We start from the raw sequence: 41,844 nt of genomic DNA, 5'->3' as shown, positions 1-41,844 counted from the left end.
CGCCGGTCTTGTTCGGTGCCCGGTGGGTGTGGTGGGCTAACGGCCCCCCCCCCCCCGGCCGCGCCCCCCCCCCCGGGCCGGGGGGGGGCCGCCCCGGGACCCCCCCGGGGCGCGCCACACCCGCTCACGCGCTCACCCGCTCACGCGCTCACCCGCTCGCGCCGCTCACCGGCGCCCGGCGGCTACAGGCGCTGCCACAGGGCCGGGACGACGTCGGGGGTCCAGGTGCTCTGCGAGGTGTGGGCCTGCAGGCACTTGTAGCTGACGCCGTTGTAGGTGACCACGTCACCCGCCTTGTAGGCCACGCCCGCGGCCCAGGTGCCGCCGCCGGTGCCGCCGCCGTCGACCACCAGGGTGTAGCCGGTGCCGTGGGTGGCGGAGGGGCCGGTGCCGGTGACCGTGATGGTGTAGGTGCCGGCGGGAGTGGTGGCGGAGGTGGAGACCGTCAAGGTCGCGCTGCCGCCGCTGGTGACGGAGGACGGGCTGAACGAGACGGTGGCGCCGGACGGGGCGCCGCTCGCGGTCAGCGCCACGCTCTGCGCGCTGCCGGAGCTGGTCGAGGTGGAGACCGTGGCGGTGGCCGCCGAACCGGCCTGGACGGTGCCGGTGGCCGGGTTCACCGCGAGGGTGAAGTCGTTGGCCGGGGTGGTGGTCCCGCCGACCGAGGTCTTCCAGATCGCGTACGCCACCCCGTCGGCGTTCCGGTTCAGCACCGTCGCGTCCACGTTGGAGGTGGTGTCGCACGCGGAGTGGTAGCAGGAGTCGTAGGCGCGGTTCGCGGTGCCGCCCCACTTGGCGGCCTGCGCCGCGGTCTTGACGGCGCTGGCGCCCGCGGCGTAGCCCGAGGTCGGGATGCCGCCCTGCTGGAAGGAGTAGTCGTCCGAACGGCCCTGGCCCTCGACGTTCTCCTCCGGCTGGAGGTTCAGCGAGTCCCAGTACGCCTTGAGCGGCGCGGCGGCGGCCGAGTTGAGGTTGTTGACGAAGTAGCCGGCGTTGGGGGAGCCGACCATGTCGAAGTTGTAGTAGCCCTTGATCGCCGAGCGCTGGGCGGAGGAGAGCTGGCCCACGTAGTACTGCGAGCCCTGCAGGCCCTGCTCCTCGCCGGCCCACCAGGCGAACCGGACGTGCCGGCTCATGGTCGGGTTCTGCTGCGCCAGCACGAGCGCGTTCTCCAGCAGGACGGCCGAACCGGAGCCGTTGTCGTTGATGCCCGGGCCGGCCGCGACCGAGTCCAGGTGCGCGCCGAACATGGTGACCTGGTCGGACGGGCCGCCGGGCCAGTCGGCGATCAGGTTGTTGGCGGTGTAGGTGCACGAGGTGCAGGTCTGCTCGGTGACGGTGTAGCCCGCCGCCTGGAGCCGGCCCTTCACGTACGCCAGCGACTGGGTGTAACCGGCGCTGCCGGCCCGGCGGTTGCCGCCGTTCTGCTGCGCGACCGCGTACAGCTGGCCCAGGTGCGCCTGCACGTTGGCCACGTCGATGTCGGGCGCCGAGCCGCCCGGGTTGCCCCCGCCGCCGACCGTCAGCTGGTACTGCGCGGTGTGGGTGGCCGGACCGGAGCCGGTCACCGTCAGGGTGTAGCTGCCCGCCGGGGTGCTCGCGCCGACGTTGACGTTCAGCGTCGCCGAGCCGCCGGACTGCACGGTGGCCGGGGAGACCGTCGCCGTGGTGCCGGACGGCGCGCCGGTCACGGCCAGCGAGACGTTCGCCGCCGAGCCCGCGGTGACGGCCGTGGAGACGGTCGCGCTGGTCGAGCCGCCCGCCTGGACGGTGCCCGCGGCCGGGTTCAGCGCCAGCGAGTAGTCGCTGGTCGGGGCCGCCGCGCAGGTCGGGTCGCCGGTCTGGGCCGGGACGCTGACCGCGTCCCAGGCGGCCTTGGCGCGGTTGAAGAAGGTGCAGGTCGGATCGAGGTTCTTGGCCGCGGTCAGGGTCGCGGTCCGGTACTTCTTGTACGTCATGCCGCTGGTCTTGAGCAGCATGCCGCCGTAGAAGACCCGGCCCGCGTCGCGGATGCCGAGGCCGGTGACGGACGAGGAGTTGCAGGTCGGGCTGGACGGCTTGCCGCCGCCCGGGCTGGAGCCCTCCGCCAGCAGGTAGAACCAGTGGTTCAGCGGTCCGGCCGCCGCGTGCTCCTCGGTGTTCGGGATCGAGGCCGAGTAGCAGTTCGGGTTGCCGGAGACCTGCGAGGGGTTGTACATCACCCGGATCGGGCCCTGCCCGACCAGGTTGATCATCTCGCCGACCGTGTAGTCCGGGGAGTCGTACGGGGCCGGCTCGTTGGCGTACGCCTCGGTCAGCGCGCCCATGATGTCGCCGGTCGCCTCGCCCAGGCCCGACTCGTTGTTCGCGCCGCCCGGGGTGTACTGGTCGATGCCGTGGCCGAACTCGTGGCCCACCACGTCGATCGCCGCGATCCACTCGTTGGACTGGCTGTGGCCGATCGAGATCGACGAGCCGTCCCAGTACGCGTTGACGTCGTTCAGGCCGACCTTGACCGGCCAGCTGCCGCCGTTGCCGTTGTGGCCGTTGCGGCCCAGCCAGTCCCGGAGCATGTCCCACTCCTTCTGCGCCGCGAACATCGCGTCGGCGCAGCCGGTCTCCTTGGAGGTGGCGGCCCCGGTGCCCCAGGAGTCGGTGGACTTGCCGAAGACCTGGCCGGTCGAGTAGTCGGCGCAGCTCAGGCCCGGGCGGCCCGGGTCGCGCAGCGAGTACGAGCCGCCCGAGCCGGTGGTGTTGATGGTCAGGCCCGCCGGGCCGTTCCACTTGCTGTTGATGGTGCCGGCCCGGACGTCGTCGTACCGGTCGGCGACCTCGCCGGTCACCGCGTCCACGAACACGTGCAGGTGGCTGGGCCGGTCCGCGGTCGCACCGGTCAGCACCGACTCCCAGGCCAGCCGCGAGGTGCCGTCCTTGACCCGCACCACCAGGCGCGGGGCCTCGGCCGAGTCGACCCTCGCCAGCTCGGCGCGGGCCGTCCTGGCCGCGGCCGCCGCACTCACCTTCGCCGCGGTCGGCACGCCGACCGGCCCGGACGCGGCGTTCTGCACCGCCCGGACCCTGCCCTGGCCGTCGGCGAGCACCACCGCGTCGCCGCCGACCACCGGCAGGCCCCGGTAACTGCGCTCGTAGGAGACCGAGTACAGGCCGTTCAGGAACGGGGTGACGGCGCGGCGCTCGTAGCTCTCGTCCGGGCCCTTGGCCAGTGCGTCCGACCCGGCCGACGCCGCCAGGTCCGCCGCCGAGACGGCGGCGGCCAGCGGGGTGGGGGCGAGCGGGGCGGGGGGAGGCGCGGCGTTCGCCTGTCCGGCGAAACCACCGAGCATGCCTCCCAGCACGGCCAGGGTGGTGCCGGCGGTCAGCAGTCTGCGTTTCATCAGAGCTCCTCAGCTCCTCGGATGTGGGGGTGCCCGGAACCCTCACACCGCCGCCATGGCCCGGTCAACGGACCTGACAATCCCCGCAGCGGGATGGCAAATTCCGTCAAATACATTGATCGGGAAGGGAATTGACCTGCCATCGGCAAGGGTTCGGGGCGCTCCGGGCCAGGGTCACGGCAAGGGCGATGGCAAAGAAGAGGTACAGACCACACCATGTACGGGCCCGCCCCGGCCGGGTACCGTCTCGACAGCAGGAACGCTCGACGGCAGGGACGGAAGCGCAACCGGGGGAGGTGTCGGCGCATGCTGGGAGCACCCAACCCGGTCGAACTGCCGGACGGCGGCAGCTGGCAGGAGTTCGGCGCCCTGCTGCGCCACTGGCGCCGCGACGCCGGCTGGACCCAGGCCCAACTCGGCGCCGCCGTCGGCTACGACCACACCGCCGTCAGCCGGCTCGAACACGGCATCCGCCGTGCCACCCCCCGACTGGTCCGCCGGATCGACGAACTCCTCGGCAGCGGCGGCGAACTCACCCGCTGCTACCACCGCGCCGAGAGCGCCGAGGGCGACCGCCCCGCCCTCCCCCCGCACCTGCTGCGCCCCCCGCTGCCCCCCGGCACCGGCACCCTCCCCGCCGGACCCGCCACCGTCCCCGCCGACGACTGCACCGCCACCCTCCCCGGCTACGACGTCCAGTGCCCGCTGCACGGCGCCACCGGCTGCCACCTCCCGCCCCCCGCCACCGCCGTCGCCCTGCACGCCGCGTTCTGCGCCGACCCCGCCGCACCCCTCGACACCGACACCGTGCACGCCCTCGCCGCCGTCCTCGGCGCCCAGCTCAACGGCGCCGAACGGGCCATGGCCGGGTCGGCGGCGGGTGGGCGGGTTCCGGGTGGACGGAGCACGGGTGGCCGGGGTCCGGGCGAACAGGGGCCGGGGGAACGGGCGTTCGGCGGGAGCGGACCGGGCGCCGTGATCGAGGGCACCCTGCGCGCCGTCGTCGCCCGGCTCGCCGACGCCCCCGCCCGGCACCGCCGGGTCCTGGCCCGCCTCGCCGCCGAGTACGCCCACGCCGCGGGCAGCCTGCGCCTGCACGGCGGACGCCCCGCCACCGCGATGGCCTGCTTCGACCGCGCCCTCGGCTGGGCCGCGCTGGCCGGCGACGCCACCACCCAGGTCGCCGCCCTCAGCGACATGGCCGTCCTCGGCCTGCTCGACGACGACCCCGCCTCGGCCGGCGACTACGCCCGCGAGATCCGCCGCGCCGCCCCCGGACGCCACTGGTCCGACGCCCTCGCCACCCTCGGCGAAGCCCGCGCCACCGCCCTCGCCGGCGACATCCGCGCCACCGTCCGGCACCTCGGCCGCGCCCGCCAGCACCTCGACCGGCCCGCCACCGCCGTCGACACCGAGGAACACGTCCCCTGGCTCGCCCCCGCCGCCCTGCGCCTACGCGTCGAATCCGGCTCCTCCGCCGCCCTGCGCGACCTGGCCGCCGCCACCGCCGACCCCCGCCTCGCCCACCGCGCCCTGACCGCCGCCACCGCCGCACTCGACCTGCTCGGCGACGACCGACTCCCGGCCGCCCGCGCCATGCTCACCGTCCGGATCGCCGACTGCCACCTCTGCGCCGACGACCCGCACACCGCGCTCGTCACCCTCACCCCCGTCCTCGACACCGACGGCACCCCGCTCCCCGCCCTGGTCCGCCACGAACTCCGCGGCCTGCGCACCCGCCTCGCCGCGGGCGCCGACCGCTGGGGGTCGGGGGCGGTGGAGGCGGTGATGCGGGTGGGGGCGGCGATCTGACGTTGCCGCGTGGGCGGGTGTGGGGGGCGGACGGTGTTGGTGGGGCGGGGGTGGGTTGTGTGGTGTGGGTGTCTGCCGGGCTACGGGCGCTGGGGGCAGGGGGCAGGGGGCAGGGGGCGGTGGAGGCGGTGGCGCGGTTGGGTCAGCGATCTGACGTTGCCGCGTGGGTGGGTTGTTGTTTCGGCTCTGGTCGGCTGCGGGCTGTGTGGTGTGGGTGTCTGCCGGGCTGCGGGTGCTGACCGCTGGGGGTCGGGGGCGGTGGTGCGGGTGGGGGCGGCGATCTGACGCTGCCGCGTGGGCGGGTGAGGGGCGGACGGTGTTGGTGGGGCGGGGGTTCGTTGCTCTCCGCCTTGGGCCGCCGCGCACTGCCCGACGTGTGCGGTCAGGGCCGATCGCCGGGGGCGGGGTGGCGGTCGGTGCGGGACGGCGGTGGCGACAACTGGGCGGGCGGGTGCGGGAATTCGGGTGCGGGTGGGTGGGGGCGGGCGGCAGACTCGGCGGATGGGAATCGACGGCGTCGCGGTGGCAGCCGCTTTCGGGCTGGGGCGGCCCTCGGGGCCCTGGCGTTCGCTCGACAACGGGGGTGCCCCGACCGACAGTCGGCTGCTGATCACCTCGCGGGGGAGGTGGACGGTGCGGACGGGCCGGTTGCTGAGCGATTGGCACCTGGAGCAGGCCCGCCGGGTGCACCGCCTGCAGCGGGCGGCGCTGGCAGCCGGGATCGCCATGCCGCGCCCCGTCGAACCGCCCGCTCCGGCCGTCGGCTACTGGCACCGGCCGTCCGTGGACGAGCGGACGGTGGTCCGGGTCAGCGCCTGGCTGGACGGGCACGACCTCCGGCAGGCCGGAGTCGATGCCGACGCCGACGCCACGGCGGCCACCGGGTGGGTCGGCCGTACGCTGGCCCGGATCGCGGGCCTGGACACCGGTGGCGGCGAGCCCGACCCGCCGCACCCCGTGGCGGAGTGGCGGGAGTGGGTGGCCGAAGCGGAGGCGGGCGGGCTCCCGGTGGCCGCACCGGCCCGCGCCCTGCTCCCGGTGGTCGCCGACGCCACCGCCCTGGTGCACGACGCGATGCGCGCGGCCCCCGCCGCCGTCCTGGTGCACGGCGACACCTCCCGGGCGAACGTGCTGCGCACCCCCGACGGCTACGCGCTGATCGACTGGGAGACCGCCCGGGCGGAAGTCCCCTGGTGGGAGGCGGTGGACGTGGCCTTCCGGTTCGCCACCCCCGTCGACGGCCCCACCGTCGCCCCCGACCCCCGGCTGGTACGCCCCCTGCTCGCCGCCTACCTGCACGCCGACGGCCCGCCCGGCCCCGCCGACCCGTCTGCCTTCGCGGGCCTGCTGCGCAGCCAACTCGCCTTCACCGCCTGGTCCCTGTGGCTGGCCCTGGGCCACCGCGCCGCCACCCCCGAACAGCGGGCCCACGGACTGCGGATCGTCACCGCCACCGCCCGCGACCTCCCCCGGATCATCCGCTCCCTCGACGGCTGGACCAGCCTGCTCCACTGAACCGCCCCGCCACCGTCCCCCAGCCAGCCAGCCAGCCAGCCAGCCAGCCGACCGACCCGAGGCCCGTACCGCCCTCCCGTCACGGAGGTGGTGCGGGCCGCCGGCGTTCCCGTCGGGCCGTCAGGGGGTCGCGAGGCGTTGGAGCAGGGTGTTGAGGGTGGCGCGTTCGGTGGGGGAGAGGGGGGTGAGGAGGTCCTCGGTGACGCGGCGGCTGTCGTGGTCGGCGGTGCGGAGCAGGGCGTGGCCGGCGGGGGTGAGGACGACCTGGCGGCTGCGGCGGTCGGCCGGGTCGGGGCGGCGTTCGGCCAGGCCCAGGCGCTGGAGGTCGTCCAGCAGGGAGACGATCGCGCTGGGGTCGTAGCCGAGGCGGTCGGCGAGTTCGCGTTGGCGGGCGCCGTCGACGGTGGCGAGGTAGCGCAGGATCGCGTGGTGGCGCAGCCGGAGGCCGTGCTGTTCCAGGGCGGCGTTGAACGCGCTGCCGGAACGCAGGCCGAGGCGGTACAGCAGGTAGCCGGTGTCGGCGTGCAGGCCGTGCATCCAGGGGTCGTCGCTCATGGGGGTCATCATGCCAGAGCGAAGATGTTCGGAACAATCATTGACATCAACAATGATTGTTCCTAGCTTCAATGGCCATGAGCAACGAAACCTCCCAGAACCCACCGGCCGCCCCGAACGGCCGTCAGCCCCTCGACCTGACCGGCAAGGTCGCCGTGGTCACCGGCAGCGGGCGCGGTCTCGGCCTGGCCTACGCCACCGCGCTGGCGGCGGCGGGCGCCGCCGTCGTGGTCAACGACCTGGACGCCGAGGTCGCCGACGCCGCGGCCGCCACCCTCACCGCCGCGGGCGGCCGGGCCGTCGCGGTGGCCGCCGCCGTCGGCACCGCCGAGGCCGCGCAGGCCCTGGTGGACCGGGCCGTCGACGCCTTCGGGCGGCTGGACGTGATGGTCACCAACGCGGGCATCCTCCGCGACCGGGTGCTGTGGAAGATGACCGACGAGGACTTCGACGCCGTCGTCGCCACCCACCTGCGCGGCACCTTCACCTGCGCCCGGGCCGCCGCCGTCCGGATGCGCGAACAGGGCGAGGGCGGCCGGCTGATCCTGATCGGCTCCCCGGCCGGGCAGCGCGGCAACTTCGGCCAGACCAACTACGCCGCCGCCAAGGCCGGGATCGCCGCGATGGCGCGCACCTGGTCGATGGAGCTCGGCCGGTCCGGCATCACCGTCAACGCCGTCGTCCCGGTCGCGGCCACCGCGATGACCGAGACCGTCCCCGCCTTCGCCCCGTACGTCGAGGCGATGCGGCAGGGCGCCCCGCTGCCCGACTTCCTGCGCAAGGGCGAGGGCTTCGGCACCGCCGAGGACTGCGCCGCGCTGGTCCCCTTCCTGGCCTCCGACGCCGCCCGCGAGGTCACCGGCCAGTGCATCGGCATCGGCGGCGACAGGCTCGCCCTCTGGTCGCACCCGCAGGAGGCGGCCGTGGCCTACGCCGACGGCGGCTGGCGCCCGGAGACCATCGCCGCCGCCTGGGCCACCTCGGTCGGCCGCGAGCCGCAGACCGTCGGCATCCCCGCCCCCGCCGTCCCGGCCGCCGCCGCCCCCGCCGTCCCGGCCGCCGCCCCCGCCGTCCCGGGCGGAGCGGAGTGAACCCCGCCGAGCTGACCGCGATCGACGTCCACACCCACGCCGAGGTCTCCGCGCACGGCCACACCGCGCTCGACGAGGAGCTGAACGCGGCCTCCAGCGGCTACTTCAAGGTGGCCGGCGACCGCAGGCCCACCGTCACCGAACTTGCCGCGTACTACCGCGAGCGGCGGATGGCCGCCGTGGTGTTCACCGTCGACGCCGAACACGCCACCGGCCGCCCGCCCGTCCCCAACGAGGAGATCGCCGAGGCCGCCGCCGCCAACGCCGACGTGCTCATCCCGTTCGCCTCGATCGACCCGTTCCGCGGCAGGGCGGGCGTCCGGCTGGCCCGCCGCCTGGTCGAGGAGCACGGCGTCCGGGGCTTCAAGTTCCACCCCAGCATCCAGGGCTTCTTCCCCAACGACCGGCTCGCCTACCCGCTGTACGAGCTGATCGAGGAGACCGGCACCGTCGCGCTCTTCCACACCGGCCAGACCGGCATCGGCGCGGGCGTCCCCGGCGGGGGCGGCATCCGGCTCAAGTACTCCAACCCGCTGCACGTGGACGACGTCGCCGCCGACTTCCCGCACCTGAAGGTGATCCTCGCCCATCCGTCCTTCCCCTGGCAGGACGAGGCGCTGGCCGTCGCCACCCACAAGCCCGGCGTGCACATCGACCTCTCCGGCTGGTCGCCCAGGTACTTCCCGCCGCAGCTCGTCCGGTACGCCAACACCCTGCTCCAGGACAAGGTGCTGTTCGGCTCCGACTACCCCGTGCTCACCCCCGACCGCTGGCTCGCCGACTTCGCGCAGCTGCCGATCAAGGACGAGGTCCGGCCGAAGATCCTCAAGGACAACGCCGCCCGGCTGCTCGGACTCGCCCAGCCGTGACGCCATGAGTGGAAAGGCAGTCACCCGCCCCATGCGCAACCAGGGAACCGGCTCCTGGCCCGCCCGCCGGGCCCGGAAGACCCCGCACCGCACCGCCCTCGTCCACGACGGGCGCCGCCACAGCTACGCCGACCTGCACGACCGCACCACCCGGCTGGCCCACGCCCTGCGCACCGCCGGCGTCCGCCGCGGCGACCGGGTCGCCTACCTCGGCCCCAACCACCCCGCCCTCCTGGAGACGCTGTTCGCCACCGGCCTGCTCGGCGCGCTCTTCGTCCCGCTCAACACCCGCCTGGCCCGGCCCGAGATCGCCCACCAACTCGACGACTGCGGGGCCCGGGTACTGGTCCACGCGCCCGGCTGCGCCCCGCTGGTCCCGCCCGGCGCGGTGCCGGTGGCGGTGGAGGTCGGCGCGGCGTACGAGTCCTGGCTGGCCGGGGCCGACCGCACCCCGGTCGACGAACCCGTCGGCCTGGACGACACCTGCCTGATCATGTACACCTCGGGCACCACCGGCCGTCCCAAGGGCGCCCTGCTCACCCACGGTAACCTCACCTGGAACGCCTACAACGTCCTGGTCGACACCGACCTGCGGGCCGACGACCGGGCCCTGGTCAACGCCCCGCTGTTCCACACCGCGGGCCTCAACATGCTCACCCTGCCCGTCCTGCTCAAGGGCGGCACCTGCCACCTGGTCGAGTCCTTCGACCCGGCCGGGGCGCTGGAACTCATCGCCCGGGAACGGATCACCTACACCTTCGGCGTGCCGACCATGTACGACCTGATGGCCCGCCAGCCCGGCTGGGCCGACGCCGACCTGCGCAGCCTGCGCATCCTCAACTGCGGCGGCGCCCCCGTCCCGCGCCCGCTGATCGACACCTACCTGCGCCGCGGCCTCTCCTTCCAGCAGGGCTACGGCATGACCGAGACCGGCCCCGGCGCCCTCTTCCTGGACGCCGAGCACGCCGTCGCCAAGGCCGGCAGCGCGGGCGTGCCGCACTTCTTCACCGACGTGCGGCTGGCCGCCCCGGACGGGCGGGAGGCGGGCGTCGGCGAGACCGGCGAGATCCTGGTCAGCGGCCCGCACGTCGGCCCCGGCTACTGGGGCCTGCCCGAGGCCACCGCGCAGTCCTTCCGGGACGGCTGGTTCCGCAGCGGCGACGCCGCCCGGGCCGACGCCGACGGCTACCTCACCATCGCCGACCGGATCAAGGACATGTACATCTCCGGCGGCGAGAACGTCTACCCCGCCGAGGTCGAGGAGGCCCTGCTCGCCCTGCCCGGCGTCGCCGAGTGCGCCGTCTACGGCGTCCCCGACGCCAAGTGGGGCGAGGTCGGCCGGGCCGTCGTCGTCCCCGCCGCGGGCACGGCACCCGATCCGGACGCGCTGCTCGCCGCCCTGGCCGGGCGGCTCGCCAGGTACAAGCTCCCCCGGACGCTGGTGCTCGCGGACGAACTGCCGCGCACCGCCTCCGGAAAGCTCCTCAAGCACCGGCTCCGCGCCCGGTACGGCAACTGACCCCTCCGTCCCCCTCCCCGAAAGGCCCACCCCCATGGCACGCACCGTCGACGGGCTCGACGCCCTCAAGGCCCTGGCCGGCACCGACCTCGGCAGCAGCTCCTGGCTCGACGTCACCCAGCGGCGCATCGACACCTTCGCCGACGCCACCGACGACCACCAGTGGATCCACACCGACCCCGAACGCGCCGCCACCGGCCCGTTCGGCGCGCCCGTCGCGCACGGCCACCTGACGCTCTCCCTGTTCATCCCGCTCTTCACCGAACTGCTGGAGGTCGAGGGCGTCACCACCAAGGTCAACTACGGCCTCAACAAGGTCCGCTTCCCCGCCCCGGTCAGGGCCGGCTCCCGGATCCGCCTGACCGCCCGCCTCGCCGCCGTCGAGGACGTCCCCGGCGGCGTGCAGGTCACCGTCGACGGCACCGTCGAGATCGAGGGCGCCGCCAAGCCCGCCGCCGTCCTACAGAGCGTCTCCCGCTTCTACGCCTGACGCCCTGACGCACCTGGCGCCCTGACGCGCCGACGCCCTGACGCGCCGTCAACCGGGCCGGGTCGACCGCCGAACGCCGGCGGTCGGCCCCGCCGATATTCGGACGACCCCGACCGGGCCCGCTGTTAGGGTGGCCCGATGGCAGTGCTCAGACAGTTCCAGGTCACCTTCGACTGCGCCGAACCCGCCCGCGTCGCCCGCTTCTGGTGCGAGGTGCTCGGCTACGAGTCCCACCCGCCCAAGGGCTTCGACAGCTGGGAGCGGTACGAGGACTCCCTCCCGCCCGCCGAACGCGGCTCGTGGTCCGCCTGCACCGACCCCACCGGCGTCGGCCCCCGCCTCTACTTCCAGCGCGTCCCCGAGGGCAAGACGGTCAAGAACCGCGTCCACCTCGACGTCAGGGTCGGCACCGGCCTCCTCGGCGAGGAGCGCCTCGCCGCCCTGGAAGCCGAATGCACCCGCCTGCTCCCCCTCGGCGCCGTCCGGGTCCGGCTGCTGTACGACGGCGGTGACGACTCCTGCATCGTCATGCAGGACGTCGAGGGCAACGAGTTCTGCATCGACTGACCCCCGTCTCCGTCCCCGTCCCCGCCCCCGTCCCCGTCTCCGGCCCGACGAGCGGGGGCACCGACCCGAAACGGTGAACGCCCCCGGGCGCGCGCGGCCGTGCCCGCCCCGGCCGGAGGAGAATCGGACGGGAGCAGAGGAAGCGGCGCGTCATGAGTACGGCGGCCCGCGTCCCCCGGGACCACAGCGTCAGTGACCCCGAGCGGGCCCTGAAGTACGCGATCCAGCACGTCGCGGGGGGCCGCGCCGAGATCATCGCGGGAGTCATCACCCCTCGGGTCGCCGTCCTGGGCGCACGAGAACGCGGCCGAGGCGGTGCGCCGGCAGCTGACCCCGCGGCTGGAGGAACTCGGCCTGGTCTCCGGCTCCGGCACCCTCGACCTGCCCGGCAGCGAGAACTGGTCCACCCCCGACCCGGCGGTCGTCCCGGCCGGACTCGCCGCGAAGACCGAGGGCGCCCTGCTCCCGGACCGGACCCTGCCGGTGGTCGAGGTCACCTCGCCGTCCAACGGCGAGACCGACCGCCCCGCCAAGCGCCGCCGCCACGGCCGGTACGGTACCCCCCGTCCGCCTGCTGGTGGTCCGTCAGCAGCGCGAGTGCACCGTCTTCTCCGGCCCCGGCCGCCTCGGCCACGCGGAGGTCGACGGCCCCCACCCCTTCGGCAGCCCCGTCCGCCTCCCCGCCCCGTTCGACCCGGACCTGGACACCGGCCGTTTCTGAACCGGACCCGCCGCCTCCGGCCCGATGGCGGGGGGAGTGGCGGACGCCCGCGGTGGGGAGGGGTACGGTCGAGGCAGACGCACGGGAGGGCAGGGGCATGACGGCGACAGCGGAGACCGGGGCGTTGCGCGTGCCGCGCAGCATCAACGGCATCGAGCAGGCGCTCACGTACGAGGAGCGGGCCCGGTTCTACGGCGAGCTCGGGCCCGTCGAGGACCCGGCGGACCGGGAGGCCGTGATCACCACGTGGTGGCTGCGGGCCATGTCCGGCGCCTACGGGAGCGATCGGAGCGGGTTCCGGGCGGCGGTCGCGCCGGTGCTCGCCACCGGGCGGGCGCAGCAGGCCGGAGCTGCCGCGTGAGCGGTTGGCGGATATGGCTCCAGGACCAACCCGCGCACACCATGGTCGCGATCTCGAAGGCGGACGACATCCTCTTCGCGCTCGTCACCGCCTCCCTGGTGCTCCTCGACGACCGGGCCGGCAGCCCCGTCGACGAATGGGGCGACCTGCGCAACGTCGTCCTGGCGCCCTCCGTCACCGCCGAGGTCTTCGTCAACCCCGACCAGCGCACCATCGACGTGGTGCGCCTGGTCTGGCTCCCCGGCTTCGACGGCTGACCGGCCGGCGAGACCGGTGGGCCCCCGGCCCGGGGGCCGGGGGCGGTGGGGTCAGAGGGCGGTGGGGTCAGAGGGCGGTGGGGTCAGAGGGCGGGGGTCAGGCGGGGGGTGCGGTCCTCGACGGCCTGGGCGGCGTCCAGGACGAGTTCCTCCTCGAAGCGGCCGCCGATCAGCTGGACGCTCATCGGGAGGCCGTCGACCAGGGCGGCGGGGACGGTGGCGGCGGGGAAGCCCAGGATCGGGACGGCCGCCATCGGCCACTGGGCGGCGACCAGGGCGGCGGCGCGTTCGGGGGAGGCGAGGTCCGCGTCCTGTTCGAAGGGCGGCTCGGCGCTCACCGGGGTGAGCAGCAGGCGTTCGCGGCCCAGGAGTTGCTGGAGTTCGGTGATCAGCGCGGCGCGCCGCGACCAGCCGTGGATGTACGTGGCCAGCGAAGGGGCCTCGCCCCACTCGGCGGCCGCGGCGGCGAAGGAGTAGGCCAGCGAGGTGCGCACGCCCGGGTCGCCGACCCGGTCGACCAGCGGCATGGTCGGGCGGAAGTCCTCGTAGATCAGCAGGGACCAGAGCCGGGCCGCCTCGGTGAGCAGCGGGAGGCCGTCCAGTTCCTCGACCCGGTAGCCGGCTTCGGTGAGCTTGCCGACGGCCGCGTCGATCGCCCGTTCCACCGCCGGGTGGTTGGGGACGGTGCCGATCGAGCGCACCACCGCGACCGCCGGGAGGGTGCCGGGCGCGGGGCGCTCCGGCAGGGCGGGGACGCCGGCCGGGTCGCGCAGGTCGGGTGTGGTCATCACGCGCAGCGCGAGGCGGGCGTCCGCGACGGTGCGGGCCAGCGGGCCCTCGACCGCGCAGGACTGCACGGTCAGCGGCATCACCAGCTGCTGGCGCCCCGCCGGGGTGTCGACGAAGACCGGCGCGGCCCAGTTGGAGACCCGGCCGACCGTCGGGCGGATGCCCACCACGCCACAGCAGGCGGCCGGGTAGCGGATCGAGCCGCCGATGTCGTTGCCCTGGGCGAGCGGGGTCATCCCGGCGGCCAGGCCCGCCGCCGCGCCGCCGCTGGAGCCGCCGGGGGTGCGGTCGGGGGCCCAGGGGTTGAGGGTCCGGCCGTGCAGGTCGTTGGTGCTGAACCAGCGGTAGGAGAACGCGGGCGCGTTGCTGCGGCCCAGGAAGACCGCGCCGGCGCCGCGCAGCGCCGCCACGCAGGCGGCGTCCTCGGCGGCCGGGGTGCCGGCCAGCGCGGCCACGCCGTGCGAGGAGGCGAAGCCGCGCTGGTCGGTGTTGATCTTCGTGGAGACGGGGACGCCGTGCAACGGCCCGAGGTCCTCGCCGGCGGCGGTGCGCCGGTCGGCCTCGCGGGCGGCGGCCAGGCTCTCCTCCGGGCGGAGGTCGGCCAGCGCGTTGACGGTCGGGTTGACGGCCTCGACGCGGTCCAGGCAGGACCGCACGAGCTCGGTGGCGGAGAGGGACCGGTCGCGGATCGCGGCGGCGGCCTCGACGGCCGTGAGCTGCCACGGCCGGGTGGGGAGGGAGTGGTTGTCCATGAACGCCTCTACGAGGGCGCGCGCTCCGGCGGAACGCGCGGAGGGGGAGTGCTGACGCACAAGATGTGACGACGTTATGCAACAACGTTTGATGAAGTCAAGGTCCGGGCCCCGCGCCCCGCGTCCGCGCGGGCGCGTCCCCCGCCCGGCGGGCGCGCCTCAGGCCCGGCCGGTGAGCAGGCGCACCGCGGTGCGGGCGGCGTTCGCGCCGCGGGGGGCGGGCCAGTGCGCCGGGTCCTCCAGGGTGGAGAGCCAGTAGCCGCGGAAGAGCAGGTGGAGCAGGTCCGCGGCGCCCGGGTCGGTGATGCCGGCCTCGGCGAGCAGCGGGTCCAGGGCGGCCCGGTGGTCGCGGGCGAGTTCGGCGACCAGGACGGCGGCGTCGGAGCCGTCGCCCTCGCTGACGATCTCGGCGAGCAGGCGCCGCATCACCTCGTCGTCGCGCTCGGTGGTGCACATCCACTCGGCCAGGGTCAGCAGGCGGTCCGGGCCGCTGTGCCCGGCGAGCAGGGCCTCGGTCTCCCCGGCCCAGTGGCGCTCCGCGTGGCGCAGGGCGTTGGCGATCAGGGCGGAGCGGGTGGGCAGGTAGTTGGTGATCATCGCGGTGGAGCCGCCGAGTTCCTGCGCCACGGCGCGGATGGTGACGGCCCGGACGCCGCGGGTGCGGGCGACCTCGATGGTGGCGTCGGCGATCCGGGCCAGGCGGTCTTCCTGGTCGACCTCGATCGGCATCGGCGTACTCCTCCGGAAAGTGTTGACCGGGTGGCGGGCAGGTGCAATCTTGTCATACAACAACGTTGCACAACGCCGTTGCATGACGCCGCCGGCGAAGTCCCCCGGCGCGCGTCCGCCCGTTGCGCACCCCCTGCCACGCCCTCCCAGGCCGGAGCGACACCCCCATGCCATCCCCCGAGCACCCGCCCCTCGCCATCGAGCGGATCGTCCCCGCCCCCGTCCCCCCGCAGGCCCGCCAGCACCTGGTGCGGGTCCGCGACGGCGTCCGCCTCGCCACCGACGTCTACCTGCCGCCGGACGGCGGCCCGCCGTGGCCCACCGTGCTGATCCGGCTGCCGTACGACAAGAACAGCCGCTACGTGTTCACCGACCGGATCGCCGAGCGCCTCACCGCCCGCGGCTACGCCGTCGCCGTGCAGGACGTGCGCGGCAAGTTCCGCTCCGAGGGCGGGACGCTGCCGTTCGTCCACGAGTCCGCCGACGGGTACGACACCATCGAGTGGATCACCCGGCAGGACTGGTCGGACGGCCGGGTCGGGATGTTCGGCGACTCCTACTACGGCTTCACCCAGTGGGCCGCCGTCGCCGCCGGGCACCCCGCGCTGCGGGCCGTCGTCCCGCGGGTCACCGCCGCCGACTTCAACGCGATGTTCCGCCACGGCGGACGCGAACTGCCGCCCCCGCCCTGGCGGGAGGGCGTGACGTACTTCGCCCACCACTGGGTGGGCCGGGACACCTACGAGTACCGGGCCGACCCGGCGGCCCGGCCCGCGATCGCGCCGTACGAGCAGGCGTTCCGGCAGATCGGCGACCGCTCGGCCTGGTTCACCCTGCTCGCGCCGCACCGGGTCGACCTGTGCACCCAGTTCGGCCGGCACCCGTTCGACGCCCGGCCGGTGCCGGTGCTGCACTGCGTCGGCTGGTACGACAACATCGTCCGCGCCCACCTCGCCGACTACCTGGAACTCGCCGCCCGCCCCGAGTGGGACGCCGTGCAGTACCTGTGGGCCGGGGCCGTCGACCACGAGAACTACCGGCTGGCGCTGGCCCCCGTCGCCCCGCCGGACGACCACGCCGAGGACGAGCGGGCCCTGGAGCGGATGCTCGACGACTACCTCGGCCCGGCCCTCGACTTCCTCGACGTGTTCCTCCAGGGCAGCCGGGACGCTGCGGAACTCCCCAAGGTCGCCTGGGAGTTGGGCCACGCCGGCTGGCGCACCGCCGAGAGCTGGCCGCCGCCCGGGACCCGCCCGCTCACCCTGCACCTGGACGGCGCCCAGCTGGCCGCAGGCCCGCTGCCCGGCGGCGCGCTGACGGCCCGCCCGCCCCGGGAGCAGCGGTGCGCCCGCTGGACGCACGACCCGGACGCCCCCGTCCCGTCCCTGGTCGAGAACTCCTTCGCCTACCTGCACACCCACCCCGACCTGGCCGCCCCCGCCGCCCGCCCCGACGTGCTGGCCTTCACCGGCGAGGCGCTGGCCGCACCGCTCGACCTGGCCGGGCCGGTCGAGGCCGAGCTGCACGTGGACGGCGAGGCCCCCGTGTTCGACGTGTTCGCCAAACTCGCCGACCTCGCCCCCGACGGCACCGCCCGGCTGATCGTCCGGGGCCAGGTGCAGGCCACCGCGGCCGGGCCGGTGCACATCGACCTCGCGCACACCGGCTACCGGGTCCGCGCCGGACACCGGCTGCTGCTGCTGGTCGCCGCCTCCGACTTCCCGCTCTTCCTGCCCGCCACCGGCACCGGCGACAACCCGTGGACCGCCACCGAGGCCCGCCCCGCCGTCCAGCGCCTGCACACCGGCGGCCCCCGGCCCTCCCGGCTGACCGTCACCGTCCTGCCCGCACCCGCCGGTTGACGCCCGCCCCCGTCCGCCGACACCCGCCGACACCCCCGATCACCGACCCCCACAGGAGCACTCCCTCATGCACGCTCCCCGCACCGCCACCGCTCGCACCGCCGCGACCCGCAGAACCGCCCTCCTCGCCCTGGCCTGCGCCCTCGCGCTGACCGCCTGCGGCTCGGCCGGCGCCCCCGGCGGCGGCAGGCCCGCCGAACTCACCGAGTTCACCCCCGCCGCCACCGGCCGGGTCGACCACGCCACCTGGAACCTGCCCACCGGCGAACCGCTCAGCCTCGACCCCGCCAAGGCCGGCGACTACGCGCCCAGCACCGTGGTCTCCAACCTGTGCGACCCGCTGCTGCGCCTGCACGCCGACTACACCTACGGCCCCGGCCTGGCCACCGGCTGGACCTGGAGCGACCCCACCACCCTGGTGCTCGACCTGCGCGCGGACGTGACGTTCTGGGACGGCAACCCGATGACCTCCGCCGACGTGGTCGCCAGCCTCAAGCGCCAGCAGGACCCGGCCACCCGCAGCGTCAACGCCGACGCCCTGCGCAACGTCACCGCGATCACCGCCGACGGACCGCACCGCGTCACCGTCCGCTTCAAGCAGCCCGACCAGCTGTTCGTCAAAGCGCTCACCAACGGCTTCGGCGCCGTCAGCGAGGCGAGCTACCTGGCCACCGCGGGCGCCGACTACGGCACCCCCGGCGGCGGACTGATGTGCACCGGCCCCTACCGGCTGGGGCAGTGGAAGGCCGGCGAGTCGATCGGCATCACCAGCACCGGCACCTACTGGGACCCCGCCCTCCAGCCCAAGGTCAGGGAACTGACCTTCCGCTTCATCACCGACGGCTCCACCCTCACCGGCGCCCTGCTCTCCGGCGAGGTCGACGGCTCCTACGAGGTCAACACCGCCACCGCCCGCGCCGTCGCCCGCTCCACCGCCGGCACCCTCTACCGCGGCGCCTCCGCGCAGACCGTCTTCCTCACCCCCACCGGCCCCGACTCCCCGCTCGCCGACCCGCACACCGTCCAGGCCCTGCAACTGCTGCTCGACCGCGACGCGCTGATCCGCAACGTGTACGACGGCGCCGCCCAGAAGCTCAAGACCTTCGTCCCCGCGCTGGTCCGCGCCCACGACCCCGCCGCCGCGACCTACGCCCGGGGCTACGACGCCCTGCCGCCCGTCCCCGCCGTCGACCTCGACCGGGCCCGCGCCGCCATCGCCCAGTCCGCCAACCCCCGCTACAGCCTCACCGTCGCCACCGCCGCCGGCGACCAGCAGTCCCTCCAGACGCTCACCTTCCTCCAGGACGCCGCCCGCAGGATCGGCCTGGACATCCGGATCGAACAGCTCCAACCCACCCAGCTCTCCGGCCTGTTCTACGACCCGGCGCTGCGCCAGGGCCTGGACGCCGTGATCGTGCTCGGCTACGTCGAACTGCCCGACCCGGCCTCCTACGTCCAGCAGATGACCGACCCCGACTCGCTGTTCAACTGGGTCGGCTACCGCAACGACACCGTCACCGCCGCCCTCGCCGAGGCCCGCGCCGCCACCGACCCCGCCCGGGCCGCCGACGCCTTCAACCGGGCCCAGGCCGCGTTCGTCCAGGACCTGCCGATCGTCCCGCTCGCTGCCCCCGACGAGCGGCTCTTCCTCAACAAGCGGCTCAGCGGCGCCCCCGCCGGCTTCGCCTACGTCAACATGCCCTGGGCCGCCTACCTCGGCGGCACCCGATGACGCTCCGCCACCTGGGCCGCCGCCTGCTCGGCCTGCTCGCCACCCTGCTGGCCGCCAGCCTCGCCATCCACGGCGCCCTGTTCCTCGCCCCCGGCGACCCCGCCACCCTGCTGGTCGGCGGCGGCAAACCGCCCAACCCCGAACTGCTCGCCGAGATCCACCGCCAGTACCACCTCGACGACCCCTTCCTCACCCAGTACTGGCACTGGCTGACCGGCCTGCTGCACGGCGACGCCGGCACCTCGCTCGCCCAGCACGACACCGTCGCCCACCTGATCGGCGCCCGGATCGGCACCACCGCCCTGCTGATCGGCTACGCCGCCGTCCTCATCCTGGCGGTCGGCCCCACCCTCGGCACCCTCGCCGGACTGCGCGGCGGACGCACCGCCACCGCCGTCACCGCCGCCACCGGCACCCTGATGGCCGTCCCCACCTTCGTCTCCGCCGTCCTGCTGATCTGGCTGTTCGCCGTCCGGCTCGGCTGGCTCCCCGCCTACGGCGGCGGCGACGGCGGCCTCGGCGACCGGCTGCGCCACCTCACCCTGCCCGCCCTGGCCCTGGCCGCCTCCTGGCTCGCCTACGTCGCCCAGGTCACCCGCTCCGCCGTGCACGCCGAACAGGGCTCCGAACACGTCCAGACCGCCCGCAGCCGGGGCATCCCCGAACGGCTGGTCGTCCGCCGGCACGTCCTGCGCAACGCCTCCGGGCCGATCCTCTCGGTGGCCGGCGTCTCCGTCGCCGGACTGATCGCCGGCAGCTCCGTCATCGAGCAGACCTTCGGCCTCAACGGCCTCGGCGCGCTCCTCGTGCAGAGCGCCGCCCGCCGGGACCTCGCCGTCGTCCAGGCCCTCGCCCTGCTCACCGTCACCGCCTTCGCCCTGGTCAACACCGCCGTCGACCTGGCCACCGCCGCACTCGACCACCGCACCCCGATCGGAGGCGCCCCCGCATGAGCACCCTCCGCCTCGCCGCCGCGGTCCGCGGCCCGCGGCGGCGCGCGATCCGCGTCCGCGGCCGACTGGTCCCGCTGCTCGCCGGGACGTTCGTCGCCCTGGTCGTGCTCGCCGCCGCCCTCGCCCCGCTGATCGCCCCGCACGACCCGAACGCCGTCGACCCGCTCGCCGTCTCCCGACCCGCCACCGCCGACCACTGGCTCGGCACCGACGACACCGGACGCGACATCCTCTCCCGCCTCCTGTACGGCGCCCGGCCCAGCCTGCTCGCCCCGCTCGCCGTCACCCTCGCCGCCGGGGCCCTCGGCACCGCGCTCGCGGTCAGCGCCGCCTGGCGTGGCGGCTGGTGGGACCGCGCCGTCACCGCCGCCCTCGACCTGGTCTTCGGCTTCCCCGGACTCGTCCTCGCCGTGGTCGGCGCCGCCCTGTTCGGCGCCGGGCTGCCCGTCGCCGTCGCCACCCTCACCCTCGCCTCGCTGCCCTACGTCGTCCGGGTGGTGCGCGGCAGCGCCCTGCGCGAACGCCACCTGCCCTACACCGCCGCGCTGCGGATGCTCGGCGTCGGCGGCACCCGGATCTGCCTGCGCCACCTGCTGCCCAACCTCGCCCCGCTGATCCTGGTGCAGACCGCCACCTCCTTCGGCTACACCCTGCTCGACATCGCCGCGTTCTCCTTCATCGGCCTCGGCGCCCGACCCCCCACCGCCGAATGGGGCCTGATGGTCGCCCAGGGCGCCCCCGGCATCCTGGCCGGCCGCCCCGAACAGGCCCTCGCCGCCGGCACCGCCATCGTCCTGTTCACCGTCGCCTGCGGACTGCTCGGCAACGCCCTGTCCCAGCGCCTCGCCGGAGACCCCACATGACCACGCCCCTGCTGGAGTTCGACGCCCTGCGCGTCACCCTGCCCGGCCCGCACGGCACCCGGCGCACCGTCCTGCACCGGGTCGACCTCGCGCTCGCCCCCGGCAGCGCCGTCGGACTGGTCGGCGAATCCGGCTCCGGCAAGTCGCTGACCGCGCGCAGCGTCCTCGGCCTGCTCCCGCCCGGCGCCGCCCTGACGGGCGACGTCCGCTTCGACGGCGCCTCCGTCCCCGCCATGCGCCCGCCCGAACTGCGCGCCCTGCGCCGCGGCGGCGCCGCCATGGTCTTCCAGGACCCGCGCGCCCACATCAACCCGCTGCGCACCGTCGGCGACTTCCTCACCGAGGCGCTCACCGCCGTCCGCGGCCTCACCCGCGCCGCCGCCGACGCCCGCGCCACCGCGCTGCTCGACGAGGTCCACGTCGCCGACGCCGCCCGCCGCCTGCGCCAACGCCCCGCCGAACTCTCCGGCGGGCTGCTGCAACGCGTCATGATCGCCGCCGCGCTCGCCGCCGAACCTCGGCTGCTGCTCGCCGACGAACCCACCACCGCCCTCGACGTCACCACCCAGGCCGAGGTGATGGCCGTCATCGACGAGGCCCGCGAACGCCACGGCCTCACCCTGCTGTTCATCACCCACGACCTCGCCCTCGCCGCCGCCGTCTGCGACCGCGTCGCCGTCCTCTACGCCGGCACTCTCGCCGAGGAACTCCCCGCCGCCCGCCTCGCCGGACGCGCCGCCCACCCCTACACCCGCGCCCTGCTCGCCGCCCGCCCCGACCCCACCGCCCCCGACGCGCGGCTCCGCGCCGTCGAGGGCCGCCCGCTCGCCGCGTCCAAGACCGGCCCCGGCTGCCCCTTCGCCCCGCGCTGCGCCCACGCCACCGCGGTGTGCCGCACCGACCGCCCCGAGCCGCGCCCGCACGGCGACGGCCGGGCCGCCTGCCACCACCCCGTCCCCCCGGAAGGGAGCACCCGGTGAAACACGCACTGGAACTCTCGCCCGAACCTCCGGCCGGGCCGGCGCCGACGCCCCTGCTGGACGCCGACCGGCTGGTCAAGCACTACGACGGACACCCCGCCGTCGACGGCGTCAGCCTGCGCCTGATGCCCGGCCAGGCCCTCGCCGTGGTCGGCGAGTCCGGCTCCGGCAAGACCACCACCGCCCGCCTGGTCACCGGCCTGGAACGCGCCGACGCCGGACGGATCACCCTCGACGGCGCCCCCCTGCCCGGCCCCCGCGCCCGCACCGCCGAACGCCTCGCCCACGCCCGCCGCGCCCAGATGGTCTTCCAGGACCCGTACACCTCGCTCGACCGCCACCAGCGGATCGGCGACGCCGTCGCCGAGGTCCTCGTCCGGCACACCCCGCTGCGCGGCGCCGCCCTCGAAGCCCGCCGCGACGCACTGCTCGACCAGGTCGGCCTGGACGCCCGGCAGGCCGGCGCCCGCCCCCGCGCCCTCTCCGGCGGCCAGCGCCAGCGCGCCGCGATCGCCCGCGCCCTGGCCGTCGAACCGCGACTGCTGGTGCTGGACGAGGCGGTGGCCGCGCTCGACGTCTCGGTGCAGGCCCAGATCGTCAACCTGCTGGTCCGCATCCGCGAACAGCGCCCGATCGCCTACCTGTTCATCACCCACGACCTGGGCATCGTCCCGTTCCTGTGCGAGGACGTGGTGGTGATGCGGCACGGCCGGATCGTCGAGTCCGGCCGCTCCCGGGACGTGCTGACCGCCCCGCGCGACCCGTACACCCGCGCCCTGGTCGACTCGATCCCCCGCCCCGGCTGGAAGCCCGTCCGGCAGCCCGCCCGCGATTCCGCCCAGGACCCCGCCCAGGACCCCGGCCGGAACCCCGACCGGAACCCCGACCGGAAGGCCGCCGCCCCGTGACCCCCGCCCTCGACTTCGCCTTCGAGATCCGCGCCCACCTCGCCCCCACCCGGCACGTCGGCCACGGCGACGGCGAGACGCTCGAGTTCACCCCCATCACCGGCGGCACCGTCACCGGCCCCCGCCTCACCGGCACCGTGCTGCCCGGCGGCGGCGACTGGAGCAGCACCCGCGGCCCGGTCTGCCAGCTCGACGCCCGCTACCTGCTGCGCGCCGAGGACGGCGCGGTCATCGACATCGTCAACCGCGGCTACTACCGGCTCGACCCGGACTGTCCCGCGCAGGACGAGGACGACGGGCTGCGGATCGCCGAGCCGGGCGTCTACTACCGCACCTCCCCCGTCTTCCGCACCGACGCCCCCGCCCACCGCTGGCTCGCCGGAACGGTCTTCGTCGGCCTGGCCCGGCCCGAGGACGAGGAGCGCACCGTGGTGATCCGGGTGTACGCGCTGCGCTGAGCGGCCGGTACCGGGCGGCCGGAAACAGAAATCGGATAGGTCATCCACTTGTGCTATCGTCCTGCACAAGGGGATGACCTATCCGATTATGTGAGTGGAGGAGCCCATGGGGAAGACAGCCGTGGTCACGGCGGGCACCGGCGGCATCGGCCTGGAGACCGCGCTCGGACTGGCCGCCGCCGGATTCGCCGTCACCGTGGTCGGCCGCGACGCCGGGCGCGGGGCCGGGGCGGTGGAGCGGATCAACGCGGAGCGGCCCGCGCGGCCCGCCCGGTTCCTGGCCGCCGACCTGGCCTCGCTCGACCGGGTCCGCGCGCTGGCCGACACGATCGCCGCCGAACGGGTGGCGTCGGGGGAGCCGTTGACGGTGCTGGTCAACAACGTGGGGGCGATGTTCGCCCGGCGGCAGCGGATCGACGGCGTCGAGGCGTCGTTCGTGGTCAACCACCTGTCGCCGTACCTGCTGACCGAACTGCTGCTGCCCACGCTCACCGCCGGAGCACCCAGCCGGGTGGTGAACGTGACCTCGGCCGCGGTCGGCGTCGCCAGGCGGGTGTTCGACGCCGTCGAGCCGCCGGGCGGCTACTACGGCTTCCACTGGTACGGGCGGGCCAAGCTGGCCAACCTCGCGTACACGCTCGACCTGGCGGAGCGGCTGGCGGGATCGGGCGTGTCGGTCTTCGCCGCCGACCCCGGCGGCGCCGCGACCGCGATGACCAACGGCACCCTGACCGACCCGAGGATCGTCTCCCCGCCGCTGCGGCTGCTGTGGCCGCTGGTGCGCCGCCGGTTCGAACGCTCCACCTCCGGCTCCGCGTCCGTGGCCGCCCGGCCCTCCATCACCGCCGCCACCGACCCCGCGCTGACCGGCCGGACCGGCCTCGTCATCGGCCCCTCGGCCGTCCCCGTCGCCCCGCTCCGCGCCGCGACCGACCCCCGGACCGCCGCCGCCGTGCGCCGGCTCAGCGAGGCCCACGCCCCCGTCACCGCCCCCGCGCGCACGGAACGCCGGGGCTGAGCCCCGCGCCGGCCGTCGTCGCCCCTTCACCGCTTCCACCCGAGGACACCACCATGACCACCGCAGACCCGACCCGCTACGCCCGCACCGTGCACGGCTCCGGCCCCGGCCTCCTGCTCGCCCACGGGGCGGGCGGCGGCATCGCCGCCAACTTCGGACCGATCATGGACGGTCTCGCCGCCGGGCACACCGTCGTCGGCGTCGACTACCCCGGCTCGGGCACCACCCCGCTCCCCGCCGCGCCCCTGGAACTCGACGACCTGGCGGACCGGTTGGTCGCCGCGGCGGACGCCGAAGGGCTCGACACCTTCGCCGTCTGCGGGTACTCGCTGGGCGGCGCGGTCGCCCTGCGGGTCGCCGCCCGCCACCCGCGGCGGGTCACCGCGCTCGTGCTGAGCGCGGCCTTCGCCCGCCTGGACACCCGCACCGAACTGGCCGCCGCGATCTGGCAGCAGCTCCACGACGCCGGACAGCACCTCATCCTCGCCCAGTACCTGACCCAACTGACCGTCAGCGCCCCGGTGCTGGACCACCTCGGCCCCGCCCGGGTGCGCGCCGCCGCCGAGCAGAGCTCCCGCGCCCTCCCGCCCGGCACCTCCGCCCAGGTCGACCTGGTCCGCCGGACCGACGTCCGCGACGGCCTCGCGGCCGTCACCGCGCCGACCCTCGTCGTCCTGACCACGGCCGACCCCCTGATACCGGTGGCCCTCCAGCGCGAACTGGCCGCCGCCATCCCGGGCGCGCGGACCGCCGAACTCGCGACCGGGCACCTGCCGTTCCTGGAGCAGCCCGAGCGGTGGCTGGAGACCATCACCGGCTTCCTCACCGAGCAGGACGGCGCCCGCTAGCCCCGGCGGTGGACGGGCCGCCCGGCCCGTCCACCCCCCAGGGCCGCAGTCCGTCCGGGACCGTCGGGGACCGTCGGGGACCGTCCGGGACCGTCCGGATAGGATCGCCGGACCGACCCCGCGCACCACGACGAGCAACCTGGACACGCCCCATGACGACCCCACCGCTGCGCAAGGACGCCGCCCGCAACTGGGAGCGGATCGTCGCGATCGCCCGCGACCTGGTCGACCAGGGCACCCCGTTGCAGCTCAACGACGTCGCCCGCCGGGCCGGTCTCGGGGTCGCCACCGTCTACCGGCACTTCCCCACCCCCGAGGCGCTGCTGGAGACCGTCGCCGCCCCCTGCCTCGAGGACCTCGCCGGCCGCGGCGCGCAGGCCCTGGCCGACACCGACCCCTGGCGGGCACTGGGAAGCTTCCTGGCCCGCGTCGTCGAGGCGCAGCTCACCGACGCCGCGCTGCCGCCGGTCGCCGCCGCCCCCGCCGACGCCCTGCCGCGGACCACGGAACTCAAGGAATCGCTCGCGTCGGCCGGCACCGCGCTGCTCGACCGGGCCCGCGACGCCGGAGCCGTCCGCCCCGACCTCGCCGCCCGCGACCTGGTCCCGCTGATGTGCGGCATCGCCCACGCCGTGAACGTCCACGGCGGCACGCCCGCCGACAAGGCCGAAACCGCCCACCGCTACCTCGACACCCTGCTCGAAGGCATGCGCCCCGCGCCGTCGCGCGCCTGACGTCCCGGGGGCCGGGCCCGGGAGCGCGGGGGCCCGGGGACGCAGGGGCGGCTACTCCCGGGTCCGGACGTCCGCCGGGTCGCGGGGGCTCCCGGTCTCCGCGGCCAGGCCCGCGAGGAGGCGCAGGCCGTCCTCGGAGGGGCTGCCGGGGGCGGCGGAGAGGACCAGGAGCTCCACGCCCGAGCCGTCCGGCAGGGAGAAGTTCTCCTGGTGCAGTTCGAGCAGCCCGACCAGGGGGTGCCGGTACGCCTTGCGGCCGTGGGTGCGGGCGCGCACGTCCGCGCGGGCCCACAGGCGGCGGAAGCGTTCGCTGCCCATCGACAGTTCGCCGATCAGGGAGGCCAGCCGGGGGTCGTCCGGGTACTTCCCGGCGGCCAGCCGCAGGTGGCCGACCACGTCGAGGGTGCAGCTCTCCCACTCCGCGTAGAGGCCGCGCTCGCCCTCCTCCAGGAAGATGTGCCGGGCGGTGTTCAGGCTCTCGGCGGGCCGGCCGTAGAGCAGCCCGGCCAGGCGGTTGCGGGCGAGCACGTCCATCCGGTGGTCCATGATGATCGCGGGCGCGTCGGAGACCATGCCCAGGACGCGCAGCAGCTCCGGCCGGATCCGCCCGGTCGGCGCCTTCGCCCGGCGCCGGGGCTGCCGGGCCAGCCGGTGCAGGTGCTCCTGCTCCGTCCCGTCCAGGCCCAGCACCCGCGCCAGCGCGTCCAGCACCTGCTCGGAGGGCTGGGTGGCCCGCCCCTGCTCCAGGCGCACGTAGTAGTCGACGCTCACCCCGGACAGGTGCGCGACCTCCTCGCGCCGCAGCCCCGCCACCCGTCGGCGGCTGTCGGTGGGGATGCCGGCCGCCGCCGGGTCGACCCGGGAGCGCCGGGTCCGCAGGAAACCCGCGAGATCGTCCATGGGCCCAGTATCGCCCGGCACCGCCCCCGGCCGGGTGGCCCTGCCAGTACCAGGAAGTCCGGTCCTACGGAAGCGGAGCCCCTGAACGGGGCGCACCGCGGCGGCCAGGATCGGAGGCACCGCGGACCACCGAACCGCGGACCACCGAACCGCGGGCCGTTGAACCGCGGACCACCGAACCGGAGGACCCCCCATGAAGACGCTGATCGTCCACGCCCACCCGGAGCCCAAGTCGCTCAACGGCTCGCTGACCGACCACGCGGTGACCGTCCTGCGGGCCGCCGGGCACGAGGTCCGGGTGAGCGACCTCTACGCGATGGGCTGGAAGGCGGCCGTGGACGCCACCGACTACGGCCCCCACGCGTCCGACCCGCTGAAGGTCCCGCTGGACTCGGGCCGCGCCTTCGACACCGGGGCGCTCACTCCCGACGTCCGCGCCGAGCAGGAGAAGCTGCTCTGGGCCGACACCGTCGTGTTCCAGTTCCCGCTGTGGTGGTACGGCATGCCCGCCATCCTCAAGGGCTGGGTCGACCGGGTCTTCACCTACCGCTTCGCGTACGGCGTCGGCGAGCACAGCGCCACCAAGTACGGCGAGCGCTTCGGCGAGGGCACCCTCGCGGGCCGCCGGGCCCTGCTGTCGGTCACCGTCGGCGGCCCGGAGTCGCACTACGCCGCCCGCGGGATCAACGGCCCCATCGACGACCTGCTGTTCCCGATCCACCACGGCATCCTCTACTACCCGGGCCTGGAGGTGCTGCCGCCCTTCGTGGTGTACGGCGGCGACCGGCTCGCCGAGCAGGACTACCCGGCCGTGGCCGCGGCCTGGGAACAGCGGCTGCTCACCCTGGAGTCGACCGAGCCGATCCCCTTCCGGCCGCAGAACTCCGGCGACTACGAGATCCCCTCGCTGCACCTGAAGGACGGGCTGGAGCCGGCCGGCCGCACGGGCTTCGAGCTGCACGTGCGTCCCTGAGGGGCGGTCGACGGGCGGTAGGTGGTGGTTGACGGGCGGTAGGTGGTGGTTGACGGGCGGTGGCCGCTGCTTGGTGGTCGACGGTCGGTGGTCGGCCGTCGGCGTGGGGCCCGGCGTGGGCGGGTGCGGCGGATAGCATCGGCGGATGACCGAGTTCCGCATCGTCCTGGCCACCCCGCTGACCGCCGACGAGACCTGGCGGCGCGTCACCGACTGGCCGCGGCACGGGGCCGGGGTGCCGTTCACCGCGGTGCACGGGGACGGCCGGACGGTGGTGGCCCGCACCGGCGCGGGCCGGTTCGGCTTCGACGACGTGATGGACGTCGTCCGCTGGGAGCCGCCGCGGGCCGACCGGCCCGGCGTCTGCCGCCTGGTCAAGCGCGGCCCGCTGGTGACCGGTTGGGCCGAGATCGAGGTCCGCCCGTACCGGGGCGGCGCGGTCGTCCGTTGGCGCGAGGACCTGCGGGTCGGCCCGCTGCCCGCCCTGTTCGACCGGCCGACCGCCTGGTGCGGCCGGATCCTCTTCCGCCGGACCCTGCGCACCCTGCTGCGCTGACCGCCCGGAGCCGGCGGCAGTCCCCGATCGGTCAGTCCCCCTCCCGGACGCGGGCGTGCAGGTGCATGTCGTGCCAGCCGTCGGCGTGCAGCAGGGCGCTGCGGCGGGTGCCCTCCAGGAGGTAGCCGGTCTTCCCGGCGATCCGGCAGGAGGGGGGGTTCGCCGTGGAGTGGCCGAGTTCGATCCGGTGGAAGCCCGCCTCGTGCAGGGCCCAGTCCGAGAAGCGGTCCACCGCCCGGGAGCAGATGCCGAGGCCGCGGGCCTCGGGGGCGGTCCAGTAGGCGATCTCCGCCTGTCCGCCGTACAGGACGAGGGACTGGAGGGAGACCCGCCCGAGCAGCCGACCGCCGTCGGTGTCGGTGTCGGTGTCGGCGTCGGCGTCGACGGCGACGGCGGCCACGGCCCAGTGGGCGGCGGTCTCGTCCGCCCAGCCGCGCTGCCACTTGGCGATCCACTCGCCCGCCTCCGCGGCGGAGTCCGTGCCGCGCAGGTGCCAGCGCCGGATCGCCGGATCGCGGAAGACCCGGGCGACGGCCGCCGCGTCGGAGCCGAGCCAGGGCCGCAGCAGCAGGCCGCCGTCGATCGGCGGGGTGGGCTGGGCGCAGCTGCTGAGACTGCCCGGCGGGATGACGGGGGGAACGAGGGGAGGCACGCACCGCATCATGGCGCAGGACCCGGCGGGAGGGGGGCGCCGGGGCCCGCCGGGAGCGCGGCCGGATGACGGGGACGGCCGGATGGCGGGAACGGCCGGGCCACCGTTCCTCCGGTGGGCGGTCCCTGACGGACCGTCTGCTTGCGTGCGCGGGCTCTTGCTCGGACGAGCAAACAGGGCTACCTTCTTGCTCAGGCGAGCAAGATGTGGCTCGGGCGAGCAGAGAGGGGTTCCCGGTGGGGCGCACATTCACCGAATCGGCGCGGCGTCAGCAGATCGTGGCGGCCGCCATCGAGGTGATCGCGGAGGCCGGGTACGCCAAGGCGTCGTTCGCGCGGATCGCCAAACAGGCCGGGCTGAGCAGCACCGGGCTGATCTCGTACCACTTCAAGGGCAAGGACGACCTGCTGCGCGAGGTGGTGGCGGAGGTGCTGCGGGTCGCGGAGGCGTACATGCTGCCGCGGATCGACGCGGCGGTGGGCCCGCGCGGGCGGTTGCGGGCCTTCATCGAGTCCAACATCGAGCTGGTGGCCGCGCACCCGCGCGAGCTGGCCGCGCTGGTGGAGATCCTGAACGGCCAGGGGGACGACGCGGCGGGCGAGTTCGCCGCGAGCCGACGGGCCGTCATGGACTTCCAGGAGCAGCAGGTCCGCAGGGCGCAGGCGGACGGCGAGTACGGCCCGTTCGACGCCCGGGTGCTGGTGACGGCCGTCCGGGGCGCGATCGACGCGGTGCTGGTCCGGGTGCTGCGCGAGCCGGAGCTCGACGTGGCCGCCAGTGCAAGGGAGTTGGCCGACCTGTTCGACCGGGCGGTCCGCCCGGCGGAGGTCTGCCTGGAGACGCATCGGAGACTGGGGGAAGAGTGATGGACGGACAGCAGGTACGGGCGGAAGCCGCCGGGGCGGGCCGGACGGAGCTGCCGCGCGGCGCGGACGGCCGGGTCGACTGGGCGGCGTACGCGGGCGACGGGGCGACGCCGAAGGAGCGGGCGGCGCGCGGGAAGCGGCAGTTGCTGCGCTCCGTCCTGTTCGAGCTGGGGGTGCCGCTGGCCGCCTACTACGTGCTGCTCGGCCTGGGCGCCGGGCAGTGGCTGGCGATCACGCTGAGCGGCCTGGCGGCCCTGCCGTGGGTGCTCTACGGCCTGGTCCGGAACCGGCGCCTGGACCCGATGCCGGTGTTCGCGCTGGTGCTGATCGCGGTGGGGGCACTGCTGTCGGCCGTCACCGGCAGCCCGCGGGTGCTGCTGGTGCGCGACAGCTGGGTGTTCGGTGTGATCGGCCTGTGGGTGCTGGGCAGCCTGCTGACCCGCCGCCCGTTCATGCTCGGCGCGGCCCGGACGGTGGTCGCCGCGAAGATCGGCCCGGTCGGCGCGGACGCCTGGGCCGGGCAGTGGGAGCACGACCCGGTCTTCCGCCGTGACCTGCGCCTGCTGACCCTGGTCTGGGGCTGCGGTTTCGCGCTGGACGCGCTGGTGCGGGTGGCGTTCGCGCTGACCCTGCCGATCGGCGCCGTCCCGCTGGTGAACACCCTGCAGTGGCTGGCCGTGCTGGGCGCGCTGTTCGCCTTCCACTTCTGGTACATCAAGCGGCACGGCCTGGAGGTCTGACCGGCCCGCGCCGACCGGCCCGACCGACTCGGTCGGACCGGTCGGCGCCGTTGGTGCTGTCGGCGGTGCCGGCGGTGTCGGCGCGGGCCGCTGCTCCGGTCCGGCCGTCAGTCCTGCCGCGCCCGCTCCCGGGCGGTCCGGATCGCGATGATGTTGTCGACCAGGCGGGGGGCGTCGGTCGCCGGGTCCATCGGGGAGGCGAGCAGGGCGCGGACGTAGGCCGGGGCGAGGATCAGTTCGAAGATGTCGCCCCAGGTCAGCACCGTGGCGCCGGCGGCGTCCAGGGTGGCCCGGAGCTGGCGGATCCGGGGTTCGACGAAGTCGAGGCCGTGCTCGCCCTGGTCGCCGGCCCGCAGCATGGCGCGGAAGAAGGCCAGGTGGCCGGGCTCGCCCAGTTCGGTGAGCAGACGGCTGGTCCAGCCGAGCAGGTCGGCCCGCAGGTCGCCGGTGGCGGGCAGGGGCGAGCGGCGGCCCAGCTCCTCCACCACGGTGTCGATGATCAGGCCGTCGGCGGTCCGCCAGCGCCGGTAGATGGTGGCCACGTGCACGCCGGAACGCGCCGCCACCTCGGCGATCTCCACCGTGCCGTCGGCGGATTCGGCCAGCAGTTCGCGGGTGGCGGCGTGCACGGCCTCTCTGGTGCGGGCGGTCCGGCCGCCGGGCCGGGACGTTCCCGTTGCTTGCGTCACCACGCCAGTTTAGCGCCTTAGCGCGAATTTGTTGCGTTAGTGGGGTAGGCGTGCCAGGCTAAATGCGAAAGATTCGCGTCAGTGCGGTCGAGGTCAACGGTAAACGGTGAAGGGGAGGGCGTCATGACACGGGTTCTGGTGGTGGGCGGCGGGATCGCGGGGGACACGCTCGCGCTGATGCTGGAGCGGGACGGCTGGGCGGTCACCGTCGCCGAGATCGCCCCGGCGCCGCGGGCCGGCGGGCAGACCGTCGACCTGCGCGGCGACTGCCGCGAGGTGCTGGACGGACTCGGGCTGCTCCCGGCCGCGCTGGAGTGCCTGGTGCCGCAGGCCGGGGCGGCCTGGATCGACGCGCGGGAGCGGCGGCTGGCCGAGATGCCGGTCACCGCCTTCGACGGTCGCGGCTACGTCTCCGAGGAGGAACTGCTCCGGACCGACCTGGCCCGGATCATCCACCGGGCGGCCGGCCCGGGCGTCACGCACCGGTTCGGCGAGACCGTCGAGGCGCTGGAGGACACCCCCGGCGGCGTGCGCGCGCGGTTCCGCAGCGGAACGACGGAGGAGTTCGACCTGGTGGTGGGCGCCGACGGCGCGCACTCCCGGGTCCGCGCCCTGCGGTTCGGCCCGGAGGAGCGCTACCGCAAGCCGCTCGGCCTGGCACACGCCTGGTTCACCCTCGCCGAGCGGCCCGGGACGCCGCGACTGGACGGCTGGTTCCTGATCTACAACGAGCCCGGCCGCCGCAGCGTGCAGGCCCGGCCGGGCCGGGCGGGCGAGCAGGAGGTCGGGCTGACCTTCGCCGCCGACTCCCTGCCGCCCCGACAGGACCGCGAAGCCAGGTTCGCCCTGCTGGAGCGCACCTTCGCCGACGTCGGGTGGCGCGCGACGGAGTTCCTGGCCGCCGCACGGCAGGCCGAGGACTTCGCGCTGGACACCTTCGACCAGGTGCAGATGCCGAGTTGGCGCGACGGCCGGGTGGTGCTGCTCGGCGACAGCGCCTGGTGCGCGAGCCCGCTCAGCGGCCTGGGCACCGCGCTGGCGCTGCGCGGCGCCGCCGAACTGGCCGCGGCGCTGAAGTCGGCCGACGTCCCGTCCGACCCCAGGCGGCTGCCCGCCGCGCTGGCCTCCTACGAGCGGGCGATGCGCCCGCGAGTCACCTCGGCCCAGCAACTGCCGCCCGGCCGGGTCGCCTCCATGGCACCTGCCACGGCCCTGGGCATCCGGGCCAACGCGCTGGCGATGCGGGCACTCCAGTCGCGTCCGCTCCGTCCGCTGGTGCGGCGGGCGATGGCGGGCACCGAGCACGGCCGCAGCGCGACCGAGGCGGCGGAGGCAGCGTAGAGCGGGGGACGGGCCCCGGTCGCGGCAGTGGCGGGACGGCGGAGGGTGAGGCCGGTGGGTCGCCCAGGCCCAGGCTCACGCGTACGTCCGCTGATACGGGCGTCAACTCCTCGGCAGGGCTGGGCTCGTGCTGCTCCAGCGCGCCGGCAGGTGGGCGGTCGCGGCAGCGGCGGGGCGGCGGACGGCGGATGACGAGGCCGGTGGGTCGCTCGCGCTCAGGCTCACGGGTGCGTCCGCTGATGCGGACGTCAATTCCTCGACGGGGCTGGGCTCGTGCTGCTCCAGCGCGCAGAGCGGTCGCGAGCCGCCGGAGGGGCTCCGACCGGCACGCCCACCGCCGGTGCAGCGGCGTTGACCACCGCCCCCGACGCCGACCAGGGCGACCCGGCCGCCACGTCGATCGCCGACCCCGCGGCCTCCGGCGACGCGACCTCCGGTGACGCGCCGACCGGGCAGCCGACCGGCCCGGTGGGCCGGGCTGCGACGTCCGACCTCGCCTGGACGGGCGCGGACCTCTCGGTCGGCGCTACCGGGCTGGTGCTGCTCGGCGCCGGGACCGCAGCCTTCCTGATCGGCCGCAACCGCCGCCCGCACACCCGGCACCGGCGCTGGGGCCTGTCTTCAAACCCCCGCCTGCCCCGCAACGCCTGGCACCCACTCCCGCCGTCCCGGGCAGAGAGCTGAGTACATCCGGTACGAGGCCCTTCGCCCGGCACGCCGAGAGCACGCACCGGACGCCCCAGGGCTACGACGGGGGTTTGAAGACAGGCCCTAGGAATCTCTGACGGAACCCCCCGTGCCCGGGGCGGCCCGGCGGGTCGTCACTCCTCCGGGAATTCCACGATCACCAGGGTGCCTCGGCTGCCCGGGCCGACCGCGTGCGCGGTCCCGGCCGGGACCACGTACAGCTCGCCCGCCCGCACCGGCAGTGGGGTGCCCTCCAGTAGGAGTTCCAGCCGGCCGTCGAGGACGAGGGGTGCCTCGGCGGTGCGGTGGCTCTCCTCGGGCAGCGGTGTCCCGTCCATCCGCAGGACCTTCACGCAGGCCGGTCCCACCAGGCCCAGGGGGAGGGAGCTCCAGGCTTCCGGGAGACCGGCCGCCGTCTCCGTCAGGTTGACCGTCAAGTTGGCCGGGTTCACGGCGCACGCCTCCTGACGGACCCGCCCGTCCGGACGGGCCCGTGTCTCGACATCAAGGGGAGGACCCGGAAACTACCCGACCGGGAGCGGCGGTTGGTCGACCGTTCGGTAAAGAATGCATCCGGCCCGGAGCGGGCACACGGCCTGGCATGAACGAGACCGCACCGCCGAACCCGGAGCCGTCCGTGCCGCCGCACCCGGTGGCCCCGCCCCATCCGGTCGCCCCGCCGAAGCCGGGCGCGCCGCCGACCGCCGCTCCGCCCGGCGGGCGACGCCGCGCGTGGCGGTTCGGCGCGGCGGCGGCCGTGCTGGTCCTGGTGGGGGCCTGCGCGGTGGCCCTGGCCGGTCGGGAGGGGCGCGGGCCGGTGCACGGGTCGATGCCCGCGCCGGTCGTCGGTCCGGTGGACGGGCCGGTGGTCGGGGACGGGGCGCAGGCGCTGCCGGGGAGTCCGCACGCGCTGCTGCTGGACGGGGTGTCGGGCCGGGTCGAGATCGTCGGCTCCCGCGACTCCGCCGCCACCGCCGCGTACCTGCCCGAGGGCTCCGAGGCCCTCGGCCGGGTCGGGTTCGGGCCGGCCGGGAGCGACGGCGCCGTGCCCGTGCGGTGCGCCGCCGCGGACGGCGGGCCGCTCGCGCGGTGCGGCGGGGTGCTGCGGCTCACCGTCCCGGAGGACACCGCGCTGACGGTCCGCCAGGAGTCCGGGGAGATCGCACTGTCCGGGCTGCGCGGCGACCTCGCGCTGTCACTGGCCTCGATCCGCTGCACCGCCGTCGGCCTGCGCCCGGAGCACGCGACGGTGTCGGTCCGCTCCGGCAGCGCCGACCTCGGCTTCGCCGCCCCGCCCGGCGACCTGACCCTGGAGTCGACGTCCGCCTCGGTGGCCCTGCGGCTGCCGGCCGACCACCCCGACGACGGGTACGCCTTCGAGTCGGACGCGGCCTCCGCCGACGTCCGGATCGCGCTGCCCGAGCAGCCGGGCGCCGACCATCGGGTACGGCTGCGCACCACCTCGGCCTCGGTGGCCGTGCTGCCCGCCGAGGCCGGGTGACGCGGGGAGCGCCGTGGGGTCAGCCCGCCGCGCCGCAGCGCTCGGTGTCGATCTCCGGCAGGGTCGCCGCCGCGTAGCGCGCGCCGTGCACCGTCCGGTCGGACAGCACCCGGTCGGCCGCCGCCAGCAGCTCGGCGGGGACGTCCAGGTCGAGGGTGGCGACGTCCTCGCGCAGGTGGGACACCGAGCGGGTGCCCGGGATGGCCAGGACGTGCTCGCCCCGGGAGAGCACCCAGGCCAGGGCCAGCTGGGCCACCGTCAGGCCCGCGGCCGCCGCCAGGGCGGACAGCTCGGCGCGCAGGGCCAGGTTGGCCGGGTAGTGGGCGTCGGTGAAGCGCGGCATGCCGAGCCGGATGTCGCCGGGCGGCAGGTCGGCCGTCCGGGGCGGCTCGTCGGTCAGGAAGCCGCGGCCGACCGGGCTGAACGCGACCAGGGCGACGCCCAGTTCGCGGGTGGCGGCCAGGGTGCCGCGCTCCGGGTTGCGGGTCCACAGGCTGTACTCGTTCTGCAGCGCCGCCACCGGGTGCACCGCGTGCGCCCGGCGCAGGGTGGCCGCCGACACCTCGGACAGGCCGATCGCGCGGACCTTGCCCGCCGCGACCAGCTCGCCCAGCGCGCCGACGCTCTCCTCGACGGGGACGGCCGGGTCGAGCCGGTGCAGGTAGTACAGGTCGATCACGTCGGTGCGCAGCCGGGCCAGCGACTCCTCCGCGGTGCGCCGGATCGTCTCCGGGCGGCCGTCGATGACCCGCCGCCCGTCCACGCCGGTCATGCCGCACTTGGAGGCCAGCACGATCCGCTCGCGGTGCGGGCCCAGCACCCGGCCGACCAACTCCTCGTTGGCGCCGAAGCCGTACAGCGCGGCCGTGTCGAACAGGGTGACGCCCGCGTCCAGCGCGGACAGCAGCAGTTCGGCCGCGTCCTCGGGGGCGGGCGGGGTGCCGTAGGCGTGGCTGAGGTTCATGCAGCCGAGGCCGACGGCCGGGACCTCGAACGGCCCGATCCCGCGCAGGGTGCTCATGCGCCCACCGGGGCGGCGGTGAGCTGCCGTTCCAGGTCGGCCAGGGTGCGGTAGCAGGGCAGCACCTGGGCGAGCGAGGCGTTCGGCTCGCGGCCCTCGCGGATCGCCGCGACGAACTCGCGGTCCTGTAGTTCGATGCCGTCCAGCGAGACGTCGATGCCGCTGACGTCGATCGGTTCGTCTTCTCCGGTCACCAGGTCATCGTAGCGAGCGAGGTAGGTGCCGGTGTCGCCGATGTAGCGGAAGAAGGTGCCCAGCGGGCCGTCGTTGTTGAAGGAGAGCGAGAGGGTGCAGATCGCGCCGCTCGCGGTCCGGAGCTGGACCGACATGTCCATCGCGATGCCCAGCTCCGGGTGGAGCGGGCCCTGGAGCGCGTTGGCCCGGACGATCGGCGAGCCGGTCTGGTAGGCGAACAGGTCGACGGTGTGCGCGGCGTGGTGCCACAGCAGGTGGTCGGTCCAACTGCGCTGCTGGCCCAGCGCGTTGAGGTTGCTGCGGCGGAAGAAGTAGGTCTGCACGTCCAGCTGCTGGATGGTCAGCTCGCCCGCCGCGACCCGGCGGCGCACCCACTGGTGGCTGGGGTTGAAGCGGCGGGTGTGCCCGGCCATCGCCACCAGGCCGGTGCGCTCGGCCGCCGCGGCGCACGCCTCGGCGTCCGGCAGCGAGGCCGCCACCGGGATCTCCACCTGCACGTGCTTGCCCGCCGCCAGGCACTGCCGGGTCTGCGCGGCGTGCAGCGGCGTCGGGGTGGCCAGGACCACCGCGTCCACGTCGTCCATCGCCAGCACCTCCTCCAGGCTGCCCGCCGCCCGGGCGATGCCCTGCTCGGCGGCGAAGCGCCGGGCGCCGTCCAGCGAGGAGGAGACCGCGGCGGCCACCTCCACGCCCTCGATCCGGCGCAGGGCCGCCGCGTGCTTGGCGCCGAACGCGCCGCCGCCCGCCAGGGCGATCCTCAGGGGCTGCTGCTTGGTCATCTCAGTTCTCCTCGGCGGGAGTCGGGCCCTGCGGACGGTTGGTCAGGATCAGGTGGCCGACGGCCGTGTTGGACGCCGGCACGTGGTAGAAGCGGTGCTCGACGTCCACGGCGCCGCCGTCGTCCACGTCGCTCAGCGCGCCGCGCGCGATCAGCCACATCACCAGCTCGATGCCCTCCGAGCCGGCCTCCTCCACGTACTCCAGGTGCGGCACCCGGGCCAGGCCCGCCGGGTCGGCGACCAGCCGGTCCAGGAAGGCGTTGTCCCACTCCCGGTTGATCAACCCGGCGCGCGGGCCCTGGAGTTGGTGGCTCATCCCGCCGGTGCCCCAGACCTGCACGTCCAGCGGGCGCGGGTACGACTCGATCGCCCGGCGCAGCGCCCGGCCCAGCTCGAAGCAGCGCGCCCCCGACGGCACCGGGTACTGCACCACGTTGACGTGCAGCGGGATCACCCTGCACGGCCAGCGCTCCACCTCGCCGAACATCAGCGACAGCGGCACGGTCAGCCCGTGGTCGACCGGCATCTCGTTGGCCAGGGTGAGGTCGAAGTCGTCCTGGATCAGGCAGTGCGCGAGGTGCGCGGCCAGCTCCGGGTCGCCCTCGACGCCGGGCACCGGCCGCGGGCCGTAGCCCTCGTCGGCGGTCGGGTAGGCGGCGCCGGTGCCCAGCACGAAGGTCGGGATCAGCGAGAGGTCGAAGGCGCTGGCGTGGTCGTTGTAGACCAGGACCACCACGTCCGGGACGTGCGCGGCGGCCCACCGCCGGGAGTGCTCGTACCCGGCGAACACCGGCCGCCAGTACGGCTCCCCGGTCCTGCCGTGGTCCAGCGCGGCGCCGATCGCCGGGACGTGCGAGGTGAACACGGCGGCCGAGACGGCGGCGTGCTCGGCGGGCGGCGCCTGGCCGGCGTGCGCGGCCTCCAGCACGGCGTGGTCGATCCGGCTGCCCGAGGCGGTGGCCGAGCGGCCGCCGGAGACCATCATCTCCCGGTACTCCCGCTCGGTCATGCCGGTCATCGAGCCCGCCATCTGCTGGAACGACAGCCCCAGCGTGGCACCCCACTTGGCGAGGAAGTAGATGTTCCCGCCCTCGCGCACCGCCGCGTTCAGGTCCCGCTCCAGCAGCGCCCGCCGCTGCTCCTCGCGCAGCGGCCAGGCGTCCAGGTAGGCGCGCTCGTCGGCCAGGTACGCGGCCCGGTTCTCGGCCGTCATCAGCGACATGCAGAACTGGTTGAGGTGGTAGCCGCGGGCGGACTGCTCGGCGTCGAAGATCGTGGTGCCGGGGACGAGCCGGTAGGTGCGGTCCAGTGCCATGCCGTCAACTCCCTTCGTTCTCGGGCCAGTACAGGCGGTTCGGGTTGTCCACCAGGAGCCGCCGGCGCAGTTCGGGGGTGGGCGCGACGTGCGGCAGGAAGTCGACCAGCAGGCCGTCGTCCGGCATGTGGCCCTTCAGGTTGGGGTGCGGCCAGTCGGTGCCCCACAGCACCCGGTCGGGGAACTCCTCGACCACCCGGCGGGCGAACGGCACCACGTCCCGGTACGCGGCCCGCTCGCCGTCCAGCGCGGGCGGGCCGGTCAGCGAGAGCCGCTCCGGGCAGCCGACCTTGCACCAGACGTCCTCCCGGGCCCGCAGGAAGGAGAGGAACTCCGCGAACTCCGGGCCGTCCGGGTCCTTCGACACGTCCGGGCGGCCCAGGTGGTCGACCACCAGCGGCACCGGGACGGAGAGGAAGAACTCGCGCAGCCCGGCCAGGTCGGCGGCCTCGAAGTACAGCACCACGTGCCAGCCCAGCGGGGCGATCCGCGCCACCACGTCCCGCAGGTCCGCGCGCGGGGTGACGTCCACCAGGCGGCGGACGAAGTTGAACCGCACCCCGCGCACCCCCGCCTCGTGCAGCTCGCGCAGCTCGGCGTCCGAGATGCCGGGCCGCACCGTCGCCACGCCGCGCGCCCGGCCGTCCGACCGGCGCAGCGCGTCCAGCAGGGCCCGGTTGTCGGCGCCGTGGCAGGTGGCCTGGACGATCACGTTGCGGGCGAAGCCCAGGTGGTCGCGCAGGGCGAAGAGCTGCTCGGCGGAGGCGTCGCACGGGGTGTACTTGCGCTCGGGCGCGTACGGGAACTCGGCCGCCGGGCCGAACACGTGGCAGTGCGCGTCCACCGCGCCCGCAGGGAGGTCCAGTTCGGGGCGGCCGGGGGAGGGGTGCCAGTCCAGCCAGCCCGGGGTCTTCTGCTGTTCCGTCACGGCGATCAGTCCTCGTAGCGCAGGCCGAGCGCGGCCAGCGGGCCGCGCATCGCGTACATGTCCAGGCCGAGCTCGCCCGCGCGCAGCCGCTCGCGCTTGCCCGCCTCGTTCTCCTCGCGCCGCGCGGACGCCTCGGCGGTCCCGGCGGCCCGCTCGCGCGGCACCACCACCACGCCGTCCGCGTCCGCCAGCACCACGTCGCCCGGGCGGACCGGCGCGTTGGCGCACACCACCGGGACGTTGACCGAGCCCAGGGTGGCCTTCACCGTGCCGCGGGCGCTGACCGCCCGGGAGAACACCGGGAAGTCCATCGCCGCCAGCTCCGCGACGTCCCGCACCCCGCCGTCGATCACCAGGCCCGCGCAGCCCCGGGAGCGGAACGAGGTCGCCAGCAGCTCGCCGAAGAACCCGTCCTCGCTCTCCGTGGTGCAGGCCGCCACCACCACGTCGCCCGGCCGGATCTGCTCCGCCGCGACGTGCAGCATCCAGTTGTCGCCCGGCTGGAGCAGCACCGTCACCGCCGGGCCGCACAGCCGCGCCCCCGGGTACACCGGGCGCAGGTACGGGCGGGCCAGGCCGGTGCGGCCCATCGCCTCGTGGACGGTCGCCGTGCCGAAGGCCGCCAGCGCGGCCACCGCGGCCGGATCGGGCCGCTCGATCCTCGTGTGCACGACACCGAGTTCGGGGTGCGTCATGGTCTGCTCCTGGGGGTCTCAGCGGCCGGCCGCGGCGAGGCGGGCGGCCAGTCGGGGGTGGACGCGCAGCGCGTTGCCGGCGTACACGGCCGCCCGCTGCGCGTCGGTGAGCCGGTCGGTCGCGTCCACGTACCGCCGGGTGTCGTCGAAGTGGTGGCCGGTCAGCGGGTCGACCCCCCGCACCGCGCCGATCATCTCGCTGGCGAACAGCACGCCCCCGGACGGGACCACCGAGGCCAGCAGGTCGATGCCCGGCTGGTGGTACACGCAGGTGTCGAAGAAGACGTTCGTGCCCACCAGCTCCTCCGGCCGCGGCCCGCCCAGCGCCTGCGCCAGCCCGCGGAAGCGCCCCCAGTGGTAGGGCACCGCGCCGCCGCCGTGCGGGACCACCAGCCGCAGCGTCGGGAAGTCCGCGAACAGGTCGCCCTGGAGCAGCTGCATGAACGCGGTGGTGTCGGCGTTCAGGTAGTGCGCGCCGGTGGTGTGGAACGCCGGGTTGCAGGAGGTCGACACGTGCACCATCGCCGGGACGTCGTACTCCACCAGCGCCTCGTACAGCGGGTACCAGCTCCGGTCGGTCAGCGGCGGCGCGCTCCAGTGCCCGCCCGACGGGTCCGGGTTGAGGTTCACCGCGACCGCGCCCAGCTCCTCCACCGCCCGCCGCAGCTCCGGCAGGCAGCTCGCCGGGTCCGCGCCCGGCGACTGCGGCAGCATCGCGCCCATCGCGAAGCGCTCCGGGAACAGCGCGCCCACCCGGTGCACCAGGTCGTTGCAGATCCGGGCCCAGGCGGCGGAGACCGCGAAGTCGCCCAGGTGGTGGGCCATGAAGCTGGCGCGCGGCGAGAAGACGGTCAGGTCGGTGCCGCGCTCGTCCATCAGCCGCAGCTGGTGGGGCTCGACCGCCGCGCGCAGCTCGTCGTCCGAGATGCGCGGCCCGGCCGGGTCGGGGGCGGCGGCCGGGTCGCCCGCGGCGGCGACCTGGCGTTCGCGCCAGGCGGCGAGCCGGGGCGGGGCGGTGGTGAAGTGGCCGTGCGCGTCGATGATCACGGGGTTCTCCTGGGAGGTCGGAGGGGTTCAGGCGCCGGCGGACGGCCAGCCGGTGTACTGCTCGGCCAGGTACGCGCGGCCCGCGCGGGTGCCCACCACGCCGTCCAGCTCGCCCAGTTGGCGGCGCAGCTCGAACGGGGAGGCGTCCGGCGCGGTGTGCAGCAGGCGGGTCATCCAGGACGAGAAGTGCTGCGCCCGCCAGACCCGGCGCAGCGCCTGCGGCTGGTAGTCGGCCAGCGCCGGTTCGCCCTCGGCGCCCAGCGCCCGCAGCAGCACGCCCGCCAGCACCTTGACGTCGTGCAGCGCCAGGTTCAGCCCGCGCGCGCCGGTCGGCGGCACGGTGTGCGCGGCGTCGCCCGCCAGCAGCAGCGAACCCCAGCGCATCGGCTCCTGCACGAAGGACCGGAAGCGCAGCACCGTCCGCTCCAGGACCGGGCCCTCGACCAGCCGGAAGCCGTCCCGGCCCGCGACCCGGGCCTGGAGGGTCGCCCAGATCCGCTCGTCCGGCCAGTCCTCCGGCCGCTCCCGCGGGTCGCACTGGAAGTACATCCGCTGCACGGTCGCCGTCCGCCGACTGACCAGCGCGAAGCCGTGCTCCGAGTGCGCGTACACCAACTCCGGTGCGCTGGGCGGGGCCTGGGCCAGCACGCCGAACCAGGCGAACGGGTACTCGGCGCCGTACCGGGTGCGCAGCGCCGCCGGGACCAGGCCGCGGCAGGTGCCGCGCGAGCCGTCCGCGCCGACCACGTACCGGGCCCGCAGCTCGTGCCGCGTCCCGTCCGCCGCCGTGAAGCGCACCCGGGGGCGGTCGGTCGCGACGTCCAGCACCTCGGTGCCGCGGACGCCGAAGTGCACCGTCCCGCCGTCCCGTTCGCGGGCGTCCGCCAGGTCGGCGAACACCTCGGTCTGCGGGTACAGCCACACCGAGGCGCCCACCAGCTCCCGGAAGTCGATCCGGTGCGCCCGGCCGCCGAAACGCAGCTCGGTGCCCCCGTGCTCGTGGCCCTCGCGCAGGACCCGGTCGCCCACCCCGGTCTCCACCAGGTCACGGGCCGCGCCCGCCTCCAGGATGCCCGCCCGGTGGGTGCCCGCGATCTCCGCCCGGGTGCGCAGGTCGACCGCCACCGCCTCCACCCCGGCCCGGCCCAGCCGGTGCGCCAGCATCAGCCCCGCCGGGCCCGCGCCGACCACCGCGACGGGCA

41 protein-coding genes and 1 pseudogene (1 of these 42 cut by a window edge) are annotated in these 41,844 nt (G+C 75.4%); 27 read left to right on the top strand and 15 right to left on the bottom strand.

The annotated features are described in order from the left end of the window. Window positions 1-182: 182 nt before the first annotated feature. Window positions 183-3,374 carry a M28 family peptidase gene (locus tag ACIQVD_RS11245; RefSeq protein ID WP_402287982.1) on the bottom strand — a complete coding sequence of 1,064 codons (3,192 nt, stop codon included), beginning with the start codon at window positions 3,372-3,374 and terminating at the stop codon, window positions 183-185. A gap of 306 nt (window positions 3,375-3,680) precedes the next feature. Between ACIQVD_RS11245 and ACIQVD_RS11240 the strand changes: the two genes are divergently transcribed. Together ACIQVD_RS11240 and ACIQVD_RS11235 are read left to right on the top strand one after the other, a co-directional pair. After that, window positions 3,681-5,186 carry a helix-turn-helix domain-containing protein gene (locus ACIQVD_RS11240; RefSeq protein WP_402287979.1) on the top strand — a complete coding sequence of 502 codons (1,506 nt, stop codon included), beginning with the start codon at window positions 3,681-3,683 and terminating at the stop codon, window positions 5,184-5,186. A 501-nt stretch (window positions 5,187-5,687) separates the two neighbouring features. Continuing rightward, complete coding sequence (locus tag ACIQVD_RS11235) at window positions 5,688-6,701, top strand: phosphotransferase (protein ID WP_402287976.1); 1,014 nt, start codon at window positions 5,688-5,690, stop codon at window positions 6,699-6,701. Between the two features lie 120 nt (window positions 6,702-6,821). Here ACIQVD_RS11235 and ACIQVD_RS11230 read toward each other — a convergent pair whose 3' ends face one another. Further along, window positions 6,822-7,256: a MarR family winged helix-turn-helix transcriptional regulator gene (locus ACIQVD_RS11230; RefSeq protein ID WP_402287974.1), complete on the bottom strand. Its 435-nt coding sequence runs from the start codon at window positions 7,254-7,256 to the stop codon at window positions 6,822-6,824. A 71-nt stretch (window positions 7,257-7,327) separates the two neighbouring features. Between ACIQVD_RS11230 and ACIQVD_RS11225 the strand changes: the two genes are divergently transcribed. The 8 genes and pseudogenes from ACIQVD_RS11225 to ACIQVD_RS11190 all read left to right on the top strand — a co-directional run bounded on the left by ACIQVD_RS11225 (window position 7,328) and on the right by ACIQVD_RS11190 (window position 13,131). Then, the gene (locus tag ACIQVD_RS11225; protein ID WP_400685289.1) at window positions 7,328-8,347 is read left to right on the top strand and encodes an SDR family oxidoreductase; all 1,020 of its coding nucleotides are present in this window, start codon (window positions 7,328-7,330) and stop codon (window positions 8,345-8,347) included. Further along, complete coding sequence (locus tag ACIQVD_RS11220) at window positions 8,344-9,216, top strand: amidohydrolase family protein (RefSeq protein WP_400685291.1); 873 nt, start codon at window positions 8,344-8,346, stop codon at window positions 9,214-9,216. The genes ACIQVD_RS11225 and ACIQVD_RS11220 overlap by 4 nt, the downstream gene beginning before the upstream one ends. A 31-nt stretch (window positions 9,217-9,247) precedes the next feature. Continuing rightward, on the top strand, window positions 9,248-10,735 hold the full coding sequence (locus ACIQVD_RS11215; protein WP_402287970.1) for a long-chain fatty acid--CoA ligase: 1,488 nt from the start codon (window positions 9,248-9,250) through the stop codon (window positions 10,733-10,735). A gap of 34 nt (window positions 10,736-10,769) precedes the next feature. Then, the gene (locus ACIQVD_RS11210; protein WP_402287968.1) at window positions 10,770-11,225 is read left to right on the top strand and encodes a MaoC family dehydratase; all 456 of its coding nucleotides are present in this window, start codon (window positions 10,770-10,772) and stop codon (window positions 11,223-11,225) included. Window positions 11,226-11,363: 138 nt separating this feature from the next. Next, window positions 11,364-11,792 carry a VOC family protein gene (locus tag ACIQVD_RS11205; RefSeq protein ID WP_111551509.1) on the top strand — a complete coding sequence of 143 codons (429 nt, stop codon included), beginning with the start codon at window positions 11,364-11,366 and terminating at the stop codon, window positions 11,790-11,792. Window positions 11,793-11,944: 152 nt separating this feature from the next. Next, window positions 11,945-12,513: pseudogene (locus tag ACIQVD_RS11200) on the top strand (Uma2 family endonuclease). 97 nt (window positions 12,514-12,610) lie between these two features. Next, window positions 12,611-12,874, top strand: coding sequence for a hypothetical protein (locus ACIQVD_RS11195; protein ID WP_400685297.1), 264 nt, complete (start codon window positions 12,611-12,613; stop codon window positions 12,872-12,874). Next, on the top strand, window positions 12,871-13,131 hold the full coding sequence (locus tag ACIQVD_RS11190) for a hypothetical protein (protein WP_400685300.1): 261 nt from the start codon (window positions 12,871-12,873) through the stop codon (window positions 13,129-13,131). The genes ACIQVD_RS11195 and ACIQVD_RS11190 overlap by 4 nt, the downstream gene beginning before the upstream one ends. An 83-nt stretch (window positions 13,132-13,214) precedes the next feature. Here ACIQVD_RS11190 and ACIQVD_RS11185 read toward each other — a convergent pair whose 3' ends face one another. Both ACIQVD_RS11185 and ACIQVD_RS11180 read right to left on the bottom strand, forming a co-directional pair. Further along, the gene (locus ACIQVD_RS11185; RefSeq protein WP_402287964.1) at window positions 13,215-14,672 is read right to left on the bottom strand and encodes an amidase; all 1,458 of its coding nucleotides are present in this window, start codon (window positions 14,670-14,672) and stop codon (window positions 13,215-13,217) included. Between the two features lie 159 nt (window positions 14,673-14,831). Next, complete coding sequence (locus ACIQVD_RS11180; RefSeq protein ID WP_402287961.1) at window positions 14,832-15,401, bottom strand: TetR/AcrR family transcriptional regulator; 570 nt, start codon at window positions 15,399-15,401, stop codon at window positions 14,832-14,834. 167 nt (window positions 15,402-15,568) lie between these two features. Here ACIQVD_RS11180 and ACIQVD_RS11175 point away from each other — a divergent pair, with 167 nt between their 5' ends. The 10 genes from ACIQVD_RS11175 (at window position 15,569) to ACIQVD_RS11130 (ending at window position 25,757) form a co-directional block, all read left to right on the top strand. Further along, the gene (locus ACIQVD_RS11175) at window positions 15,569-17,263 is read left to right on the top strand and encodes a CocE/NonD family hydrolase (RefSeq protein ID WP_402287959.1); all 1,695 of its coding nucleotides are present in this window, start codon (window positions 15,569-15,571) and stop codon (window positions 17,261-17,263) included. 67 nt (window positions 17,264-17,330) lie between these two features. Then, on the top strand, window positions 17,331-18,995 hold the full coding sequence (locus ACIQVD_RS11170) for an ABC transporter substrate-binding protein (RefSeq protein ID WP_402287956.1): 1,665 nt from the start codon (window positions 17,331-17,333) through the stop codon (window positions 18,993-18,995). After that, on the top strand, window positions 18,992-19,948 hold the full coding sequence (locus tag ACIQVD_RS11165) for an ABC transporter permease (protein ID WP_400685309.1): 957 nt from the start codon (window positions 18,992-18,994) through the stop codon (window positions 19,946-19,948). Before ACIQVD_RS11170 ends, ACIQVD_RS11165 begins: the two co-directional genes overlap by 4 nt. Beyond that, a complete protein-coding gene (locus ACIQVD_RS11160) occupies window positions 19,945-20,811 on the top strand; it encodes an ABC transporter permease (RefSeq protein ID WP_402287953.1) in 867 nt (288 codons plus the stop codon). Before ACIQVD_RS11165 ends, ACIQVD_RS11160 begins: the two co-directional genes overlap by 4 nt. Continuing rightward, the gene (locus tag ACIQVD_RS11155; protein ID WP_402287950.1) at window positions 20,808-21,791 is read left to right on the top strand and encodes an ABC transporter ATP-binding protein; all 984 of its coding nucleotides are present in this window, start codon (window positions 20,808-20,810) and stop codon (window positions 21,789-21,791) included. The genes ACIQVD_RS11160 and ACIQVD_RS11155 overlap by 4 nt, the downstream gene beginning before the upstream one ends. Then, window positions 21,788-22,699 (top strand): ABC transporter ATP-binding protein, encoded by a 912-nt coding sequence (locus ACIQVD_RS11150; RefSeq protein ID WP_402287948.1) that lies wholly within the window; start codon window positions 21,788-21,790, stop codon window positions 22,697-22,699. Before ACIQVD_RS11155 ends, ACIQVD_RS11150 begins: the two co-directional genes overlap by 4 nt. After that, window positions 22,696-23,157 carry a DUF3237 domain-containing protein gene (locus ACIQVD_RS11145; protein WP_402287946.1) on the top strand — a complete coding sequence of 154 codons (462 nt, stop codon included), beginning with the start codon at window positions 22,696-22,698 and terminating at the stop codon, window positions 23,155-23,157. The genes ACIQVD_RS11150 and ACIQVD_RS11145 overlap by 4 nt, the downstream gene beginning before the upstream one ends. Before the next feature lie 106 nt (window positions 23,158-23,263). Next, window positions 23,264-24,175 carry an SDR family NAD(P)-dependent oxidoreductase gene (locus ACIQVD_RS11140; protein ID WP_402287944.1) on the top strand — a complete coding sequence of 304 codons (912 nt, stop codon included), beginning with the start codon at window positions 23,264-23,266 and terminating at the stop codon, window positions 24,173-24,175. A 53-nt stretch (window positions 24,176-24,228) separates the two neighbouring features. Next, complete coding sequence (locus ACIQVD_RS11135) at window positions 24,229-25,023, top strand: alpha/beta fold hydrolase (RefSeq protein ID WP_402287941.1); 795 nt, start codon at window positions 24,229-24,231, stop codon at window positions 25,021-25,023. Between the two features lie 152 nt (window positions 25,024-25,175). Beyond that, entirely contained in the window at window positions 25,176-25,757 is a 582-nt protein-coding gene (locus ACIQVD_RS11130) for a TetR/AcrR family transcriptional regulator (protein ID WP_402287939.1), read from the top strand. 51 nt (window positions 25,758-25,808) lie between these two features. On the opposite strand, the gene ACIQVD_RS11125 is transcribed toward ACIQVD_RS11130, so the two are convergent. Next, a complete protein-coding gene (locus tag ACIQVD_RS11125) occupies window positions 25,809-26,657 on the bottom strand; it encodes a helix-turn-helix transcriptional regulator (RefSeq protein ID WP_402287937.1) in 849 nt (282 codons plus the stop codon). 193 nt (window positions 26,658-26,850) lie between these two features. Between ACIQVD_RS11125 and ACIQVD_RS11120 the strand changes: the two genes are divergently transcribed. Next, window positions 26,851-27,630, top strand: coding sequence for an NAD(P)H-dependent oxidoreductase (locus ACIQVD_RS11120; protein WP_402287935.1), 780 nt, complete (start codon window positions 26,851-26,853; stop codon window positions 27,628-27,630). A 145-nt stretch (window positions 27,631-27,775) separates the two neighbouring features. Further along, the gene (locus ACIQVD_RS11115) at window positions 27,776-28,186 is read left to right on the top strand and encodes an SRPBCC family protein (RefSeq protein WP_400685334.1); all 411 of its coding nucleotides are present in this window, start codon (window positions 27,776-27,778) and stop codon (window positions 28,184-28,186) included. Window positions 28,187-28,217: 31 nt separating this feature from the next. On the opposite strand, the gene ACIQVD_RS11110 is transcribed toward ACIQVD_RS11115, so the two are convergent. Further along, window positions 28,218-28,847 (bottom strand): GNAT family N-acetyltransferase, encoded by a 630-nt coding sequence (locus tag ACIQVD_RS11110; protein WP_402288651.1) that lies wholly within the window; start codon window positions 28,845-28,847, stop codon window positions 28,218-28,220. 227 nt (window positions 28,848-29,074) lie between these two features. On the opposite strand from ACIQVD_RS11110, the gene ACIQVD_RS11105 reads away from it, so the two are divergent. Both ACIQVD_RS11105 and ACIQVD_RS11100 read left to right on the top strand, forming a co-directional pair. After that, entirely contained in the window at window positions 29,075-29,704 is a 630-nt protein-coding gene (locus tag ACIQVD_RS11105; protein WP_402287931.1) for a TetR family transcriptional regulator, read from the top strand. After that, on the top strand, window positions 29,704-30,444 hold the full coding sequence (locus tag ACIQVD_RS11100) for a VC0807 family protein (RefSeq protein WP_402287929.1): 741 nt from the start codon (window positions 29,704-29,706) through the stop codon (window positions 30,442-30,444). The genes ACIQVD_RS11105 and ACIQVD_RS11100 overlap by 1 nt, the downstream gene beginning before the upstream one ends. A gap of 107 nt (window positions 30,445-30,551) precedes the next feature. On the opposite strand, the gene ACIQVD_RS11095 is transcribed toward ACIQVD_RS11100, so the two are convergent. Then, window positions 30,552-31,133 (bottom strand): TetR/AcrR family transcriptional regulator, encoded by a 582-nt coding sequence (locus tag ACIQVD_RS11095; RefSeq protein WP_400685341.1) that lies wholly within the window; start codon window positions 31,131-31,133, stop codon window positions 30,552-30,554. A 123-nt stretch (window positions 31,134-31,256) separates the two neighbouring features. Between ACIQVD_RS11095 and ACIQVD_RS11090 the strand changes: the two genes are divergently transcribed. After that, window positions 31,257-32,474 carry an FAD-dependent monooxygenase gene (locus ACIQVD_RS11090; protein ID WP_402287926.1) on the top strand — a complete coding sequence of 406 codons (1,218 nt, stop codon included), beginning with the start codon at window positions 31,257-31,259 and terminating at the stop codon, window positions 32,472-32,474. 351 nt (window positions 32,475-32,825) lie between these two features. Continuing rightward, on the top strand, window positions 32,826-33,158 hold the full coding sequence (locus ACIQVD_RS11085) for a hypothetical protein (protein ID WP_402287924.1): 333 nt from the start codon (window positions 32,826-32,828) through the stop codon (window positions 33,156-33,158). A gap of 137 nt (window positions 33,159-33,295) precedes the next feature. On the opposite strand, the gene ACIQVD_RS11080 is transcribed toward ACIQVD_RS11085, so the two are convergent. Then, the gene (locus tag ACIQVD_RS11080; RefSeq protein ID WP_402287921.1) at window positions 33,296-33,613 is read right to left on the bottom strand and encodes a cupin domain-containing protein; all 318 of its coding nucleotides are present in this window, start codon (window positions 33,611-33,613) and stop codon (window positions 33,296-33,298) included. Between the two features lie 149 nt (window positions 33,614-33,762). On the opposite strand from ACIQVD_RS11080, the gene ACIQVD_RS11075 reads away from it, so the two are divergent. Then, window positions 33,763-34,662, top strand: coding sequence for a hypothetical protein (locus tag ACIQVD_RS11075; protein WP_402287919.1), 900 nt, complete (start codon window positions 33,763-33,765; stop codon window positions 34,660-34,662). A gap of 19 nt (window positions 34,663-34,681) precedes the next feature. On the opposite strand, the gene ACIQVD_RS11070 is transcribed toward ACIQVD_RS11075, so the two are convergent. The 7 genes in view from ACIQVD_RS11070 to ACIQVD_RS11040 are tightly spaced (at most 27 nt apart) and all read right to left on the bottom strand, a layout consistent with a single transcriptional unit that may run on beyond the window. Then, window positions 34,682-35,683: an aldo/keto reductase gene (locus ACIQVD_RS11070; RefSeq protein ID WP_402287916.1), complete on the bottom strand. Its 1,002-nt coding sequence runs from the start codon at window positions 35,681-35,683 to the stop codon at window positions 34,682-34,684. Further along, window positions 35,680-36,657 carry a Gfo/Idh/MocA family oxidoreductase gene (locus tag ACIQVD_RS11065; RefSeq protein ID WP_402287913.1) on the bottom strand — a complete coding sequence of 326 codons (978 nt, stop codon included), beginning with the start codon at window positions 36,655-36,657 and terminating at the stop codon, window positions 35,680-35,682. Before ACIQVD_RS11065 ends, ACIQVD_RS11070 begins: the two co-directional genes overlap by 4 nt. 1 nt (window position 36,658) lies before the next feature. Then, window positions 36,659-37,972, bottom strand: coding sequence for a protocatechuate 4,5-dioxygenase subunit alpha (gene ligA, locus ACIQVD_RS11060; protein WP_400692852.1), 1,314 nt, complete (start codon window positions 37,970-37,972; stop codon window positions 36,659-36,661). A gap of 4 nt (window positions 37,973-37,976) precedes the next feature. Then, window positions 37,977-38,900 carry an amidohydrolase family protein gene (locus ACIQVD_RS11055; RefSeq protein ID WP_400692855.1) on the bottom strand — a complete coding sequence of 308 codons (924 nt, stop codon included), beginning with the start codon at window positions 38,898-38,900 and terminating at the stop codon, window positions 37,977-37,979. A gap of 5 nt (window positions 38,901-38,905) precedes the next feature. Further along, window positions 38,906-39,595: a 4-carboxy-4-hydroxy-2-oxoadipate aldolase/oxaloacetate decarboxylase gene (gene ligK, locus ACIQVD_RS11050; RefSeq protein WP_400692857.1), complete on the bottom strand. Its 690-nt coding sequence runs from the start codon at window positions 39,593-39,595 to the stop codon at window positions 38,906-38,908. Between the two features lie 18 nt (window positions 39,596-39,613). Then, window positions 39,614-40,642 (bottom strand): amidohydrolase family protein, encoded by a 1,029-nt coding sequence (locus ACIQVD_RS11045; RefSeq protein ID WP_402287909.1) that lies wholly within the window; start codon window positions 40,640-40,642, stop codon window positions 39,614-39,616. Between the two features lie 27 nt (window positions 40,643-40,669). Then, window positions 40,670-41,844, bottom strand: the 3' portion of a protein-coding gene (locus ACIQVD_RS11040; RefSeq protein WP_402287906.1) for a 4-hydroxybenzoate 3-monooxygenase. The gene runs 163 nt beyond the window's last position; the window shows 1,175 of its 1,338 coding nt (coding positions 164-1,338); its start codon lies beyond the right edge, outside the window; the stop codon is at window positions 40,670-40,672.

The sequence above is a fragment of the Kitasatospora sp. NPDC090308 genome, from assembly GCF_044769485.1.
Classification (GTDB): Bacteria; Actinomycetota; Actinomycetes; order Streptomycetales; family Streptomycetaceae; genus Kitasatospora; species Kitasatospora fiedleri.
This window is presented reverse-complemented; position numbering and strand designations above follow the sequence as displayed.

What these genes read in the sequence shown, in the direction of transcription:
- ACIQVD_RS11245 (WP_402287982.1), bottom strand. Translation starts at nt 3,374, where the DNA reads ATGAAACGCAGACTGCTGACCGCCGGCACCACCCTGGCCGTGCTGGGA.
- ACIQVD_RS11240 (WP_402287979.1), top strand. Translation starts at nt 3,681, where the DNA reads ATGCTGGGAGCACCCAACCCGGTCGAACTGCCGGACGGCGGCAGCTGG.
- ACIQVD_RS11235 (WP_402287976.1), top strand. Translation starts at nt 5,688, where the DNA reads ATGGGAATCGACGGCGTCGCGGTGGCAGCCGCTTTCGGGCTGGGGCGG.
- ACIQVD_RS11230 (WP_402287974.1), bottom strand. Translation starts at nt 7,256, where the DNA reads ATGAGCGACGACCCCTGGATGCACGGCCTGCACGCCGACACCGGCTAC.
- ACIQVD_RS11225 (WP_400685289.1), top strand. Translation starts at nt 7,328, where the DNA reads ATGGCCATGAGCAACGAAACCTCCCAGAACCCACCGGCCGCCCCGAAC.
- ACIQVD_RS11215 (WP_402287970.1), top strand. Translation starts at nt 9,248, where the DNA reads ATGCGCAACCAGGGAACCGGCTCCTGGCCCGCCCGCCGGGCCCGGAAG.
- ACIQVD_RS11210 (WP_402287968.1), top strand. Translation starts at nt 10,770, where the DNA reads ATGGCACGCACCGTCGACGGGCTCGACGCCCTCAAGGCCCTGGCCGGC.
- ACIQVD_RS11205 (WP_111551509.1), top strand. Translation starts at nt 11,364, where the DNA reads ATGGCAGTGCTCAGACAGTTCCAGGTCACCTTCGACTGCGCCGAACCC.
- ACIQVD_RS11195 (WP_400685297.1), top strand. Translation starts at nt 12,611, where the DNA reads ATGACGGCGACAGCGGAGACCGGGGCGTTGCGCGTGCCGCGCAGCATC.
- ACIQVD_RS11185 (WP_402287964.1), bottom strand. Translation starts at nt 14,672, where the DNA reads ATGGACAACCACTCCCTCCCCACCCGGCCGTGGCAGCTCACGGCCGTC.
- ACIQVD_RS11180 (WP_402287961.1), bottom strand. Translation starts at nt 15,401, where the DNA reads ATGCCGATCGAGGTCGACCAGGAAGACCGCCTGGCCCGGATCGCCGAC.
- ACIQVD_RS11175 (WP_402287959.1), top strand. Translation starts at nt 15,569, where the DNA reads ATGCCATCCCCCGAGCACCCGCCCCTCGCCATCGAGCGGATCGTCCCC.
- ACIQVD_RS11170 (WP_402287956.1), top strand. Translation starts at nt 17,331, where the DNA reads ATGCACGCTCCCCGCACCGCCACCGCTCGCACCGCCGCGACCCGCAGA.
- ACIQVD_RS11165 (WP_400685309.1), top strand. Translation starts at nt 18,992, where the DNA reads ATGACGCTCCGCCACCTGGGCCGCCGCCTGCTCGGCCTGCTCGCCACC.
- ACIQVD_RS11160 (WP_402287953.1), top strand. Translation starts at nt 19,945, where the DNA reads ATGAGCACCCTCCGCCTCGCCGCCGCGGTCCGCGGCCCGCGGCGGCGC.
- ACIQVD_RS11155 (WP_402287950.1), top strand. Translation starts at nt 20,808, where the DNA reads ATGACCACGCCCCTGCTGGAGTTCGACGCCCTGCGCGTCACCCTGCCC.
- ACIQVD_RS11140 (WP_402287944.1), top strand. Translation starts at nt 23,264, where the DNA reads ATGGGGAAGACAGCCGTGGTCACGGCGGGCACCGGCGGCATCGGCCTG.
- ACIQVD_RS11135 (WP_402287941.1), top strand. Translation starts at nt 24,229, where the DNA reads ATGACCACCGCAGACCCGACCCGCTACGCCCGCACCGTGCACGGCTCC.
- ACIQVD_RS11130 (WP_402287939.1), top strand. Translation starts at nt 25,176, where the DNA reads ATGACGACCCCACCGCTGCGCAAGGACGCCGCCCGCAACTGGGAGCGG.
- ACIQVD_RS11125 (WP_402287937.1), bottom strand. Translation starts at nt 26,657, where the DNA reads ATGGACGATCTCGCGGGTTTCCTGCGGACCCGGCGCTCCCGGGTCGAC.
- ACIQVD_RS11120 (WP_402287935.1), top strand. Translation starts at nt 26,851, where the DNA reads ATGAAGACGCTGATCGTCCACGCCCACCCGGAGCCCAAGTCGCTCAAC.
- ACIQVD_RS11115 (WP_400685334.1), top strand. Translation starts at nt 27,776, where the DNA reads ATGACCGAGTTCCGCATCGTCCTGGCCACCCCGCTGACCGCCGACGAG.
- ACIQVD_RS11110 (WP_402288651.1), bottom strand. Translation starts at nt 28,847, where the DNA reads ATGCGGTGCGTGCCTCCCCTCGTTCCCCCCGTCATCCCGCCGGGCAGT.
- ACIQVD_RS11100 (WP_402287929.1), top strand. Translation starts at nt 29,704, where the DNA reads ATGGACGGACAGCAGGTACGGGCGGAAGCCGCCGGGGCGGGCCGGACG.
- ACIQVD_RS11090 (WP_402287926.1), top strand. Translation starts at nt 31,257, where the DNA reads ATGACACGGGTTCTGGTGGTGGGCGGCGGGATCGCGGGGGACACGCTC.
- ACIQVD_RS11075 (WP_402287919.1), top strand. Translation starts at nt 33,763, where the DNA reads ATGAACGAGACCGCACCGCCGAACCCGGAGCCGTCCGTGCCGCCGCAC.
- ACIQVD_RS11070 (WP_402287916.1), bottom strand. Translation starts at nt 35,683, where the DNA reads ATGAGCACCCTGCGCGGGATCGGGCCGTTCGAGGTCCCGGCCGTCGGC.
- ACIQVD_RS11065 (WP_402287913.1), bottom strand. Translation starts at nt 36,657, where the DNA reads ATGACCAAGCAGCAGCCCCTGAGGATCGCCCTGGCGGGCGGCGGCGCG.
- ligA (WP_400692852.1), bottom strand. Translation starts at nt 37,972, where the DNA reads ATGGCACTGGACCGCACCTACCGGCTCGTCCCCGGCACCACGATCTTC.
- ligK (WP_400692857.1), bottom strand. Translation starts at nt 39,595, where the DNA reads ATGACGCACCCCGAACTCGGTGTCGTGCACACGAGGATCGAGCGGCCC.